Consider the following 57,671-nt stretch of genomic DNA (forward strand, 5'->3'; position numbering starts at 1 on the left):
CCCCCCCCCCCCCCCCATAGTATGTTTTATAAAAAAATAGATATGAGATATAATACTGACAATTTGTATATTTGAGTAAAGCATTTGGTATGATACCTGGAAGTAAAATAAAAGAAGAACTGATTGAAAAGATTAGCCATACGGAAAATGAAGAATTGCTTTCGCAGATTGCCCGACTGGTTCATCTTGAGTCGGAAATTGAGGATGTCTATCATTTAAGCCCCGAAGAACGTGAAGCTGTTAACGAAGGCTTAACTCAAATCAAAAACGGACAGTTTTTGACCAACGAAGAAATAAATGCCAAGTTTGATAAATGGCTAAAACGATAATTTGGTCTGCAAGAGCTGATAATGACCTTTTTGATATTCTGGATTATTGGGCCAATAGAAACCGATCTGATGTTTATAGCATTAAATTGAAAGGCCTTATTGATGACTGTGTAAACCTCATTGCCGAATTACCCGACATCGGTAAACCAACCGGTATCCCCAATTTACGATTGAAGATATTAAGAGATTACCTCATCTTTTATAATGTAAGTGCCGACCACTTAGAGATCATCACTATTTGGGATAGCAGAAGGAACCCAAAGAAACTTTCTGATATTTTGAAAAGGATATAGGGGGCCATGCTGGTTATCCGAGGCGTTTTTCGTACATTTGTATGACCGCTGATTTGGATTCATTTGTCTGATTTCGCTGATTTTTTTTCGTGAGATACCCATGAATACCCATGTCTCAAATCTAATATCTCAATACTCACATCTTAAATAAAGAAAATGTTACTTTTGCGGACTCATTGAAAACTTATGCTTAGAACTCATACCTGCGGCGAATTAACTATCAGCAATTTAGGGCAAACGGTTACTTTATGTGGCTGGGTGCAAAAATCGCGCGATTTGGGCGGTACCACCTTTATCGATGTGCGCGACCGTTACGGATTGACCCAATTGGTTTTAAACACCGATAGCGACGATGCCCTGCGCGGAAAAAGTCGCGAACTGGGCCGCGAGTTTGTAATTAAGGTTACCGGTAAAGTAATTGAGCGTACCAACAAGAACGCCAAAATGGCCACCGGCGATATTGAAATTGTGGTTAGCGATATTGAGGTATTGAACGGCGCCAAGATACCTCCATTTTTAATAGAGGACGATACCGATGGCGGCGAAGAACTGCGCGCCAAATACCGTTACCTGGATTTGCGCCGCAACCCGATACGCAATAACCTCATTATGCGCCATAAACTGGCTCAGGAGGTGAGGAGATATTTAGACAGTCTGGATTTTATAGAGGTGGAAACGCCGGTATTGATCAAATCGACCCCCGAGGGCGCGCGCGATTTTGTGGTGCCCAGCCGCATGAACCCGGGCGAGTTTTACGCTTTGCCGCAATCGCCGCAAACGTTTAAGCAATTGCTGATGGTAAGCGGTTTCGACCGTTACTTCCAAATTGTGAAATGCTTTAGGGACGAGGACCTGCGTGCCGACCGCCAGCCTGAGTTTACCCAGATAGACTGCGAAATGAGTTTTATTACGCAGGAAGACATATTGAACACGTTTGAAGGGATGGCGCGCCATTTGTTCAAAAATGTAAAAGGTATTGAATTGGGCGATTTCCCGAGGATGCAATATGCCGACGCTATGCGCCTGTATGGGTCTGACAAACCGGATATCCGTTTCGGGATGGAGTTTGTGGAGCTGAACGATGTGGTAAAAGGCAAAGGTTTTGGCGTGTTTGACAATGCCAAATTGATAATAGGCATCAACGCCAAAGGCGCGGCCGACTATACCCGCAAGCAACTGGACGAGTTGACTGAATGGTTGAAACGCCCTCAAATTGGCGCGACGGGATTGATTTATATGCGCCATAATGCTGATGGCACTTTGAAATCGTCGGTTGATAAGTTTTATAACGAAGACGAGCTGACCAATTGGGCGGCCACATTTAATACCGAGCCGGGCGATTTGGTGTTGGTACTGGCAGGCCAAACCGACAAAGTGCGCAAACAAATGAGCGAACTTCGCTTGGAAATGGGCGGCCGTTTAGGCTATCGCGATAAAAATGTTTACGCGCCGCTGTGGGTGCTCGATTTCCCGCTGTTGGAGTGGGACGAAGAGAGCCAGCGTTACCATGCCATGCACCACCCTTTCACCTCGCCGAAGCCGGAGGATATCCCGATGCTGGAAACCGACCCGGGCGCTGTTAGGGCAAACGCTTATGATATGGTAGTGAATGGTATTGAAGTAGGCGGTGGTTCGATCCGAATACACGACAGGGCTTTGCAATCATTGATGTTCAAACATTTGGGCTTCTCGCCCGAAGAGGCGCAAAAACAATTTGGTTTTTTGATGGATGCTTTTGAATTTGGCGCGCCGCCGCATGGTGGCATCGCTTTAGGTTTCGACAGGTTGTGCTCTATCTTCGCCGGGTTGGATTCGATACGTGATGTGATCGCTTTCCCGAAAAACAACTCGGGCAGGGACGTGATGATCGATACACCATCGACGATTGCCGAAACGCAGATGAACGAATTGAAGATCAGGACAACAGTTTAAGTTAAATCCCGCTATTTTTATCATATGCAATCAGCAATCATATCAGGGGAGTCGAAAAAAGATATTCAGCTTTTAATGACTATCGCCCAAAAAATGGGAATGAGGGCCCATATGCTAAAATTAGATGATATAGAGGATTTTTGGATGGGTAAAGCTATAGAAGAAGCCGATAAAGTGGCCCTGATCAATACCGAAGAATTTTTGAAAAATTTAAAGCAATGAGGAAACTGGTTTTTGTACTATTTGTTATAAGTGTATGTCTGGCATCCTGCGGTGGCGGCAATAAAGTGGACTCCGGAATTTTTGACCCGGTGAAACAAGCGGCTACGGATGAATCGGTGATACAGGCTTATATCAAGCAAAACCATATCGATGCCAAAAAAGGGCCATCGGGTTTATATTACCAGATATTGAAGGAAGGAACGGGTGCAAATGCCACACAAAACTCTACCGTAAAGGTAAATTACGAGGGCAAAATGACCGACGGTACCGTGTTTGACAGTACCCCGGCGGGACAACCGGCGAGCTTTCCATTAGGCAATGTGATACAAGGCTGGACCATGGGCATCCCTTTGGTTAAAGCCGGTGGTAAGATATTGTTATTGATACCTTCGGCATTGGGCTATGGTGAGCAGGGCGGCGGGCCGATACCACCAAATACTGTACTGATATTTACCATTGATGTGTTGAGTGTACAGTAACATCAATATTTAGGCAACAAAAAGATCAATTGGAAACAATTGTTTAGTTTTACCGACGTTATTTAGGAAAAAATTTAGATGAAAAAAACCTTCTACCTATTATTACTATTTGCTATTGGCCTTACGGCATGTAAAAAAACAGTTTTCGACCCAACGGCTCAGGCCATAGCCGATGATGCTGCCATAAAAGCGTATTTGAAAGCAAATAACCTTACCGCTACAAAAGACCCATCGGGGGTATATTATAACGTAGTTACACAAGGTACGGGTTTAAATGCTGCTGATACTTCGACGGTACAGATAAATTACGTGGGCAAGTTGTTAAACGGAACCGTATTTGCCCCATCGGGCAAACAATCCACCACACAAATTTTAAGTAGCTTTATACCCGGCTGGCAAATAGGTATCCCCTATGTTAGGGCAGGCGGGCGTATTCAACTGTACATCCCATCGGGATTAGGTTATGGCAATGATTCTTCGAACGCAGCCATACCGGCCAATTCGGTGTTGATATTTACTGTTGACGTGCTAACGGTCCATTGACGTTGCTATACTTTTTCGATTAAACAAACCGCGTAAGCTGTAACACCTTCCTGACGGCCAATGAAACCCATTTGTTCGTTGGTTGTGGCTTTGATGGAGATATCATCTTCATCAATACTTATTGCAGCGGCTATATTTGTTTTCATAGCAGGGATATGCGGGTTTATTTTTGGTGCTTCGAGGCATACCATGGCATCGATATTGCCGATTGAGTAACCCTTGTCGGCCAACAGCTTAACTACATGTTGTAACAGTACCAGGCTGCTGATGCCTTTCCAGCGGTTGTCGGTATTGGAAAAATGGTAGCCTATATCGCGCAGATTGGCGGCGCCCAGCAAGGCATCGCAAATGGCATGCAGCAACACGTCGGCATCCGAGTGGCCGAAGGCGCCGGCATGGTGGTCGAGTGTAACACCGCCCAAAACAAACGGGTGTCCTTCTTTGAGCTGATGGACATCAAAGCCAAAACCTACTTTTATCTTCATGAATGTTATTATTTACCGAAATTATAGCCCAAAGATAAGCGTAATGTATTTGCCAAGGGACTATTTTGCTGACTGGCTATGATATAGGAAAAATCGAGGGCAACCCCGTCATAATTAATTCCGGCGCCAACGGTGGTATATTGCCTGCCGCCCTTGTCCGGGTTTTCGTAAAAGTACCCGGCACGCAGTGCAAAGAGCTTGCTGTACATATATTCGATTCCGGGCGACAGGGTGATTTCTTTTAACTCCTCGCTAAAACCCCCGGGTGCATCGGTAAAAGAACCAAAAATGCCCGACACTACCGAGCGGTTATCATCACGGCCTGATATGATGTTGCCGTTGGCATCGCGTATGGGCGGGGTTGGTACCAACAGTTTATTGAGGTCGAGAGTAATGGTCAATTGGTCTTCGGCATCCAAAAAATAAGTGTTGGCGGCACCTATTTTCAGGTTAGTTGGCAGGAAATACTTTTGGCCGTTATCGCTGTAGCTCATTTTGGTGCCGATGTTGGAGATATCGACACCAAAAGCAAACAAGGCATCTTTGCCAAATTGTTGTGTAGGGTTTTTATAATACAGCGACACATCGGCAGCAACGGCGCTTGCCGAACGGGTAGGCTGGCTGCTTACGGCTATTCCGTTGGTTAAATTGGAGTATATATACCTCGCCGAAAGGCCAAGGGAAAAATTATCGCCAAATTTACGGGCGACAGAGGCATCTATTGAAAACTCGTTGGGCTCGAAAGTACCTTGCTGGTTTTGATTGGCATCTACCAATTCAATCTTGCCCAAATTAAAATACCGTAACGATGCACCAATGGTGGTGCGCGCGTCGGTTTTTTGCGCAAAGCTGAGGTAGGCCAGGTTGATATCGGGGATGAGATTGCGCAGCCATGGACTATATGACAAGGAAAAGTTGGTGGGGTCGTCCAAAAAAACCAGCTTCGAGGGATTCCAAAAGTTGTCGTTTACGGTTGGCGCAAGCGCTACACCGGCTTCGCCCATGGCGCCCGAGTGGGCATCGGGCGAGATAGCCAAAAAAGGCACAGCAGTGGTGATGGTGTTTGAGGTGCTGCCGTTCACATTGGTACCGGTGCCCACGGTTTGTGCCATTGTACGCACACCGGGCATTAAAGCCACCATACAAATACATGTACGTACAAAAAGCTTCAGCATTTTCATCGCCGTAATTTAGCTGTTATTTTTTTATCCTAATAATAAACGGCTATTATTAGTAAGTGTTGTTTTGGTTAGCATTAAATTGTTGTGATAAAAAAATGCGCATGGTTATAACTTCGCGCCATTTTTTTCGTTAAACAACCGAATGTATTTATTAAAAAACTTAGAAATTAAATTGATTGCTGTATCTTAGTGCTTACTAATCAACAATACCTGTTTGATCGTAGTGTTTTTTATATTGTAAAATGAGAAAATTTTTGACCAGATATAGTTTAGCCATAGCCGTTTTGGGCTTTGTTTTGAGCGGTTGCAGCACAAAGCCACGTTCGCAAAAAACAGGCATGACCTATAACGACAAAACGAACGGTGGTTTCCAGATGTTCAAAAAAACGCATCCGGCGCCGGGCCCCGGTTTAGTTGCCATAGAAGGTGGTACCTTTGTGATGGGCGGCAGTTTGGATCAGGATGTTCAATACGATTACACGTTCAACAAGATCAGGGTGCCTATTTCGTCGTTTTATATGGACGAAACCGAAGTGGCCAACCAGGATTGGCTGGATTACCTGCACTGGATCGTAATCAACTTCCCTACCGACCGCGAGTACTACTACAATGAACTGCCCGATACCCTGGTATGGCGTAAACCCCTATCTGCCAACGAGCCTTATGTGAACAATTACCTGCGCCACCCATCGTTTCAGGACTACCCGGTTGTGGGTGTTAGCTGGGAGCAGGCCAATGATTATTGCGACTGGCGTACAGACAGGATGAACGAAAACATTTTAAGAGAAACAGGTCGTTTGGTTGACTGGAAAACAGCATCGAACGATGGTAAAAAGGTGCCTACCTTGAAAAAAGGTGAGCCTTTTAACACCGATATTTATTTGAACGGACAAACCAAAGGTAACGGCATTAACGGTAAAAACATGATGACCGATTTGAGCCCCACAGCCAAAGTTGGCGCCAACGGTAAAGCCGTAAGGCCTGTACGTTTGGAGGATGGTATTTTAAGGCAAGAAGGTTACAGATTGCCTACCGAAGCCGAATGGGAATACGCTGCCCTTGGTTTGATAAGCCCTAACGGCGATGAAAATACACAGGAAGGCAAAATTTATCCTTGGAAAGGCATGGGTGTACGCTCGCCTAAAAAGAGCACACAAGGCTTGATATTGGCCAACTTTAAACGCGGAATGGGCGACTATATGGGTGTTGCAGGAGCGCTGAACGATAAAGCTGACATTACTGCCCCTGTAAGATCATACGAGCCGAACGATTTTGGTTTGTACAATATGGCGGGCAATGTTAACGAATGGACCGCTGATACCTACCGTAATTTGACTTACGAAGATTTTGACGGACTGAACCCTTTTAGGGGAAACCAATATACCGATAAACGTTTGGCTGACCCAACAAAAGGATTATTGGCGAAAGACAAATACGGCAGGCCAATTTTAGACCCATCGAAAACCGCTAAAAAACAAACCTGGGCAGAATTGACTGCGTCAAAAGCTTCGACTACTGCTGCAACGCCCAACACCGGAACATCAACGACAACACCTTCGACCACTACAAATACCGGCAACAAATACGCGGCATCGTTAGAGGGGAAACCTTATACTCCCGACCTGCGGGGTTATAACGATACTGTGAACAACGTGCTTTACGGACGCACCACATTGATAAACGACCGCTCTAAAGTATACAAAGGCGGGTCTTGGAACGATATGGCTTATTGGCTAAACCCATCAACCCGCAGGTTTATGGATCAAGGCGATGCCAGTGCCGAGGTAGGTTTCCGTTGCGCGATGACCAATGTGGGCGCAGCCGAAATAAACCCGAACGGCAAAACACATATCCCGGTTAAAAACCCACCTAAATATGTGCCGAGGTAAAAAAATATTTCAATCATAAAAAAGGGGCGATGTAAAACACGTCGCCCCTTTTTGTTTTTGATACCTGCGCTATTTATAAAAATCGTCTTTGCTCTATCTTATCATAAAAACCACCATACACGTTTTTCTTTACGGCATCTTCTTCAAAGAATGCCGCCGGGAAACCAGGTTCGTAGGCGCTTACATTGTCGAGCCGCTTCATGTGTTCGGGGCTTAGCGTGATATTAACGCATTTCAGGTTTTCGGCAACCTGAGCAGGTTTGGTGGCACCCACTATCGGAATACAGGATACGGGTTGCTGCATGAGCCATTTCAGGGCTACGTTTGAAGCATCGACATCTAATTCATTGGCTACGGCTACTACTTCGCGGGCTATGATAGTGCTACGCTCGTTAAGGCGGTTGCTGGTTTCTTTGATGCGGCCTTTCTCGCCGCGCAGGTATTTGCCGGACAAAGCACCTCCCGCCAATGGCGCCCAAGGCAAAACCGTCATGTTATAATGTTGAGCCATGGGTATCAACTCGCGCTCCACAGTGCGTTGCACCAGACTGTACTCAACCTGTAAACCTATAAACTGGCTCCAGCCGCGCAGTTCGGCCAGAGTATTGGCTTTTGACACCACCCAAGCCGGCGTGTCGGATATGCCCAGGTACAAAACCTTGCCTTGTGTAACCAGATCGTCCAAGCCGCGCAAAATTTCGTCGACCGGCGTGAGGTTGTCCCAAATGTGCAGGTACAGCAGGTCGATATAATCGGTATTGAGGCGTTTTAAGCTGGCCTCCACGGTAGCCATCATGTTTTTGCGGTTGTTGCCGCTGGCATTGGGGCTCTGCATGTTTTCGTACAAGCTGTACTTGGTAGCCACTACATAGTTATCGCGCGCAGGCGCTATAAATTCGCCTAAAAATTTTTCGCTGGTGCCTTTGGTATAAAAGTTGGCGGTATCTAAAAAATTGCCGCCGGCATTCACGTAGTCATCAAAAATTTGCTTGCTGGTTTCTTTATCGGCGCCCCAGCCGTTTTCGGTGCCAAAGCCCATCGTGCCGAGGCATAGTTCGGACACTTTTAAGCCCGAACGCCCTAATAATTTATATTTCATCGTTATCAACTTTATCTTCTATCTCTTCGACGCTATCACCCTTTTCGACCACCTCTTCTACCAGGGCATCGGCATAGTCTGTTTCATCGCCAAGCAGTAAACCCCATGGTTTAAGGTCGTCAACACGGTCGAATATAATCTTGACGATGGCCAACACCGGTATTGACAGGAACATGCCCGATATACCCCATAGCATTTCGCCAATTACCACACCCAAAACAACGATCAGGGCGTTTAGTTTCACCTTTGAGCCTACAATGCGCGGCATAAGGATATTGCTGTCGACTAAGTGCATGCCTACGATACTGGCGGCAACTTCGAGGGCTTTGGTAGAACCCGCGGTGCCCAAAGTGAGCAGCGCGCCTATGGCCATGGCCGAAAATATACCTACATAAGGCACCAAATTAAATACAGCGGTAATGAGCGCTAAAAGGAAGGCATATTGCACACCCAGCAGGCTTAATACCCCATAAACTACGCCGCAAACAATCAACATTTCGATAAAGAGGCCCGAAATATATTTGCGCATGATGTACTGTATCTGCCCGGCGATGTCGAAAACCATCACATCGCTGCCATCGCCGAAGGCTTTGAGCAAAAAGCTGATGAGTATTTTGCGATAGAAGAGGATAAAGAAAGTGTAGATAAATATCAGCACCAAAAACAGGAATATGGATGATACCGACAACACGGTTGAGCTGACATACGATGCCGCAGAAGCATTGACTTCGGTTTTGATGGTGTTAAGTTGCTGGTTTAAACCAATGTGGAACTCGTGATATGCCCAGCGGTGTATTTGGTCGTAGGTTTGTTGTACCTGTGCCTGTATTTTCGGCCAGTCGGAGTATATACTGCTTAACTGCAGGCCAATGATGTAGGCGATGGAAACCATAAAAGCGGTGAACAATATCACAGCCATCATGGCGGCAGCGCCACGTGGCAAACGTAATTTGTATTGTAAAAAACGCGCGACCGGGAGCAACAGCATGGCAAAAAGAAACGAGAACACGAGGGGTTCCAAAATCTCCTTCGCTATAAAAACCAAATAGCCAATGCACAATAAGCTGATGAGCATACAGGCAAGTTTGGTGTAGAAAGGCAGGGTCGCTTGTTTCATGTTTGGTTGATGTGCTATTGTTGAAGGTGAATATAGGTATTTTTTGCTTGCAGTACCCATAACAAGCCAAAGGTCAAATTGATTTGCCAAAAGTAGGGCAGTACAAAAATAAGCGCTAATTTTACGTTTGTATCATAATGGACAAATTTGACTATAAGGCCGCGTTAAAAAACATCCCCCATAAGCCCGGTGTGTACCAGTATTGGGATGAGAACAAGGAGCTGATTTACATTGGCAAAGCTAAGGACCTGCGCAATAGGGTATCATCGTACTTCAATAAGGACCTGAACATTAATGCTAAAACGAAGGTATTGGTGAGCAAGATACGCAACATTACCTTTACCATAGTTGATACCGAAATTGATGCCTGGCTGCTGGAGAACAGCCTGATAAAGAAACACCAGCCGCGCTACAACGTGATGCTGAAGGATGATAAGACCTACCCCTGGATCATCATCAAAAATGAACACTTCCCTAGGATATTCTGGACAAGGAAAATCATTAAGGACGGGTCGAAATACTTAGGGCCTTATGCTTCGGTGAGCATGATGCATGCTATTTTGGGCGTTATACGCGAAACGTACGCGTTGAGGACTTGTAATTTGCCGCTATCGCAACAAAACATCGACGCGGGTAAATTTAAGGTTTGTTTAGAATACCAGCTGGGTAATTGTAAAGGCCCCTGTCAAAACTATCAGACCGAGGAAGACTACGCCAACAGCATTGAAGAAATAAAAGACATACTGAACGGAAAAATAGGCGCGGTTGTAAAAAACCTGAAGGCCGATATGGAAAACGCAGCAGCCAATATGAACTTTGAATTGGCACACCGACTGAAACATAAGTATGATGTTTTAGAGAATTATCAAAGCAAATCCACGGTGGTTAACTCGTCCATAACGGATGTGGATGTGTTCAGTATCGCATCAGAAGAGAAGTATGCTTTTGTGAACTTTTTAAAGGTGATGAACGGCACCATTATCCAAACACAAACCATCGAAATAAAGAAGCGCTTGGACGAGAGCGACGAGGAACTGCTGACCATTGCCATTACGGAGTTTAGGGACCGATACCAAAGCCGGTCGAAAGAGATCATTGTGCCGTTTGACATTGAGCTTGATGACGAGAACATCAAATTCACTGTGCCTAAAATGGGCGAAAAAAAGAAATTGCTCGACCTGAGCCAAAAGAATGTGGTGTTTTTTAAACGCGACAGGATGGACCAGTACGAAAAACTGAACCCGGAAGTACGGTCGGAACGGTTGCTGACACAGATGATGAAGGATTTGCGGATGAACCAGTTGCCGCACCATATTGAGTGTTTTGATAACTCGAACTTTCAGGGCAAGTACCCGGTTTCGGCCATTGTGGTGTTTAGGGATGGCAAGCCATCAAAAAAAGAATACAGGCATTTTAACGTAAAAACAGTTGAGGGGCCGAATGATTTTGCCACCATGGAAGAGGCTGTTTTTAGGCGATATAAGCGCATGTTGGACGAAGGCAACACAATGCCCCAGCTAATCATTATCGACGGTGGAAAAGGGCAGTTATCATCAGCCATAAAGAGTTTAAAGCTGCTGGGGATAGAGAAGGAAGTAACCATCATCGGCATAGCCAAAAGGCTGGAAGAATTGTACTATCCCGGCGATCAATACCCGATGTATCTGGACAAAAAATCGGAGACACTTAAAGTGATACAAAACTTACGCGACGAGGCTCACCGCTTTGGCATCACCTTTCACCGCAAAAAGCGCGACAAGGGTACATTGGCTACCGAGTTGGAACTGATAGACGGCATCGGCAAAACTTCGGCCGAAAAGTTGTTAAAGTATTTTAAATCGGTGAAAAAGATAAAGGAAGCTACGGCTGAAGAACTGGAAGAGGTGGTGAACAAAAAGCAAGCGATGGCTATTACCGGATATTTTAAAAAGCCCGAAACCGTGTAAACAAAAAAGGCGATGGGTAACCCCATCGCCTTGTGCTATTTTTTTACTGTTTTAGTATTGCCATAAGGAAAGTTCCCAATCCATCAACGATTTTTTGATACGCTCGGCTTCATAGAGTTTATCTATGCCATTCGCGTAGTCTTTTATACGTTCGTCCTTCTCGTTCGATTCTTTTACAATATAGCTGTAGAATATCCGTTTCAAGAACACCTGATCGAAACTGAGGCCGGTAGCATCGTTATGTTTCAACTCGGCTGCTTCGGTAGCCAATATCTTCCTTGCTTCGGGGTAATACAACCAAAAAGCGGGCTGATAATCGTTTTCGCCGGCGCCTGCAATGCGAGGTTTAACCATGGGCGCTATACCCAATATACGAGGCTCGAAAACCGAACGTTGCTTATCAAACATCCAAACTTCTTTAATGCGGAATTTCAGGATGCTATCCGGGTTAAATTCGCCGGCCACCATATGAGCGCTAATTTCGGCGCCTGTATTCGGATCGAATTTTTTCACCAGGCTACTATCCGCAAGCTTTGCCATCGCAGCTTCCTTGGTCAATGGCGTTTTAAACCTGTCGCCATTCACATCTTCTTTAGCCGGATTTGAAGTGGGGTCGTAAGCGGTAAGCTCATCATTTTTTATGGCATTAACCAAAACATCTATCAAACGCTTTTTAGGCGACATAAGGTAGGTGTTTACACGATCGCGCAGGTCAATTTCGCGCCAAATGGTTTTCTCGTACACCACATCGGCTTCGCGCAGTGGTGCATACGGCGTAGGCCTGGCGCTAAACGTGTTGGTTTTTACATAAAAGCCATCCAGTGGGGCATCTTTAGCGGGCGTAGTATCGCGGCGTAAAGGTATGCTGGTTAGGGCAATAGAGGTTTTAGCTGTTGAATCGGGTTTAGTGGCAACAGTAGTGGTATTGCCTTTAACAAGCGGCTTTTTACCCTTTACCGTGGTTTTACCAACCGGCTTTTTTCCAGTTGTGCCGACAGCTTTAGTTGACGCGGTACCTGCCTTAGGCTTTGGTTTGGGCTTTGTTGTTGTTTGCCCAAAAACCACTTGCCCTGCAAATGCCAGTAACACGATCAATAAAATCCCCTTTTTCATAAACTTCCCTTTCTATAACAATTAATTCGCTGTCAATATAATCGGCTGCAAACCACGTGTAGCGCCATCGGGGCCTACCGCAGTAATATCATCAAACCATACCCTTGTGCCTGGTGTTATTGTTTGCATAGCCGCTTTCATTTCTGCAGTCAACTCGTTACCGGTCGCTTTTTTGCTGATCACATCCTGCCTTGGTTTTTGAATGAGCAAGGTAAAACGGGTAACGGTAAACTTGGCATCAAATTCAAAATCGGCCAGGAACGCGAAAACGCGATCTTGTGCTCTTAAGTTAACGGCACTGGTTTGGCCACTGCTTTTGCCTGCAAATTGGGCAACCGGATCGGGTATGCGTTTAACACGGAAGTTAGTTGTACCCAATACCACTTGCGGTTTGCCTTTTTCAAGCTCGCCCATGATGGTTACCTTGGCTTCGCCTATTGACGATACCCTCGCTTCAAAATGGCCCGGCGATGCCTGAGTTAAAGTTCCGTTGGTCATAGATACGTGCAATTGCTCGCGTGCTATGCCTGGTGCCGAAATTGACAATGGGTTAGGCACACCGATATACAATACGTTCATCTTATCCGGCGATACCACTGCCGATGGCTTGGCTACCTGATAAGTTTGAGTTGGCGTAGTGTATGTTTTGATGGTACCATCGGTTTGTTTAACCCTTATAGTACCTGTCCATGTTTTAATACCTTCGGTGGCGGTGCTTCCTACGTATTTACCTTGTCCGTTTTCGATAGGCAACGGGCTTCCACCTACACTAATATCAGGTTTCGATTTTGAATCGGACGCAGTTAAAAATACCTGAGCGGTGTACGGCTGACCAACAATTACATAACTTGTTGGTGCAACTGCAACAGCGTTAAACTGGTCGAGGTTAACTACGGCCTGGTCAACTTTGCTCAGTAATTTTTTTACAACTTCTGATTCTGAGTTTTTGGTATCTGATTGTACCTTGGTTAAGGTAGTGATTACTGCACCCAGCGGGACACCTTCGCTAAAATTAGCCAGCTCCCAGGTATCTTTTCCTTCTTTAGGGTTTTTAGGATCATCTGCAGACAAGGAAAGGTCAATACCGTCGCGATCCTTAGGATCTAACAGATTAAGCAGGTTTTCGCGTGTTGCAACTATTTCCTTTTTCAGTTCTGTCGCTTTGCCATTCGCTATCAACTTATTGAAACTTACATCCATGTTATCACGACCTTTATAGTCCTGACTTTTTTCATCAATGCCGCCGGTATTGGTGATGAGCAGTTGTTTTATCTGTTCTACATCGTCGTTCAATTTATCGGCGTATTCTTTGGCTTTTAAAGCCTTGTTGTACCATGGCAGCGCCCTATCGTGCTGATCTTTCAAACTTGTTTTTTCGAAAGTTGTAATCGTTTGGCTAATACCTGATTCTACGTTTTTACTTGAATTAGTCAAACTGTCTGTGATTTTTTTAAAGGCATCAAGCAAGTTATCCGGTACGTTAAGCGCAATTAAGCCCAATAACACCAGGTATAAAATGTTGATCATCCGCTGCCTTGGGGTTTGTTTACCTCCAGCCATATATTAATATTTTAATATTGTTAAAATTTGGACCAAATCATCATTTATCTAACTATACTTTGGGGTTCATTGCCGACAGCATATTTCCATATACTGAGTTTAATGTGGCCAGGTTTTTAGCTAAACGCGATACTTCTTCTTTAAATTTCTTCGAATCGTCCATCGACTCGTTGAAGTTTTGCATAGTACCGGCTAAGTTTTGGTAGAATTTGTTCATTGATTTTAAATGCGCGCTCGAATCCTGCAATTCCAGTTCGTAAACGGCATTTAAGGCCGACAGGTTTTTAGCCAGATTAGAAACCTGATCGTGATATGCTTTTGCATCGGCGCTCGAGCTTGCAAAGTCGGTTAAACCTGTTGTTGCTTTTGAGAAAGCGATGTTCAGGTTTTCGGAAGCTTTAGAGAAAGCCGTGGTCATGTTATCATAACTTGCACCGGCCGTTTTTATTTTGTTTGTAAACTCTTGCGTGGCAGTACCTGCATCGGCTACTTTGGTAATTGTGCTCACCTTATCGCTAAAGGTTTTTAAGCCTTCGCCCAAGCTGTTCAACAATTCGGGACCAATTTTAGCATCGGTTATCATTTTATCCAATGATAAAGCAACCGGGGCCGCAGAGCCTGCTTTGGTAACTGCTTTTACAGGAGCGTCATCAGCCAATTCAGGATAAACCCTTGTCCAATCCGGTTCGTGCGGCTCGTTTTGAAAGCCTAACAGCGCGAACAAAAATGCTTCGGTACCCAAACCAATGGTAATGAACCATGTAGCACCTTCCCAGTGTTGGATTTTGAATAGCAACCCAATGATTACCACTGTTGCACCCCAGGATACAATGTTGTTGATCCCGATCTTTAATTTTTCTTTGCCAGCCATACTTGTTATAGTTTAGTTGTTTGATTGTTTTTTGATAGTGTTAAATTAAATATTAAGTTGTTGTTGTTGAATTAGTGTTTGTTAATGCCTGCTGGTTATACTCTGCCCGTCAAACGTGGCCACGCAGCGGAAGCCGATATATGCTTTTGCTGTATCCTGAAATTCGTAGGTGCGTGTACCATTTTGTAAAAACCAGGCAACATCTTTAAAGGAGCCGCCACGCACTACTTTGCGTTTTAAAACATTGGGGTCGGTTTTTTTGGCTTCGTAAGAGAAGGTGGGGGCCAGATCGCTCACAAAGGTAGATGCAGCAGCATCATAGGCTGATGATGTCCATTCGGCAACGTTGCCTGCCATGTTATATAAGCCATAATCGTTGGGGAAGTAAGATCGTACGTTGACTGTGTATATGCCGCCATCGTCGCTATAGTTGCCGCGGCCTGGTTTAAAGTTGGCCAGTAAACAACCTCTGGCGTTTTTAGCGTAGGGGCCGCCCCAGGGATAGATCGTTTTTACACGGCCACCACGGGCTGCGTATTCAAATTGCGCCTCGTTTGGCAGCGAGTATGTGCGTTGTTGCGATAGATGGCGCGAATCGGCATAGGCATCGTACAAGCGTGTGCGCCAAATGGTAAAAGCCCTTGCCTGTTTCCAATTGACACCCACCACAGGATAATCCTGATAAGCGGCGTGCGAAAAATATCCCTGGGCCATGGGCTCGTTAGCTGCATAGGTAAAATTGCTTAGCCAAACCAAAGTGTCGGGATAAACAGGGATGGTATCGCGCAGTATCGCATCCGAACGTTTTTTTGTTTTATCAAACTGATTGTTGGCAGCTTCCCTTAAAATCATGTCGGCATAAACGTATTTCAACTGCTTTACATCAATCTCGTTGCGGTCGAACACACGATCATCGCCCTGGTAATACATGTTGTTTAGTTTTGAAGCATTCCCCGGCTGGCCTTTTTTATCATGCCAAATGGGGTTTTTGGCTACATAGTCCCAATTGATGTATTTTTTGCCCCTATTGGCTGCCGCACCTGCGCCGGCTTTTGGCTGATAGTAATACTTGTTGTCCTTAAGATAATTGGTGATGGCAATGGAATCGCGTACCCAGTTTACAAAGGCGTGGTATTTTGAGTTAGACAGTTCGGTTTCGTCCATAAAAAATGCCGGAATAGTAACCTGTTTGTCATCGCCTATTTGCGAGAAGGTAATATCCTGATCTACCGTTCCCATTAAAAAGCTGCCCGATGGTATGTATACCATGCCAAAAGGAACAGTTGGCCTGAACGAACGCTGACGTACGCCAACAACTTCGCCACGATCGTTACTCAACTTGCTTTGGCCGCAACCCGCCAAAATCCCACCTGCCAATATAAAAATTACGTAATGATAAAGCTTCATTTTAAAGTATGAGTACTAATAAAACACACAATTAACATGGTCGAATATACTTAAATTAAATTGAACCCGAACAAACGCACACATTGCGCCTGAGGTAAAATTATTTTTAAACATAACAACTTTTAACAACAATTATTGTGTTTAATTTAAATAATGGAGACCTTACTCCATACGCAGACAATTATACGAAAAAAATAAATTAAGGTTTCTATAAATTTTTTGTCGAAAATTAACCGATAGTTAAAAAAGAAGTTTTATTTGTTTACTTGTTTAACATATTGTTCAATGGCCATGGTCATTGACGGGGCGGCTGGGGTAGGTGCCGAAATATCGATGATCAAACCGGCATCGGCCACTGCTTTTGCGGTAGTTGCGCCAAAAGCAGCTATGCGGGTATTGTTTTGTTGAAAGTTGGGGAAGTTTTTGTAGAGCGACATAATGCTCGAGGGGCTAAAGAAAGCGATGATATCGTAAAACACTTCGGCCAGATCGGAAAGGTCGCTCACCACGGTGCGGAAAAGAACCGCAGGCGTAAAATTATAGCCATTTTCCAACAAAAACTTTTGGGTTTCTTCGGCGGCTACATCAGAGCATGGGTACAGGAATTTTTCGCCTGAGTGTTTTTTAAGCACTTCTGTCAAATCGGCGGCGGTTTGTTTGCAGAAAAATATTTTGCGTTTGCGATATTGGATATACTTTTGGAGGTAGAGCGCGATAGTTTCCGACAAACAGAAGTATTTCATATCGGCCGGTACCTCGAAACGCATTTCTTCGCAAATACGGAAAAAATGGTCGGCCGAGTTGCGGCTGGTAAATATAACGGCTGTAAAATCGGCAAGGTTGATGCGTTCTTTACGGAACTCCTTAGCGGCCACCCCCTCGACGTGGATAAACGACCTGAAATCGATTTTCAGGTTGTATTTTTTAGCCAGTTCGGCATAAGGATTCTTGTCTGTGTCCGGTTTAGGTAAGGTCACCAATATGCTCTTTACCTTTTTCTTTCTATCTTCCAAAGTTCCTAAATGTTTATTACGCTCTGTAAATCTTATAAATCCAATGCCTTAATTAATATCAAAATGGGGCAAATTTCGAGGGCACAAAGATAGATAAATAAATAAATTTTTTGAAATCGAAATTTAGAAATAATGTTGAAGGCAGTCCGCAGGTATTGGATGATAAGTATGATGATAATGGCGCCCATAGAAAAAGCCAGCAAATAGGGCTTAAAATTGGATGATAACAAGCCAAACAACGCCACTATCGGCAAAAATATGAAGGCCACGTTAAAATAAGTAAGGTAGAGTATCGAGATATATTCTTTAACCAAATGGCCTATATCGAACACAAATCCGATTAGCCGCAGCACAAATATCTTGATGATGAACAGCACGAGTACCGCGACAGACAGCGTAAAATACAATTGAAAGCCGCTTACATCGAAGCCCAAAATATCATAACTCAAATGATAGTAGTTTACCACCTGGTACAGGTACAGGCCCATGGTTAGCCCAAACAGGGTAAAGAGGCCTACAAAGGTCCATGAAGTGAGCAGGTTTTCATCGTTGGTGATATAGGCAAAGGCTTTTTTGCTGTAAAATGCCTGTATGATGCCGTAAATATCTTTACCGATAATGAGGTTGAGCACACCCAGATAAACAAGCAGGAAAAGGATGACGGCAACAATCCATGCAGGGCGCAAGGCGCGGCTTTTACCGACGTATAAGGGCTTTGTTTTTGCATTATGCTCAACAGAAAACCGGTACAAATCGGGCGCGTAAAGCTTCAGAGCGGTATCGATAAATACGTTATACCGAGCCGGATTTGGCGCTTTGAGATACAGCATGGTCAACGAATCTTCAACAAAATGCTGACGGGCAAGGGTAGCAGAATCTCGCAATGCTACTTTGGCGGTATCGGGTGGGTTAGCGGCTACGCTATCGGTTTGCGCAAAGCAGGTAAGGCATGTAAAGCAAACAAACATGTATACCAGTATTAATTGACGCATTAGCAAAGCCTTGTGTTGATGCGCAAATTTATCGGAATAATTTGGTTTAAAGGCAAAATGCTTAAAGCATTATTAAACTTAAAAAATGGGGAAGTAACCGGTATGGAAAAACGGGAGTGCGGTCGTCCCTGCTTGGTTACTGTTTTGTTAAAAAACTCGCGGTTAAGGTGATGCATGTCATTTACTAACAGGCAGGGTACCGTTAGCTTTGTGTGGTGAAAATAAACATACCAACAGCTATTGAGGCCGAAGATGTTATCACATAAAATAAATGAGAGCGAAACATGGAAACTATAACAAAACCAGTAGCCGAGATAATACCGGAAGTAATTAGAAACCTATATGAACGCCGGTCGGTACGCCGGTATTTGGACCGTGCCGTTGCGCGTGAGCTGATTGAACAGGTAATAGATGCCGGGCGGATGGCGCCGACGGCGATGAACAAGCAACCCTGGAAGTTTTATGTATTGACCGAACCGGAATCGATCAAAGAATTTTCAAAATCAATAGTCAAAACCCTGGCCAAAGAAATGATGCATGAGGGACCTGCCGGGATAGCCAAACTGGCCGTTGGGGCCCTGTATAACCTGTATTACGGGAGCTTGCTGGAGGGACCGGATGTTTTTTACGGAGCGCCGGTGGTTATTTTTATTACTGCATCAAAAGATGAACCCTGGGCTTGTTATGATACCAGCATGTGTGCGCAGAATATGATGCTGGCCGCCAAAGCGCTTGGTTTAGATAGTTGCCCGCTTGGCGTGGGCAAATCGGTGGAGCATACGCCCATATATTACAAACTAAGGATACCTTACCCTGAAAAGGTTTTTCTGGCATTGGTAATTGGTTATGGTGATGAGAAACCGGATGCATACAAACGCATGAAGGACAATGTTGTTTACGTAAACGACCTTCAACCTGCAGAATAAATATAGCATTGGGTAGTGTGCCTAATGGTGCTCGAAGCGGCCCGTTTTGGCCACGAGCACTATTTTGTATAAAATAAGCTCCAGCCGTGTGCCAACATCTTCCTCGTCTTCGGCGATGCCATGTGAGGGGTGGTCGGCCGGTTTTTCAATCAGGGGCTCGATGCTCTTGTTGAGCAGCATCATGGCCTGTTCTTTCTCGGCCATATCGGTAATCTCTTCAAAACGGCCCCAGGCCACTACGCTTTTCCAGTTGAAAATACTTTTGATGTCATCCACCTGGAAACATACACGGGGGTTTTTACGCATCATGTCGATTTTTTTGCCGGGCGCACTGTGGCTGATGATGGCTTTGCCATTGTACACGTAGTTGATTGGCACAATATAGGGCAGAATGCCGTCGGTGCTGCCAATACGGCCTGTGATTTGTTTTTTGAGCAGATCTTCGATCTGTGCTTCGTTTAGTTCGCCCAGCATAACGCTTTATTAGTATCCAAGTTTACGGCGGAGACCGGCATACCGAAATGACCATCGTCACCTGTAACGATGATTGTGGTTATAATCAGTTTATGGGCCTATTTGACGAATAGAGAAAGGTCGATTGATTCGCCCATCATTTTGTACCCCAGTTCATTAGGATGAAGATGATCGTTGGCTCCGCTCTGGGCTTCGGTTAGCAAAGAAGCTATATCGTTCGGGTCTCGCAGCGTTTTATCAAAATCGATAACCGCATCAAAATGCCCGCCTGCACGGATCCAATCGTTGATCAGGTTCCGTGCCGCATCACGATAAGGCCTATAGTAACCATTGTTTTTAAAGGGCGTAATGGTAGCGCCATACACTTTAATGCCCTGCGCATGCGCATCGCTAATCATTTTTTGGTAAGCAGTAATAAGGCCTTTGGCAACATCAAATGCCGCGGTGCTATCCCTTGTGCCACCAAGGTCGTTTACACCTTCGAATATTATGAGCCAGCGTACACCGCTTTGTTTCAGCACATCGTGCTCAAAGCGGTTAAGCCCGGTAGGGCCAAGCCCGCCCCTGAGCACAGCATTACCGCCAATCCCCATGTTAAGCACCCCTATTTGCTGCGTGCTATGGTTTTTTTGCAGGCACATGGCCAGTATATCAGGCCATCTGTCTTGTTTATTGGTACCCGATCCGCGCCCGTCGGTAATGGAGTCGCCAAAAACCGCTACGGCACCGGCCGATTTTGGTGCTTGTACATCAATGCCCGTGATTACGTACCAATGGTCTGTTTTAACGGCGTCGGTAAAATCGGCCTCGGGCGACGTATGGTCGCCGCCAAGGAGGTACGAGGTAGTGCGCGAGCCGGGATGACCGGTTATGGTTGGAGAAGTTTCGCCAAAGAACATGGTGATAGCGACCTCCATTCTCGGTTTCAGGTTGAATGAGACCGGATCGGAAACAATTTCGGTACCGGCGTCGATGGTAATATCCTGCTTGCCGCTAAACTGCAATGTTTTAGTGGTGGATGCATCAATGGTGCTGCCGCCAGTCGACGCGGCTATTTGTACCCCTTTTATAGTAACGGGCTCTTTGCCGAACTCGTTGGAGAATTTTAAGCGCAAATTTTTACCGCCAATGGAAACGCATACCACCTGGCGCAAGGTATTGTTGCTTAGTCCGGGAGCGGGAGGCATATTGCCGGGTTCGACCAATTGACGGGCGGTACCCCAGGTACCCACCCATTCTTTTGCCGCGGCGGACGGCTTTTTGGGATGCGCGGGCTTGGAAAATGCAAAAAGTGTGGATGTGCATAATAAACAGCCCATCACAATCGTCATCAAAAATGGATGAGGCGTGGACCGAAAAGCTTTAAAAAAAAAGGGGCTGAAAGTAGCTGGTTTATAAGTCATAACGAGCGTTGTAATCGATTGCAATGTCGGAACTTTTGAGTGAATTACAAGCTTTCTTTCAATAAAATTACACAGGGGCAAATCGTCCGATTGATAATATATCGCTGAGATCAGGAAAATGATAATTGCCGTACCTTTGCACCATGGCCGGTATCTATATCCACATCCCTTTTTGCAAACAAGCTTGTTATTATTGCGATTTCCATTTCAGCACATCCTTAAAGTATAAAGATGAATTGCTCGGCGCTTTGCAAAACGAGATACGGCTGCAAAAGGATTATCTAAACGGCGAAACTGTAGAAACCATTTATTTTGGCGGGGGCACGCCGTCGCTGTTGAAAGGTGGCGAGATCAACGCGCTGATCGATACGATAACACGTTACCACACGGTATCGTCGGATGCGGAAATTACGCTGGAGGCTAATCCGGATGATCTTGACCAGGAGAAGGTATCTGCCTTACGGCAAACGCCGGTGAACCGTTTTAGCATTGGTATTCAATCGTTCTTTGATGAAGATTTGTTTTGGATGAACCGTGCGCACCGGGCGAACGAAGCGGAATCATCGATAAAGCGGGTGCAGGATTGCGGCTTTGAAAACATTACTGCCGACCTGATATACGGTTACCCCTTATTAACCGACCAAAAGTGGAAACAAAACCTGGAGCTATTATTTGCTTTGAATATACCGCATGTATCGGCTTATGGGATGACGGTGGAACCGAAAACGGCGTTAGCAGCTTATATCAAAAAGAAAGTTTACGCACCTATGGATGAAGCCCAAAGCGCTGAACAGTTTATGGTGCTGATGAACGCAATGGAACAGCAGGGTTATGAGCAATACGAAATTTCGAACTTTTGCAGGCCGGGGCATTACTCGCGGCATAACGCCAATTACTGGAAAGGGGTGAAATATTTAGGTGTAGGGCCGTCGGCGCACTCATTTAACGGTGAGGCAAGAGCCTGGAACGTGGCCAATAATGCCAAATACATACAGGCGCTGGCGGGCAACCAAATACCCGCCGAAAGGGAAGAACTGACGGAGCAAAACCGGCTGAACGAATACATCATGACAGCATTACGCACCATGTGGGGATTGGATATCGATAAACTCGATAATATTGCCAATAACGCATCGACGGAATTGATATGCGCGGCAGAGCCTTATTTTGACAAGGGTTGGCTGCAGCGCGAGGGGCAGATTTTTACCCTTACCCAAGAGGGGAAATTGTATGCCGACCTGGTTGCATCGGAGTTGTTTTTTTAAGAGCCCCAGTGGTTAATTTTTTACCACAAAGAGCGCCGGGGCTTGCACAGAGGTGGTTGAGTTTGCATTTTATTAAATTTCATTCCATTGATTTACTGATAGTTGTATGATTTTTTGATATCTGAAAAATCCGTGGGCTAGCTACTGTCGTAAATCGCTACAAATTGAAAAACATCTCAAAAAAATGAAAAAATTTCTAATCGTGGCCTTTGCTTTAGCAGCTATCGCAATAGCGCCCAAAACTTACGCTCAAACTAAAATGGTTGGTGGCGCAGCAATGTACCCAACTAAAGACATTATTGATAATGCCGTAAACTCGAAAGACCATACCACCCTTGTTGCCGCTGTAAAAGCAGCCGGTTTGGTTGAAACTTTAAAAGGCGCAGGCCCCTTCACTGTGTTTGCACCAACCAACGAAGCCTTTGCGAAATTACCTGCCGGTACTGTTGACAATTTGTTGAAACCGGAAAACAAAGCTACCCTGACCAAAATTTTAACTTACCATGTTGTTGCCGGCCGTTTAAGCGCTGCCGACCTGGTTGCCAAAATTAAAGAAGGCAATGGTAAAGCAACTTTGAAAACCGTGAGCGGCGGCACTTTAACTGCCATGCTGAAAGGTAAAAAAGTTTACCTGGTTGACGAAAAAGGCGGCGAAAGCTGGGTAACCATTGCCGACGTGAACCAAAGCAATGGTGTGATACATGTGGTAAACGCTGTATTGTTGCCTAACTAATTAAACCATCCATCTACCTATGTTATGAGCCCGGTTGTAAAAGCGCCGGGCTTTTTTTTGGCGTGTTTTGCTGGTAATGCTTAACTTAGCCTGATGGGTTTTATACTTGCCAAAGTTGATGTTGTTGATACGATTAGCGCTGCCGATTTTAAGTCGAAATATTTAAAGCCGCGCAAACCGGTGGTGATAAAAGGGCTGAGCAAAAACTGGCCTTCGCGCGATAAATGGACACCCGAATACTTAAAACAAGTGGTGGGCAGCAAAGTGGTGCCGCTGTACGATAACTCGAAAGCCGACCCGGCAAAACCGATAAATGCCGCTGCTGCCGAAATGCCTTTTGATGAATACGTTGACCTGATACGCAGGGAGCCTACGGAACTGCGGATATTTTTCTTCAATATTTTTAAGCACGCGCCGCAACTGCTGGACGATATTGTTTTACCGAAAGAGCTGATGGGTGGTTTTTTGGAGAGCATGCCCGCCATGTTTTTTGGGGGTTCAAATTCTATTACGTTTTTGCATTATGATATTGATTTACCGCATTTGTTCCATACCCATTTTGGGGGGCGCAAGCAGGTGATATTGTTCGAAAATAAATGGAAACGACGGCTGTACTGCATACCCAATGCCACCTATGCGCTGGAAGATTATGACGTGTCCAGTCCTGATTTTAAAAAATTCCCGGCGCTGAACGGCGTTGAGGGCTATGAGGTGTTTTTAGAACATGGCGATACCCTGTTTATGCCCACCGGCTACTGGCACTGGATGAAATACCTGGACGGCTCGTATTCGCTTAGCCTGCGCGCCTGGGACGCTTCGCTGGCGCGCAAAGCGGCAAGTTTGTATAACTTAGCGGTTAAAGGTGGTGTGGATAGTGTTTTAAAGATGCTGTTTAAAGGGAAGTACGCGGCATGGCGGGAAAGGCTGTCGGTGAAACGGGCGGAGCGGGCGTTGAGGAGTGGGAAGCTTTAAGTTTGTGCTTCGACATTGGGGTAAAAGTTGTTGGAGACATACCACCAACAACGCAAAAATAAAGAGCTATGAAACCCCATCGGCTATTGTGACGGGTGTTGTTTTGAGTAGGTTAAAATGTTTCTCGAGCTTGCTCATATCCATGCGTTTTATAGTGTTGCCTTCAAAGGGGTAATCCACCACATGGTTGGTTAATTCAACGCGCAGGAAGCAAAGCAAAGCTTCTTTTTTTAACCGGGCGCGAAAACGGGCCAGCAGCACGGCACCGGCAATAAGCGCGGCTATACCTGTGTAAATTATAAATGGAGTATGCCACACGTAGCCGGCAATCAAGCATAGCATAGTAATTATCAACACTAATATTGGCAACGCAAAACGGCCATTCTTTTGTTTTGGGTCGGAGGATAGGCCACCGGGCGTATTGTCAGCGTGGGCAATTATCTGCAAACGGGTAATTTCGGCGAGATGAAAAAATTCGACAGAAGTATCGGTTTTAACGCTCAGGCCATCACCGGAAAGCGACACTTCAAATCCATCACAATCGCAAAAAAGAGCTAAGGGCTGGTTGTTATTGTCCACGTTAATTTTCAGATAAGGTTTGTAACCGGGTTTTTGGGTAAATATCCGCCTACGAAATTTTGTATACAATTACTTAAACCAATAAGACGACTAAAAGTTTAAATGAGGGAGCAAAATAAAGTGCGGGCTGCATGGTTTGTTAACTTAGGCCGACTAAAATATTGCAAGTATCCTGCTTATCCGCAGGTTCATCTTTTCCAATAAAATTTTCCTAAATTAGCATCAACTGTTTTCACCAAAACTCAAATTATCAAATTTAGCATAGCAATTTGGTCGCATTTTTAGCAAGAAATATAATTTTTGTTGTTTTATATACCAATTTATCAAAAATTTATACCCATTATTGGCTTTTAGTTCTTTATTTTTAAAAAATATCTTTATAAATTACGTTTTTTTAAAACATACACCAAAATTACAGCAACAGAAAGGGACCAAACATGCATCATTCGGCTTATTTTAGCGATTACAACCCCGCCCCGAATACCTGGGACGAAATGTTTGGCACCGATGCGCAAATACGCGGCCATTACGAAAAGGTAATAGAGTACCTGACCCGCGAATCGATAGACGAACTGAACAAAAAAGAAGACCTGGCCAAGCGCCTCTTTATGAGCCAGGGCATTACCTTTACCGTGTACAACAGCGGCGAGGGTATTGAAAAAATATTCCCTTTCGATATCATCCCGCGTATTATTACCGGGCAGGAATGGGCTTTTGTGGAGAAGGGGATTAAACAACGCCTGCATGTGCTTAACCTTTTTTTAAAGGATGTGTACAGCAACCAGTTTATCATAAAAGACGGTATTGTACCAGCCGACATTATTTATAGCTGTCCGCACTTTTTGCGCGAAATGCATAATGTAAAAGTGCCCTACGATGTATACGTACACATAGCGGGTATCGATTTGATACGTGATTACGACGGAACTTTTTATGTGTTGGAAGATAACCTGCGCACCCCATCGGGCGTAAGTTATATGTTGGAGAACCGCGAGATTACCAAGCGGCTTTTCCCCGACCTGCTGCCGCAATGCGGCGTACGCAGCGTTACCGAATACCCTAATATTTTGTACCGTAACCTGCTATCCTTATCACCAAGGCAAATTCCTCATCCTACCATAGTGTTACTGAGTCCGGGTATTTACAACTCTGCCTATTTTGAGCATACTACCCTGGCCCGTTTAATGGGTGTAGAATTAGTGGAGGGCCGCGACCTGGTGGTGGCGAATCATAAAGTGTATATGAAAACCACCACCGGCCTCCAACAAGTGGATGTTATTTACCGCAGGGTTGACGATGAGTTTCTGGACCCATTGGTATTCAACCCGTCAAGCGTGTTGGGCGTGGCAGGCATTTTAGGTGCTTACCGCAAGGGCAATGTGGCTATTGTTAACGCCATAGGCAATGGCGTGGCCGACGATAAGGCCATTTACACCTATGTGCCGGATATGATACGGTATTATTTGAACGAAGAACCTATCCTTAAAAACGTGCCTACCTACCAGTTGGGCAATCCCGAAGAGGCCGAGTACGTGTTTGGCAACCTCAATAAAATGGTGGTAAAACGCACCAATGGTTCGGGAGGTTACGGTATGCTGATGGGCCATGCGGCCACGCAACAGGAAATGGACGATTACAAAGCCGAAATCATCAAAAACCCGCGCGATTTTATAGCGCAGCCAACCATCAGCCTGTCGGCAGCGCCATGTTATATGCAGGGCAAGCTAACACCCCGAAGGATCGATCTGCGGCCTTACGCGTTATGCGGGCCCGATGGTATCGAGATTGTTCCCGGTGGCCTTACACGGGTTGCATTGCGCGAAGGAAGCCTGGTGGTAAACAGCAGCCAAGGCGGGGGCAGCAAGGATACCTGGGTATTGGTTTAAATAAATTGGTTATTAGTATTGAAGAGTGATATATGTTAAGTAGAGTAGCCTCGAGTTTATATTGGATGAGCCGTTATATGGAGCGCAGCGACGGTATGTTGCGTATGCTCAAAATCAACTACGCCTCATCGCAGGATACCATCCAAACTTTTACCTGGGAGCCTGTTATACGCATATTTGCCGGCGGTAAAGAAGATGAGATATTGGCACTGGGCAACGATAGCCGCGCGGTGTTAAAATATATGGTGCTGGATAGGGAAAACCCAAACTCTATCGTCAACATTATTACGCTTGCGCGCGAAAATGCCCGCGGCGTACAGGAGCTCATCAGTAAAGACCTTTGGCAATGCCTCAATGAGTTTTACCATACCGTTAAAGATCCCAAGCTAAAATTTTACCTCGAAAAAGACGGCCCTATTACCGCCCTCGATATCCTCATTAAACAAGGCATGCTTTACTCGGGCACGCTCGAAATTACAATGGAGCGTGGCGAAGGGCGTAGTTTTATCAATATTGGTAAGTTTTTAGAGCGCGGCATACAGTCGGTTGATATTTTGGATACCAAATTTGGCTCGATAGACAATAACCCCAACCTGTTGACCGACACCAGCTACTGGAAACACCTTTTGCTGTCGCTGGGCGGGTACGAGATATACCTAAAGGCCTACCGCTCGGGCTTCGAGGCCGAAAACGTGCTGGAGCAGGTGGTATTGAACAATGATTTCCCACGCTCGGTTATCTATTCGGTAAACCATATCCTGAGGTATTTTGAGCGCCTGAAGGCCGAAAGCAATATGCCCGATTTCCGTGAGTTATCATTCCTCATCGGCCGCTTGCAAAGCAGCATTAAATACAGTTCGGTTAAAACCATACGCCAGGATGGCCTGCACGATTATTTGACCAATATCCGCAGCGAATTGTTTAGAATTGGCGACTCGCTTAACCAACATTATTTTGCATATTCGTAAATACCGCATTAAATTTTACACCCAACCAATAAACCATGCCTGAGTTTAAAATACAGCATATCACCAAATATACTTATGATGGCCCTGTGCGCGACAGCGCCAACCAAATCATCCTGTACCCGATAAAGGATGATTACCAGGAGGTGATAAAGCACGAGATAAAAATAAGCGGCGACCCTTCGGTTGATATCCATATTGATTATTATGGCAACGAAGTGGGCGATTTTACTTATATCGAACCACACTCCACGCTGGAAATAACATCGAGAATATGGGTGAACACCAAGCACCGCATGTACCCCATGGACGATATTTTTGCAGAGCAGCAATGGGAAGACTTGCGCCAATTGCACGGCCAGGTGGCGTATATAGATTTTTTAAGGCAGGAGTATTTTGATGGCCTGGATGAGTTGCAGCAAATTATTAATAAGGACAAGGTAGCGAATGAAACACCCTACCAGTTGGCCATGCGTTTTTGTAAATACGTGTACGAAAACTTTGAATATATAAAAGGCGTTACCACCGTGGAAACCACCCTGGATGAGATATGGGCGTTAAAAGCCGGCGTTTGCCAGGATTTTGCCCACATTTTGATGGAAATGCTGCGCCTGGTAAACATACCGGCGCGCTATGTGAGCGGGTATATCTGTTCATCAAAAAGCCATTGGCGCGGCGAAGGTGCCACACATGCCTGGGCCGAAGCATACCTGCCGGGCTACGGCTGGCTGGGCCTTGACCCTACAAACAACATCATAGCCAACGAAAACCATGTGCGGCTGGCTGTGGGCCGTAATTTTTCGGATTGCTCGCCGGTGAAGGGTGTTTATAAAGGTGCTGCCACCCATAGTTTAGAGGTTGCGGTTTCGGTGGGTAACCCCGGCGACAGCCATACTGAAGACTATGACCACGAAGTGCACCATGAGACGCCGCCGGCACTTAAAAAACTGACGCAGGTGCCCCAAAACAGTTATCGGCTGTACCTGGAGATGATGCAACAGCAGCAACAACAGCAGCAGTAAAAAGTGGCAGGTTTTTTTTAAGCACCGATAATTTGCGCAATTTTGGCCTCGTTGTAAACGGGGTTTGCGCCTCTTTGGCCGGCTACAAAGGCGCCAATGGCGCAGGCTTTTTCTAATACCTTGTCCATGGGTTGTTTGCTGAACATGCCTGCGATAAAGGTGGCCAAAAATGCATCTCCGGCGCCAACGGTGTCGACCACATCGACGGTAAAACCGGCGTGTTCGTAGAATTTATTATCGTAGTAAACAATCGCCCCGTTTTGGCCGCGGGTTACGCAGATGCTTTGGCAGTGGAATTTCTTTCGAAACTCGGTTATCCTGTCTTTTAAAGTACCCTCATGGTTACCAGTCAATAAAATGGCTTCTTCTTCGTTCATTTTTACCACGTCGGCCATGACGGCCAGGGTTTCGATGGTTTCCTGCTCGTAGTGCGGGGCGCGCAGGTTCACGTCAAAAACCTTCAGCATTTTATTTTCGAACAGGTTGAGCAAGGTATCGCGGCTGGCTTTGCTGCGGCTGGCCAGGCTGCCGAAAACAATTACCTGTGTGTGTTTTATTCTGGTGAGCAGGGCATCGGTAGGTTGGATATTGTCCCACGATATGGGCTTGGGGATGGTGTAGGTGGCCTGCTGATGCTCATCGAGGGTTACGGTTACGCTGCAGGTGGGTAGGTTATCATCAACTTGCACCAAATCGGTATTGAGTTAGTTAGATTTTAAGAAGGTTAATAGCTTTTTGCCTTCTTCATCGTCGCCTACGCGGCTTACCAGTGTGGCATCGATACCTTGTTTCACTAAATGCAATGCCACATTCATGGGCGCACCGCCGGGCACCTTTTCGGTACCAAAGGTGTCCCATAATACTTCGCCAAAACACAGCACTTGGTTTTTCATCATCGATTGTTGATTTGCAAAGCTATGAGCTTTTATCGCAACAAATTGCATAAATTTAAATCATGAAAAAATACATGGTGTTGGTTTTATTGCTCTGTGCCGGGATGGCTTGGGGGCAAGACAGGCAGGCCGTTATCAAGGTACTGACCACCCAGCAGGATGCCTGGAACCGCGGCGATATTGATGGCTTTATGGCGGGGTACTGGAAGTCGGACTCGCTGGTGTTTGTAGGTAAAACGGCGCCCGCTTACGGCTGGCAAACCACGTTAGATCATTATAAAAAATCGTATCCCGATAAGGCTACCATGGGCAAGCTTGCATTTACCCTCATAAAAGTGGATGTGCTGGACAAAACCAATGCCTTTGTATTAGGCGCCTGGCACCTGAGCCGCGATGCCGGCAAGGGCGATGTGGGCGGCTATTTTACGCTGTGGTTTAAAAAGATTGACGGTGTTTGGATGATTGTTTGCGACCATACGAGTTAGGTGGTGCTGTTGTGAGAGAGTATAGGCCTTTGTACGGCTTTTCGCTCAAGCAATTTAGAGGTCCATGGCGAAGGCCAAACCGGGAGTTCCGTTTTGGTAGGTGGGCAACAGTACCGTTTTTTTACCATCAGCTTTGGTGTGGGTAAGGGCATTGCGGATGTAGGGGTACACATAATAGGCTGCCTTGGTTGATAGGATACCGAAACCGGCACCGGCAACCACATCGATAAACCAATGATCGTGGTTATACAAACGGAACACGCCTGTTGTGGCGGCAATGGCATAACCGGCAATGCCATACCAGTTGGACTTGGCGGAAAACTCCTGGTCCAAAAATTCGGCACCGGCAAATGCCGTTGATGTGTGGCCGGAGAAGAAGGAAAGATAGTCGGCACCGTTAGGGCGCAAGCGGTGGGTAGTTTGTTTGGATACGGTAGCCGTAAGGGCCAAAATACCACCAGATAGGCCAAGCAGGGCTGTACGATCGATAAAGGTGTTTTTACCAGAGATACCGACCAGGTTGAGGCCATAAACTATAATGACCGGGGCAAACTGGAAATAGCTTTCGGCCTTGGTGCTAAAATCGGGGTCGGCGTTGGTTATTTCGTTGTTGATGAAATAGTCGAACGTACGCAAGGGTTTAACAGCGAATGACAGGCCGCCATAGGTTACCAAAGCGATGGGCACAATAAAGGCACCGCGTTTGGTGTGCAGGTGTTTTACGGTGTCGGGGGCGGTGAGCAGGTCTTTTTTTACACTATCCAACACCTGGGCGTTGGCTCCAAAGGTTATGGCACAAAGTATGGCTAATATCAGTTGTTTCATTTATGGGCAACGGGCAAGTAAGGCCGTTTTAACACAACGCCCAATATTAACCAATTGTTTTTAAGGTGTGTATTTTGTGTTAAGCAATTGGTGGCAGGAGCCCGTTACAGGGCAGCTCAGGTTATGGTAACATGGTGTTCGGACGATTCGCGGATAATGAGTTCGGTATCAAGCTTGCGGGTTTCGAACTCGGTAACGGGGTATTTACTTTCGATAAGCTGGATGAGCATTTCGGTGGCTATCTGGCCAATCTTAAATGCCGGCTGGCGTACAGTGGTAAGGGCCGGGTTGAAAAGTTCGGCCACATCGCTGTTGGTAAACCCGGCAATGGCAATATCGGCAGGCACCTTTATGCCATGCTTTTTGAGGGTATATAAGCAGCCTGTACTGAGGCGATCGGATGCGATAAAGATAGCGTCGGGCCTGTCGGACAGGGCCAGCAACTGGTTTACGGCGATTTCCACTTCATCCTGTATCATGCCGCCATGGTCGCAATGTTTCAGGTAATCCGGGTTAAAGGGCACATCGTATTTTGCCAGGGCGGCTTTAAAGCCATCCAGGCGCTCGGCGGTGATGGACAGGTTTGGCGAATTGGTAAGATGGGCGATGCGGCGGGAACCCGTTTTGATGAGGTGTTCGGTAGCATCAAAAGCCCCGCGGTAGTTGTCGGCTATTACTTTATGAGTTTCTATATCATTGGCCACCCGATCGAAAAACACCATAGGCAGACCTTTCTCGTGCAGGGTTGTGAGGTGGTTAAGGTCGTTGGTTTCGGATGAGAGCGAGATAAGCAAACCATCCACGCCACGTGAGGCCATGTGCTGTACGTTGACCACTTCGCGATCGAATGATTCGTGGGTTTGGGTAATGATAACGTGATAGCCCCGGCTATAAGCAATTGACTCGATGCCGTTTATGGCTTGCGAGAAATAATTGTTGGCCACCTCGCACACCACCACACCAATGGAGTGGCTACGGCGTTCTTTGAGGCTTTGGGCGATGGGATTGGGTTGATAGCCTATTTTTTCGGCGTACTCTAATACAAGCTTCTTGGTTTCGACACTTATCTCATAACGGTCGGTGAGGGCGCGCGACACGGTAGAGGTTGAAAGCCCAAGGGCTTTTGCAATATCTTTAATGGTTATCGGCTGGTACATGGCGGCCCCGGTTAGTGCGCTACAAATATAACATCAATTTTTTAACAATAATTTTATGCGGTTATGGGAACGATTGCATAAATAATTTCGACAGAAAGTTTTACTTATGGGTTAAAAACAGCTAATCTTGTAATACAAATTATAATACCTAAATATTAACGGGTAGTTTAAACCGCTGCCGACCAATAATTATTCTGAACAGTTTTTATATGATATGAGCACCCAAAGTGCTTATAATAGGTAAACTTATATCGCAATGATGGGAGACGAAGTAAAGGACCTGCTTTTGAAGATTGCATTGAAAGATGATCACTTATCGTTCAAGAAGATCTACTTCGCCTATTACGACCGCTTGTTTCAATTGGCCAAAGCCATCACAAAATGCACCGAAACGGCTGAAGAAATAGTAGACGACGTGTTTATGAAGATATGGACGAAGCGGAGCAACCTCATCCGTATTGACAACCTGACGGTTTACCTTTATGTGGCCGTTAAAAACTGCTCGCTTAACCATAACTCAAAAACGAACCAAATACTTACCACCAATATTGACGATGCCAAGGTGGAGTTTAAAGACATTACCCCGGGAATAGAAGATATCATCATTACTGCCGACCTGGCCCGTGTTATCAATCAAACCGTCCAAAAAATGCCTGTTCAATGCAAAATAGTTTTTAAACTGGTGAAAGAAGATGGTCTGAAGTATCGCGAAGCGGCTGAGGTTTTGAATATCTCGGTAAAAACGGTAGAATACCATATTGGCAACGCCCTCAAAAAAATAGCCCAGGGTATAGCTGCATCGACAAAATCGTACCTGCAGGTGGCCGATAACAAATATTTATCCAATTAATTTCAATTTGCACTAGGGTGTTTTCTGTTTGCGCTGTCCTTACAAGTGAACCCAACCTAAATGGACTCAAATTACATCTGGATACTTATAGGCAAAAAACTAACCGGCGAAGCATCGGTTGAGGAACTGCGCGAATTTGAACTGCTGATGAAGCAGGGCCTTGGCGACATATACCCTATACATGTGCTGGAAGATTTATGGAAAACGAACCCGGCAACGCCGCCCGTTCAATTCAGCAAGGCCCTTAACGACAAGTGGTTGCGCTTTGAGGCTCGTTTAAGAATGATAGATGAAGCCGAAAACGAGGAAGATACTGAAGACAAAATTGCAGAAAAGAGGCCTTGGCGAAAATATATATTATGGTCATCGGGCTTGGCTGCCTGCCTGTTATTGGGCTTGGGCATATTTTGGCGCTCAAAAAACCCAGGCGCGGTTGTTGACAACCGCATAACCGAAATTACAGCACCCAAAGGAAGTATCAGCAAAATATTGCTGCCCGATGGAAGCCGGGTTTGGTTAAACAGCGGAAGTAAATTGAAGTACGAAAACCAATTTGGCACACAGTTTAGAAAAGTTAGCCTTACGGGCGAGGCTTTTTTTGATGTAGTTAAAGATGCGGGCCATCCGTTTATAGTTACCACCAATAGCTTTCAGGTAAAGGTTTTGGGTACGGCATTTAATGTGCGTTCTTATCCCAATGACAAAACCTCGGAAGCGGCACTGGTTAGGGGAAAAATACAAATCAAATTGCTGAAAAACCCGGACAAGGAGATCACGCTACTGCCATCTGAAAAACTGGTAGTAAAAAACACCGTACCCGAAAACAAGCAACTTAAAAAGAAATCGGAATTATTGCTGATAAACAATGACATACCATTGATTACACTAAGCACTATACACCAAAGTGTGCACGATACTCTACCTGCTGAAGCATTATGGATGGAAAACAAGTTGGCGTTTGACGGGGAGAACTTTGAAGAAATAGCAAGCAAAATGCAACGGTGGTTTTCAGTGCGAATAGAATTTAAAAACAATAATGTTAAGAAGCTGACGTTTTCAGGTGTTTTCAAAAATGAATCGCTCGACCAAACGCTTTCATCGTTGCAATCAACTTATCCATTCCATTATAATATCAAAGACAATAATGTGTATATATATTAACCATAAAAACCTAAAAGAAAGCCTATGACGAGATTTTCAACCTAACCTCCATAAAGCAAGAAACGGGAAATGTTGGCGCATTCCCCGTTAAACAGCGAGTAATTAACTACCAATCTCTCTAATAAACCAATAGTTATACTAACCTTAATACTAAATTATGAAAAAAAATGCTTACCGCACCAACAATGGGCGGTTAAAATGCTTTTTAAAAATTCTTATGATTTCAAAGTGTATCCTCCTCCTGGTGTTGGCTTGCTCGCTGCAAGCTTTTTCCAAGGGTTACAGTCAAAACAGAATTAATGTCACCCTCAAAAATGCTTCGTTAAAGAAAGCACTGAAGGAGATAGAACGTAAAACCGACTACCGGTTTGTTTATAATGACGATGTGTTGAACGCCGTTCCGGCTACAACCGTGGCCATCAACGACGCTTCTTTAAAAGATGCGATGAACGCTTTATTGAATAACACTTCGCTGGAGTATCACCTATCAGATGACAACCTCGTTATTATTTCTGCCAAAGGCACTATCGTTGCCGATGTTGTAATAACAGGCACCGTTGTTGACGAGCAAGGCGACCCCTTGCCGGGCGCGAGTGTAAGTTTAAAAGGGACCACCATTGGTGCACAAACCGATGTGAACGGTAAATTTAAGCTAAACATTACCGGCAACAGCGCCAACGCGGTGTTGTTGGTACGCTTTGTTGGTTATAAACAACAAGAAATTCCTGTGGGCAGCAAAACTGTATTCACTATTAAAATGGTGTCGGATGCGGTACAGTTGAACGAAGTTGTGGCTATTGGTTATGCCACTGTTAACCGGCGCGATTTGACCGGTTCGGTATCGTCGGTAAATGCCAAACAATTAAAGGATATCCCGATCAACTCGGCGGCCGAAGCACTGGCAGGCCGTTTGGCCGGCGTACAGGTAACCGGATCAGAAGGTTCGCCAGATGCACAAGTGAGCATCAGAGTGCGCGGCGGCGGTTCCGTTACACAGGACAACTCGCCGTTGTACATTATTGATGGTGTGCAGGTTGAAAACGGTCTTAATACACTTTCGCCACAAGATATTGAAACCATTGATGTTTTAAAGGATGCTGCCTCGACCTCCATTTATGGTGCGCGCGGTTCAAACGGTGTAGTTATCATCACCACCAAAGGTGGCCACGAAATGAAAACTACGGTATCGTACAACGGTTTTGTGGGTGTTAGCCATTTAGCCAAAGAACTACCTGTTTTAAGCCCCTATGATTTTGTGGTTTACCAATACGAAAGAAGCCGAGGTAATGCAACGGACAGTACCTCCTTTGCCAGCCTTTATGGTAATAATTTCGGCGCCCTGGCAAGTTATCAGGATACCGCAGCAGTTGACTGGCAGAAATTGGTTTTTGACAATACCGCTTTCCAACAAACCCATAATGTAAGCGTTGCCGGTGGTGATAAGACCACCACCTTTAATGCAAGTTTTACAAACAACCACCAAAGTGGTATCGTGTTGAATACCGGGCTTGATCGTAACCTGATCAATTTCAGATTCGACCACACGGCCAGCGAGAAGTTCAGGCTTGGATTTAATGCAAGGTACAATGACCAGCAAGCAAATGGTGCCGGGGTTTCGAGTGCAGATGCGCCAACTTCGAACTTGACCGGGTCGACTTATAACAACCTTCGCAGCACGGTAAAATATGAACCCTTTACCAGCGGCGGTTTACCTCCGGGAACTTTTAACTCGAACTATTTTAATATAACAAGCGCTGCAGGAAATAACCTGGGTTTAATAGATCCAATTGTTTTGGCCAATGCCCAATATCGTAACACGCATACCACTGATTTAAATATCAACGGTTATGTAAACTATTCATTTACTAAGTTCCTGTCGTTCAAATCAACTTTAGGGTACGATTTCAATAACGTTACCTTGAATAGTTTTGATGATTACCTTACACCCAACGCGCAAATCAATGGCGGAGGCCAACCTATGGCTGGTGTAAACCTTAGCGCTACCAACACCGTGGATTTTTCGAACGTGTTAACTTTTACTAATGCGGCATTTCATCCAATACATAATAATGTTACCCTTTTAGCAGGTACTGAGCTTTACAATATCACCTTGAGCGGTACCAACAATCAATATAAAGGCTTTCCAATCGGTATCAGCCCGAGCAATGCTTTAAACCAATTACAGATTGGTGTACCGCTGCCCGGCTATCCCGCAATAACCAATTCCATCAGCCATTTATTCTCGGTGTTTGGCAGGGCCAATTACTCATATGATAGTAAATACCTTGCATCATTCTCTTTACGTACTGATGCATCGTCGAAGTTTAATACCGGACAGCAGTATGGTTACTTCCCATCAGGATCATTGGCCTGGAGGATTTCGGATGAGAAATTCATGAAGAGCCTGCCCACCATTTCGGATTTGAAACTGAGGGTTAGCTACGGTACATCAGGTAATAACCGCATACCTGATTATCAAACACAAACCGTGTTTAACGCTACCAGTGTTTATTACCTTAACGGCAGTTCAACACCTACAACCGGCTTTAACACGCCATATCTTGCCAATCCGGACCTTAAATGGGAAACCACCTATTCGGAAAATATAGGTTTGGACATCGGTTTGTTTAAAGGTCGCTTACAGGCATCGTTTGACGCGTATAACAACCACACTAAAAACCTGTTGATCCAGGTGCCTATCCCAACAAGTTCGGGCTATGCCACGCAACTGCAAAACGTTGGCGAAACCCAAAACAAAGGTTTAGAGGCCCAGTTGAGTGGTACTATTTTACAAAAGAAAGATTTCATGTGGTCGGCAAACTTCAACATTTCGTTCAACGTGAACAAAGTTGTAGCACTTGCACCGGGTGAAACATCATACTTACAAAGCTCAGGATGGGGTGTCTCAGGACAGCCGGCCGACTTTATTGTCCAGGTTGGTCAACCAATCGGTAGTATTTATGGTTATCAAAGCGATGGTTACTATACCACTAACGATTTCAACTACAATCCCGCCAATAACCAGTACACTTTAAAGGCCGACGCAGGCGAAGTTGATCCGTCGAAAATTATCGGTACACCAATGCCGGGTATGATAAAATATAAAGTTACCAATCCTAATCCTACCCTTAATGCAAACGGCAACCCTGTACTCTCAACAGCAGATCAAACCATCATAGGTAATACGCTGCCACAAATCACAGGTGGTTTAAACCAACAGTTTACCTATAAAAACTTTGATGCCAGCATATTTGTGAATTTCCAGGCAAGAGCACAGGTTTTAAATGCCAACAAAGTTGAGTTTACCAACGGTTATACTGCCGAAACCAACTTACTTGGTCAGGAAGCAAACCGCTGGAGGACCATTGACGGAAACGGCAACGTAGTTGAAAAAATTGTTACTCCTTCTGGCGGTTCTGCTGTAGCTGTAGGTGCATCACCGGATGTTTTAAATGCATTAAATGCCGGTGCAACCGTACCAATACCCGTTACCGGAAGCGCAGCTTTTTACCCAACATCATCTGCTGTTGAAAGCGCAGCATTTATCCGCATCAACAACATCACTTTAGGTTACAGGTTTGCTCCAAAACTTTTGCAAGCTGCCAGTATAAAAAGCCTTAGGATATATGTAACAGGTAATAACCTGGGTATTATTACACCTTACTCGGGTTATGATCCGGAGGTGAACACACGCAGGGCAACACCGGTAACACCCGGGGTTGATTATTCAGCCTATCCACGCAGCCGTACATACATTATGGGCGTACAACTTTCTTTGTAAAATTTGATAAATCTTAATAAAAATGAAAAGAAAATCAATTTATAGTTTTATTGTGATCATGATGCTGGGTACGGTATCTATGATCATCAGCTCGTGCACCAAATACCTGACCGAACTACCGAATGCCTCATTTTCGCAACAGGCGGCCTTTAGTAATGTTTCGAATGCTACCGATGCCGTAATGGGTGTTTATAGCGAACTGGCCGGCGACCAAGGTTACGGCATACGTTTAAGCATGTATTACACCGTTGACGCCGATGATTTTGTAGGCCCACCAAACGCCAGCGCACCCGACGGTGACCGGCGTGATATTGCACGTTATGGCGCCAATTCATCAAATGCACAGTTGGAAAAACCCTGGGAACAATTATACGGCGGTGTTGAACGCGCGAATATTTGTATCAAGTACATTCCTTTGATGACGCAATATACCAGCGGCAACGCGGCAGATCAGGCGTCGTTAAAAAGGTTATATGGCGAGGCTTTGACTTTGCGTGCTCAGTTCTATTTTGAATTGATACGCAACTGGGGAGATGTGCCTGCGCCGTTTGTGCCATCGGCCGATCAACCAACACTGGCCTTAACCCGCACTAACCGCGATGTTATTTACGCGCAAATTTTGGGTGATTTATTAAAAGCGGAAAGTTTGGTACCATGGGGCAACGCTGCCGGGGTGGCACGTAATGAGCGTATCACTTTAGGCGCGGTAAAAGGTTTGCGTGCCCGTATTGCATTGTTTGCCGGCGGTTATTCGCTGCGCAACGATACACAAGTGATGTCGCGCAGATCGGATTACCTGACTTTTTATCAAATTGCATTAAGCGAATGCAACGATATCATCAACAGCGGGGTGCACGGTTTAAATGCCAGCTACCTCAATTTATTTAAAAATTATGTGGACGCGCATACTGCGGACCCGGCTTATGAGATTATTTTTGAAGTAGGTATGGGTGGCGGCACAGGTGTTGCCGATAGTAAATTAGGTTATTATGACGGGCCAAAAGTGAACTCGCTTGGTAATGCCAGCCTTATTCCTAACGCAACTTACTTTTACGCTTTCGATCCAAACGATACCCGTAAGGATGTTACCATCGCCACTTATTTTACCAACCTTGACGGAACCAAGGTTTTGCAAAAGATCAATGCAATTTGTTCGGGCAAATTCAGAAGGGACTGGATTACCCCTGCTGTTTCGCCTACTTCGTTATTGCAGTATTTTGGTATCGATTGGCCTGTTATACGCTATTCGGATATATTGCTGATGTACGCTGAGGCCGATAATGAAATTAACCAGGGGCCAAATGCTACGGACATCAACTACTTTAACCAGGTACGTACACGTGGCTTTGGTGGCAACGCCGCGCTAATCGGTACAACACCTACTACCTACGCAGCCTTTTTTACTGCTATACAAAACGAAAGGGAGTTTGAGTTTGGTGGCGAAGGTATCCGCAAGTTTGATTTGATCCGTTGGAACCTGATCAATTCGGCTATAACAACTACCCGCGCTAATTTGACATTGATGATGAACAAACAAGCACCTTATGCAACTTTGCCACAATCAATGTTTTATCAAAATGCACAGCAAACCTTGGTTTATGGTAACTCTTTGTATGCTGTAACACCCGCTACTACCCCAACAGGTTATACCAAGGTAACATGGGTAAGTACGTTAACATCAACTATTATATCGAGTGTTGCGCAGTATTTTACGCCTAACCACAGCGAATTGCTGCCTATTCCTTTGGCATCGTTACAAGCCAATCCGAATTTGACGCAAAACCCTGGTTATTAAAAGAAACCTATTCGTACTAATTCAAAGGCTGCCCTAATTGGGCAGCCTTTGTTGGTGACAAACGTTTCCACACGTTTTATGAATCATTAAGTCAAATAATATCTATCATTGTAGCATGAAATCCAATAAAGCACTCATACTGGCCATAGTATCGGTTTTGAGCTTGAAACAAGCAACCGCGCAAACCAAATACAGCTGGAGCAACCTACCCAAGGCCGCCGTACCTACCTTTAAAAAGGACACGTTCAACATTGTGAAATATGGCGCGACGCCTGACGGCATTACATTAAACACCAAAAGTATTAATGCGGCTATTACCGATTGCAGCACTAAAGGCGGCGGTGTAGTGTTGATACCGCAAGGCTTGTGGCTGAGTGGCCCTATTGTACTGAAAAGCAATGTAAACCTGCACATTGACCGCGCTGGTATGGTGTTGTTTACTTCGGATAAGAGTCAATACGCGCTGGTTGAAGGGAATTACGAAGGGCACCCTTCGCCGAGGAACGAATCGCCGGTATCGGGTACTGATTTGCAGAATATTGCCATCACAGGCGAAGGCATATTTGACGGCAACGGCGATGTTTGGCGCGCCATAGGCAAAGACAGGTTGATAGAATCAGACTGGAAACAATTGGTTGCATCCGGAGGCGTTGTAGGCGCTGATGGCAAAAGCTGGTACCCATCGGACAGCTTTGAAAAGGCCAGTAAAATAAAAGATGTTACCATTGTACAGCCAGGCAAAACCATGGCCGATTACGCGCAATACAAAGATTTTTACCGCCCCAATATGCTGGTGCTTACCAATTGCAAAAAAGTATTGCTTACAGGTATTACCTTCCAAAACTCCCCTGCATGGTGCCTGCACACGTTGTTGTGCGAAGATATGACCTTGCGGGAAGTACACGTAAAAAACCCATGGAACGCGCAGAATGGTGATGGAATAGATGTGGAATCGTGCAGGAACGTGTTGATTGAAGGCAGTACTTTTGACGCGGGCGACGATGGCATTTGTGTTAAATCGGGCAGGGATGAAGAAGGAAGAAAACGCGGCAAGCCAACCGAAAATATGGTGGTGCGCAACAATGTTGTTTACCGGGCACACGGCGGCTTTGTAATAGGCAGCGAAATGAGCGGTGGCGCAAAGAACATATTTGTGACCGACTGTACTTTTATTGGTACTGATATAGGCCTAAGGTTTAAAACTGTAAGGGGTCGTGGCGGAGTATGCGAGGATATCTACATCAAAAACATCAGTATGCGCAATATAGTAAACGAAGCGATTTACTTTGATATGTACTACATGACCAAAGCAGCGCCAACCTTGCAAAAAGCAGAGATACCGGCTGTTAACGATGGTACACCACAGTTCCGTAATTTTTATGTGAGCAACGTGGTTTGTAACGGTGCCAAGGAAGCTATTTTTGTAAGGGGCTTACCGGAGATGAGCATTAAAGGCATACACCTGGATAACATCACGATAAAGGCCGATAAAGGTGTTGACCTGATAGAAGCCAAAGACATCGAATTAAAGAACGTTACCCTGCAAATAACCGACCGTACACACCTCATCAATGTAGAAAACAGCACCGGTATTGTTTTGGATGGCATTAAAAGCGTTGACCCTACCGACCTGTTTTTAAGCGTAAACGGCGACCGTATGGGAACCATACAATTATTGCATACCAATATACCCGATGCACGACAAAAAGCAGCGTTTGGTTTTGGTGCCGACAAAAGCGCATTGACAGAGGTAAAATAAATTGTCATTGATGTTTACTCAGCAATACAAAGATTATCCCCGGAGCAACCTTTGTATTGCTAAATTGCTCTGTTTATGAAGAACCGATTTTACAAGTGGGGTGTTTTTGCACTTTGTGTTTTTGCACCGGCAGTATTGTCGTTTATGAATGCGCCAAGTCATATTACTGTGTGGCTTGCCGGGGACTCGACCATGGCTGATAAAGCGGTGAAAGCTTATCCCGAAACCGGTTGGGGGATGCCGTTTAAGGCGTTTTTTGATTCGACGGTAACGGTAAAGAACATCGCCAAAAACGGGCGGAGTACCAAATCGTTCATCGCCGAGGGCTTATGGGCTTCGATTGCTGACAACCTAAAACCCGGCGACTACGTTTTGATACAATTTGGACATAACGATGAGGTGCCAACCAAAGCCACCTACATACCCGAGGCCGGCTATACCGCCAATTTGGTAAGGTTTGTTAATGAAACCCGTGCCAAAGGTGCCAATCCGATTTTGATAACCCCCGTTGCCCGCCGTAAGTTTGATAAGGATGGGAAAGTGCAGGGAACGCATGATGTATATGCTGCATTGGTGCGCAAGGTTGCTGCCGATATGAATGTACCCATGATTGACCTTGACCTCGAGGCCCAGGCGCTTATACAAAAATTTGGTGTTGAAGACTCGAAAATGCTTTTTAATTACCTCACCCCGGGCGAAAACCCGAACTATCCTGATGGAAAAAGCGACGATACGCACTTTAGTGAGTTGGGCGCACGAAAGGTAGCCGAGATGGTATTGGCGGATATTAAAGCATTAAAGTTAGACCTTGCGAACAGGATAGTGATATCGCATTTAGGAATTAAATAAAAGCTCAGCTATGAAACACCGGAGAAATTTTATCGCGATAGCCTGCAGTGTATTGGTGCTTATGTCATTTACACTTTCGCCGCCGGGTAAAATAAAGGTTTATTTGATTGGTGATTCGACCATGTGTTTGTATACCGCAAAACAGTTCCCGATAAACGGCTGGGGTATGCCTTTTGCCAATTATTTTGATGAGGGCGTAACCATTGATAACCGCGCCAAAGGTGGTCGTAGCACCCGCACATTTTTAGCAGAGAACCGATGGAAACCTATTGCCGATAGCCTGAATGCAGGGGATTATGTAATAATCCAATTTGGCCATAATGATGAGGCGAAAGAACCGCAATTTGCCGACAGGTATACGCCGTTGCCCGACTATAAGGCCAACCTAACCAAATTCATCACCGAAACACGCGCTAAAAATGCCTACCCGATATTGATAACGCCGGTAAGCCGCCGCGGTTTTGATAAGGACGGCAAAGCCAAAGAAACGCATGTTGAATATAGCAAAGCCGTATTTGAGGTTGGCGCGCAATTGAATGTGCCGGTGATCGATCTGGATAAGATGAGCCGCGACTATTATCAGCAATTAGGTCCCGACAAGGCGAAACTGTTATTTATGGAATTAGATTCGGCAGAGCACCCCAACTATCCCTTAGGCAGGCATGACGGGACGCACTTTAACGAATTTGGCGCGCGTAAAATGGCTGAAATTGTACTGAACGAACTGAAAGCCCAACATAACCCACTGGCCGACCATATTGTTAAAGGCGCAAACGCGCCGACCGTTAATCCGCAAGCAAAATGAAAAAAATAATATTCATCGGTCTGTTGATACTGACCACAGCAGGCGTAAAAGCACAGGATGCAAAATACCCCAAAGATATAACCGTTGCGCTTGATGGCAGCGGCAACTACAAAACCATACAAGAAGCTGTAAACTCGGTGCGCGATTTTGGGCAGCGGGTAACCATTCACATTAAAAAAGGCGTTTATCACGAAAAGTTGGTCGTCCCGGCATGGAAAACGCAAATCACCCTGTTGGGCGAGGATAAGGACAATACCGTTATCACCAACAACGACTATTCGGGCAAAGTAATACCTACCGGAAAGGACCTGTTTGGGAACCTGAAGTTCAATACTTTTACTTCCTTTACGGTATTGGTACAGGGCGACGACTTTATCGCCAAAAATCTCACTATAGAAAATACCGCAGGCAGGGTTGGGCAGGCACTGGCTTTATATGTTGAAGGCGACCGGTGCATGTTTGAAAATTGCCGGATATTGGGTAACCAGGACACGTTGTATACATCGAACGAAAACAGCAGGCAGTTTTATAAAGACTGCTATATTGAAGGTACCACCGACTTTATTTTTGGCGAGGCGACCTGTGTTTTTCAAAGCTGCACCATCCGTAACCTGATGGCGTCGTTCACCACCGCGGCATCAACCACCCAAAGGCAAAAATTTGGCTATGTACTGTTTGATTGCAAAATCATAGCCGATACTTCGGTGCATAAAGCCTTTTTGGGCAGGCCATGGCGTTCGTATGCAAAAACGGTTTATATCCGTTGCGAGCTGGGCGCGCAAATCATTCCGGAAGGCTGGAATTTGTGGAAAGGCGATGCCATGTTCCCTGATAAAGACAAAACAGCTTATTACGCCGAATACAAAAGTACCGGACCCGGTGCTGCCCCCGAAAAGCGTGCGCCATGGAGCCATCAGTTGACGGAAAAGGAAGTTAAGGAGTACACGCTTACCAATATTTTAGGTGGGAAAGATGGGTGGGACCCATTAGAGAAATAGATTTCGCAACATATTGCAACCGTTTGCATTTTGTTTTTTACTATTGTATTAGAAAAACATATCAATAGCTTAGATAATTTATGAAGACGTGTTTTGCAGTGGCATTCGTATTTCTTACCACATCGGCCATAGCCCAGCACAAGTCAATTAGGGCAGTAGCAACAGCACCAAAATATGTATCGAAAGTTTGGGTAGCCGACCAGGGTAACGGCACTTATAAAAACCCGATTTTGGATGCCGATTACAGCGACCCTGATGCGATTAGGGTTGGCGATGATTTTTATCTCGTTTCTTCGAGCTTTGAGGATATGCCGGGTTTACCCATTCTTCATTCAAAAGACCTGGTGAACTGGAGCATAATAGGCCACGCCCTGATGCGCCAACCACCTTACGAACATTTTGGTCGGGTACAGCACGGCAACGGGGTTTGGGCGCCGAGCATTCGCTACCATAAAGGCGAGTTTTATATTTACTATCCAGACCCGGATTATGGTATCTATGTGTTAAAAGCCAAAAACCCTGCCGGGCCATGGAGCGAGCCGATTTTGGTTCGGGGCGGCGCTGGTTTGATAGACCCCTGTCCGCTTTGGGACGATGACGGGCAGCTGTACCTGGTGCATGCATGGGCGGGCAGCAGGGCAGGCATCAAAAGCATTATCACGGTAAACAAGATGAACGCCGAAGGGACCAAAGTTATGGACGAGGGTGTGCTGGTGTTTGACGGACACGAAACCGACCCTACCATTGAAGGCCCTAAATTTTACAAGCGCCATGGTTACTACTACATTTTTGCCCCGGGCGGCGGCGTGCCAACAGGCTGGCAGGTAGTACTGCGATCAAAAAATGTGTACGGGCCTTATGAGCGGAGGATAGTAATGGACCAGGGCAGCACAACAACCAATGGCCCGCACCAGGGCGCCTGGGTGGATACCCAAACGGGCGAGGATTGGTTTATCCACTTTCAGGATAAGGGGCCCTACGGGCGGGTTACGCATCTGGAGCCGATGAAATGGGTGAACGATTGGCCGGTTATCGGGCTTGACCCTAAGCATACCGGTAAAGGCGAGCCGGTGTTGGTTTACAAAAAACCCAATGTGGGCAAAGTTTACCCAATTGAAACACCTGCCGAAAGCGATGAGTTTAACGATGTGAAGTTGGGGCTGCAATGGCAATGGATGGCCAACCCAAAATCGACATGGGCGGCTACGACCAACGCCGGGGTTCTTACTTTATTTTCCTACATGCCTGATAGCACCAAGAACTTGTGGGAGGCGCCCAACCTGCTGCTACAAAAAACGCCGGCCGATGAGTTTACAGCGACCACCAAATTGACTTTCCATCCTAACACCAAACTGGACGAACGTACCGGTTTAGTGATGATGGGCTTTAGCTACGCGGGATTGGTACTCCACTCGAAAAAGGATGGTTTGTATCTGGAGTATATTCATTGTAAGGACGCGCTAAAAGGAAACGCGGAGCAACAAGAAACGATTATGAAAGCAGCCAGCCCGACGATATATTTAAGAATGAAGGTTATGGCCGGCGCTAAATGCAAATTTAGTTACAGTTTGGATGGGAATACGTTTACGGATGCCGGTACAGAATTTCAGGCTGAAGTTGGGCGATGGATAGGTGCGAAGATGGGCATATTTTGTTCGCGTACTACGCAGACGAATGACTCGGGTTATGCGGATTTTGATTGGTTTAGGGTGAGCCCCATCACCCCCTGATGGGGGTGATATATTGAATATTGAATATTGAATATTGAATATTGAATATTGAATAATGAATGCTGAATGTCGAACATCGAAGTATTTCAGTATTCGATGTTCGTTATTGCGTGTTCGATATTGAATTAGGGTGTATGAAAAGGATAGTTAGTTTAATAGTATTTGTACTTGTCAGCTTTTCGATAAGCTACGCGCAGGAATTTATCCCCTTATGGGAAAAAGGCAAAATACCCAACTCGAAGGGGATGCACCTGACGGACAGTATTGCCAATGAGCGTATTTACCGTGTGGCTACGCCGGGTATGTACGTGTTTTTACCGGGCAAACAAGAGAACAAAGGCGCGGCTGTTGTGATATGCCCGGGTGGCGGGTACGAGCGTTTGGCTTATGTGATCAGCGGTTTGCAACTGGCCAAATGGTTTAACACGATGGGTATTTCGGCTTTTGTGCTCAATTACCGCCTGCCAAATTATGCCGACCTGAAACAACGCGAGATAGGCCCCCTGCAGGATGCCCAGCGCGCTATTCGTGTTATACGTGCCAACGCCGCGCAATGGGGTATCGACCCAAATAAAATTGGCGTAATGGGTTCGTCATCGGGGGGGCACCTGGCTACTACCCTGGGAACGCACCCCGAAGATGTGTCGGCAGTGAAGGATAGTTTGGATAAATTCGCCTTCAACCCCAATTTTATGATATTGGTTTCGCCGGTAGTTACGATGGACCAGAAGTACGCCCATAAAGGCAGCGTTAAGAATTTATTGGGCGAGCATCCAACCAATCAGCAAATAGCCGAATACTCGAACGAATTACAGGTTACGGCCAAAACCCCGCCCACATTTATTGTAGATGCGGAAAATGATAAAACCGTCAACCCGATGAACAGCCTGCTGTTTTATCAGGCCCTGCTCAACAATAGTGTGCCCGTAAGTTTCCACGTTTTCCCGCAAGGGGCACATGCTATCGCTTTGCGGAACAACCCCGGCTCTACCGAATTATGGACGGGGCTTTGCGAAGCCTGGCTGAATGAAATGAACATTATCGCACCCATAAAAGCAAAATAATATGAAAGCGGTTTGGATGGTATTGGGCTTATTAAGTTTATCGGTGTTTAAAACGTCGGCGCAAACGCTCGAGGCTGGCCCGCGCGATACATCGTTCACTACCTACAGCGCCTATAAGAGCGCTTTGAAAAAATACCCGAATATTACGATTGCTAACCCACCTGTACCGGCCACTATCACATCAACAATAAATTTGGTGTATTGCACCGTCAACAACCGTCAATTGCATTTGGATATTTTTTATCCTGCCACAAATAAGGCGCTTTTACCCGGGGTATTGATTATCCATGGCGGGGGCTGGCGCTCGGGCGACAGGTCGCAGCATGTGCCGTTGGCGCAGCAGTTAGCGGCTAAAGGATACGTTACTATTACTGCTGAATATCGGTTAAGTACAGAAGCCCTTTACCCGGCTGCCGTGAACGACCTGAAGACCGCGTTAAAATGGATGCGTGCCAATGCCAAAGTTTACCATATCGACCCGGATAAAATTGCCGTTTGGGGATTTTCGGCAGGCGGGCAGCTGGCCACTTTGATAGGGACCACCGCCGGCGACAAGACCTTCGCTGGTGATGGTTGTTATGATACATATAGCGACAAAGTGCAGGCTATTGTTGATGCGGATGGAACGCTGGCTTTTATTCATCCTGAATCGGGCGAGGGGGACGACAGTAAACATAAATCGGCCGGTACACTTTGGTTCGGCGCATCCAAAACCGAGCGGCCCGACCTTTGGAATGAGGCAGGTGCTTTGAATCACGTAAGTAAAACCACGCCGCCGGTAGCATTCATTAACAGTTCGGTAGACCGGATGCACGCGGGCAGAAGGGACTTTATCCGGAAACTCGACTCTTTACACATTTACAGCGAGGTGCATACCTTTCCCGATACCCCGCATCCATTCCTGTTGTTTAACCCCTGGTTTGAGCCGGTGTTGAATTATACCACTGCTTTTTTGGATAAAATATTTAAAAAGCAGTAAAAACCAATTCCCGATAACGATTGCGCAAATAAATTCGACAGTCATGACAATTGTAAAGCAAAAACTCCTTAAAATTGCTTTATAAACTTATTATCCCCTAAAATCACCTACATCTGAAAAAAACATATACTCAATGCAAGTTCAAAAAATGTTCGACCTGAGCGGTAAGACCGCGTTAATAACGGGCTGCAACCGTGGTATAGGCATGGCCATGACTTTAGCTTTGGCCGCCGCCGGCGCTGATATTATTGGCGTTTCGGCAAACCTGGCACCGAGCGGCAGCGATGTTGAGAAAGAAGTAACCGCTTTAGGCCGGAAATTTAAAGCATACCAATGCGATTTTGGCAACCGCATTTCGCTGGAAGCATTCGCAAAACTGGTATTGGCTGAGAATGCCAACATCGACATCCTGGTAAACAACGCGGGTACCATTATGCGTAAACCCGCTGCCGAACACCCGAACGATTACTGGGATACGGTGATCAATATCAACCTGGACGCGCCTTTCATCCTGACAAGGGAAATAGGCAGAAGAATGCTTGAACAAGGGCATGGGAAAGTGATATTCACCGCATCATTGTTGACCTTTCAAGGGGGTATCAATGTGCCGGGTTATGCGGCAAGCAAAGGCGCTATCGGCAGTTTAACTAAAGCATTTGCCAACGAGTGGACCAGCAAAGGTGTGAACGTGAATGCTATTGCGCCGGGCTATATCTCGACAGATAATACAGAGGCATTAAGAGCTGACCCGGACAGGAGCAAATCGATATTAGACAGGATACCTGCAGGCCGTTGGGGCGAAGCAAGCGATTTGGGTGGCGCAACGGTGTTTTTAGCATCATCGGCATCTGATTATGTGAGCGGGGTTATTTTACCTGTTGACGGCGGATGGATGGGACGGTAATGTGCAAATGCGGAAATGTGCGGATGTGCAAATGAGTTAATGATGCAATTACAATTCGGTGTAATCAAATCACATCGGTGAAATCAAAATAATAAAATCAGTGTAATCACAACAAAAATAATGGAACAGAGATATCATAACAGTCCGAAAGAAGTAAGTACCATGACCACTGCCGAAATGCGTGGCAGTTTTTTGGTTGATGGCTTGATGCAGCCGGGCGAACTTAAATTTGTGTACAGCCACTACGACAGGGTTATTGTTGGAAGCGCGGTACCAACCGATAAAGCGATTGTTTTGGGAAATTACCCTAACCTGCGTGCCGAGTACTTTTTGGAACGCCGGGAGTTGGGTGCAATAAATATCGGCGGACCGGGTGAGGTGGTTGTTGATGGCCAAACCTTCGCGGTTAACAAACTGGATTGTGTTTACGCGGGCAAAGAAAGCAAAAGCGTGGAGTTTAAAAGTAAGGACGCGAAAAACCCGGCGATGTACTATTTATTGTCGTACCCGGCGCATATGGTGTACCCTACGCGTTTGCTGAAAAAGGAGGAAGCCATGCCGGTAAGTATCGGCTCGGCAGAAACATCGAACGCGAGGACAATTTACAAGTACATTCATCTGGAAGGTATACGCAGTTGCCAGCTGGTAATGGGGCTGACCGTTCTGGATAAAGGCAGCGTTTGGAACACTATGCCATCGCACGTGCACGACCGCCGTATGGAAATGTATTTTTACTTTGATGTACAACCCGGCCAGGTGGTGATGCACCTGATGGGCCAGCCGCAGGAAACACGCCATTTGGTAATGCAAAACAACGAGGCGGTGATATCGCCGCCATGGTCGATACACTCGGGTTGCGGAACGGCCAACTACGCCTTTATTTGGGGTATGGGCGGCGAGAACCAGGTGTATAGCGATATGGACCCTGTGGCTATTAACGAATTAAGATAAGATGAAAAAACTAACCGGGTTAGGCATTGCGGCGCTGCTTTTTGCAACAAGCGCAAACGCGCAGGATATACCTATGTCGCAAAAGATGGCGGCTACGGTAATGAAGGTGTGGCCGACGGATACGTCCTCGATAGTCGGTAAACCATTTAAAAAATGGAACTATGACGAAGGCGTGGTGCTAAAAGGCATGGAAGGTGTTTGGCAGCAAACAGCCGACCGGACTTACTTTAAATACATCCAGCAGAGCATGGATAACCTGGTGAGCAAGGATGGCAGCACAATAACCGGTTATAAAGCCGACGATTATACCCTGGACAATATCCTTTGCGGGCGCAACCTGCTGATGTTGTACAACGTAACCGGCAGCGAAAAGTATTTTAAGGCTGCGACTATGTTATACGACCAGCTGAAAAAACAACCCCGCACACCCGAAGGCGGATTTTGGCATAAAAAACGTTATCCCGACCAAATGTGGCTGGATGGCCTGTACATGGGCGAATCGTTTTACGCGGAGTATGCGGGGATGATGCACAAGGAAGCCGACTTTGACGATATTGCCAATCAATTTATCCTGATGGAAAAACATGCCCGCGATGCAAAGACCGGCCTGTTGTACCATGGCTGGGACTATAGTAAGAAAGAAAGATGGGCGAACCCGCAAACCGGCTTATCGCAGGAGTTTTGGGGAAGGGCCGATGGCTGGTACGCCATGGCGCTGGTGGATGTATTGGACTATTTTCCGCAAGATCATCTTAAACGCCCGGAACTGATTGCGATACTGAACCGTTTGGCAACCGCTATTACCAAATACCAGGACCCAAAAACGGGTGTATGGTACGATATTTTAGATAAACCGGAAGGCAAAGGCAATTATTTGGAAGCCTCTGCATCGAGTATGTTTACTTATGCTTTGGCAAAGGGTGTGCGGAATGGTTATCTGGCCGAGAGCTATTTGCCTGTTGCAGAGAAAGCTTATAAAGGTTTGCTGACGCAATTTATTACTACCGATGCGAGCGGTGCCGTTACATTGAAGGGCACGGTGAGCGTATCGGGATTGGGCGGGCAGCCTTACCGGGACGGCACTTATGGCTATTATTTGAGCGAGAAAGTGGTGGACAATGACCCTAAAGGTGTGGGTGCATTTTTGCAAGCCTCGGTGGAGATAGAGCGTTTAGCTAACCGCGACCTGGGCAAGGGCAAAACAGTCATCGTGGATTCGTATTTTAATGATGAACACCGGGTGGATAAAATTACCGGCGATCAAAACCTGTCGTACCATTACAAATGGGAAGAGGAAGATAACAACGGGTTCTCGTTCTTCGCTAACGCGTTCCATAATTATGGAGTGAAGACTGAAACCTTGTACCAGGCGCCAACGGCCGAGAACCTGAAAAAAGCGTCCATCTATATCATAGTCGACCCGGATATCCCGAAAGAAAACCCGAACACCAAATACATTGAGGCACCGCATATCCAGGCGATAAGCGATTGGGTAAAAGGGGGCGGGACGCTCATTGTGCTAAACAATGATACCGGCAATGCCGAGTTTAAACATCTGAACATGCTACTGGCCAAGTTTGGCATACACGACAATGAGGACAGCCGTAACCATGTAGTTACACCACATTTTGAGACAGGCGCCGTAATAGTCCCCGCGACCGACCCGATATTTAAGACAGCGAAGAAAGTTTACATCAAAGAGATATCCACTTTCGCGGTAACGCCGCCTGCGGTAGCCAGTTTGGTTGACAATAAGGACATCTTGATCGCGACGGCAAAATATGGCAAAGGCAAGGTGTTTGTGGTTGGCGACCCATGGTTTTATAACGAATATACCGACGGCAGGAAGCTGCCGGCCGACTACGATAATTTAAAAGCAGCAAACGACCTGATAAAATGGGCGTTGAAATGATATAGTGTCAGTATCTATTTTCGGGCACTAATTTTGAGCGATATAAATATGAAACAGAGCATATTGAAAGTGCATCCGGGCGATAACGTGTTGGTTGCATTAAGAGACCTGCAGGCCGGGGAATCAGCAGATTACGCAGGTAAAACATATACCGTTAAGGAGTTTATACCTGCCAAACACAAGTTTGCCGAACACGATTTTGCAGAAGGCGACAAAATATTGATGTATGGCGTTTTGGTGGGCAAGGCGCAAAACGCTATCCCTGCCGGCGGGTTGTTAACCACAGCCAATGTAAAACATGCGGCCAGTGGTTTTGTAGAAGCGCAGCAACATACCGGTTGGCACCAGCCCGATACCGCTAAATGGGCAGGACGAACTTTTATGGGCTACCACCGTGAAGACGGCAGTGTGGGCACCGGCAACTACTGGCTGGTGATACCTATGGTGTTTTGCGAAAACCGCAACCTGGAAGTGATGCAGGAAGCATTGGTAAAACCCCTGGGCTACGGCCGTAAAAAAACCTACGAGAGCAAAGCGCAACAACTCATCAACCTGGTAAAAAATGGCGGCAGCGTTGAGGAGGTTTTATATACCGAAGTTAAAGACGGCGACGCGTTGACAAAAGAAGAACGCCTGTTCCCGAATGTGGATGGCATAAAATTTTTGATACATGCAGGTGGCTGCGGCGGCACCAGGCAGGATGCGCAGGCGCTTTGTGGTTTACTGGCCGGTTATATTACCCATCCGAATGTGGCAGGTGCAACCGTAATGAGTTTGGGTTGCCAAAACGCACAGGTAAGCATTTTAGAAGAAGAAATTAAGAAACGCAGTCCGGATTTTAACAAGCGACTGTATATACTCGACCAGCAAAAGGTAGGGAAAGAGTCGGACCTGCTGGAACTGGCCATGCGGCAAACATTGGCAGGCTTGATGGAGGCGAATAACAATACACGCCAGCCCGCGCCTTTGAGCAAAATTACTATTGGTTTGGAATGTGGCGGGAGCGATGGTTTTTCGGGCATATCGGCTAACCCGGCCATAGGGTATACGTCCGATTTGCTGGTCAGCCTTGGCGGGACGGTAATCTTATCTGAATTTCCGGAATTGTGCGGGGTAGAACAAAATTTGATTGACCGTTGCGTAGATAAGGAAAAAGCCGACCGGTTTAGTCAGTTGGTAAAGTTATATAGTCAAAGGGCTGAGGAAGTAGGTTCGGGTTTTGATATGAACCCTTCGCCGGGCAATATTAAGGATGGATTGATTACGGACGCCATCAAATCGGCAGGAGCGGCAAAAAAGGGCGGCACATCGCCTGTGGTGGATGTGCTGGATTATCCCGAAAAGGTAAGCAAGCCGGGATTGAACCTGCTGTGCACACCGGGTAACGATGTGGAATCGACCACCGCGGAGGTAGCCAGTGGCGCCAATGTGGTGCTGTTTACTACCGGTTTGGGCACACCTACGGGCAACCCGATAACACCGGTAGTGAAGATATCGAGTAATACTACGCTTTTCAAAAAGATGAGCGATATCATCGACATTGATACGGGCACCATTATCGATGGTGAAGAGACCATTGAACAAGCCGGTGAACGCATTTTGGACTATGTGATTAAAGTGGCCAGCGGTGAGATAGAAGTGAGTGCGGTAAGGCACGGGCAGGACGATTTTATCCCGTGGAAACGGGGGATATCGTTGTAGGAGCCCCCTCTAAATCTCCCCCTGTAGGGGGAGACTTAGAGGGGGTAATGTGCAGAATTTAGGGGCGGATTTCGTATTTTTGTAGTGGACGATTGCACCGATTTTTTGATGTGATTACACTGATTTTGTTCTTTGATAATACCCATATTTACCCATGTCGCCAATAGGCCCGGTGATAGTTAGTCGCGAGCGACGAGGCTCGTGCCGACATTTTTTTGAATACCCATAATTACCCATATAAAAATCGGTGGAATCAACAGCCATCGGTGCAATACAAATAAATAATGAAGAAGTTCTTAGACGAAAATTTTTTACTGCAAAGTGCCACAGCGCAAAAGCTTTACCATGATTATGCAAAGCAAATGCCCATCATCGATTATCACTGCCATTTGCCGCCCGACCAGATAGCAAACGACATCAATTTTGCCAACCTGACGCAAATTTGGCTGTATGGCGACCATTATAAGTGGCGTGCCATGCGTGCCAACGGTGTGAATGAGGATTACATTACCGGTAAAAAAAGCGACTTTGAGAAGTTTGAAAAATGGGCCGAAACCGTGCCTTATACCCTGCGCAACCCGCTATACCACTGGACGCATTTAGAATTGCAGCGTTATTTTGACGTGGACGCCATCCTATCGGGAAAGAACGCCAAAGAGGTTTATGATGCCTGTACGGCTAAATTGCAAACACCTGCATATTCTATCCGCAGCATCATCAAAAAAATGAACGTAAAGGTTATCTGTACTACGGATGACCCGATAGATAATTTGGAACATCACCAAAAAATTGCTGCCGATGGTTTTGAAACCAAAGTGGTACCTGCTTTCCGTCCGGATAAGGCGATGGCGGCCGATGATGTTGCGGGTTTGAACGCCTATATAAACAAAGTACAAGAGGTTACCAATATCGCCATAGACAGCTTTGATGCTTACCTGTCGGCCTTAAAAAAACGCCATGATTACTTTGCCGCCAACGGCTGTAAGGTATCGGACCATGGTTTGGAGCAGATATACGCCGAGGATTATACCGATGCCGAGATAAGCACCATCTTTAAAAAGATACGTGCCAATCAGTCCATCAGTTACCACGAAATGTTGCAGTTTAAATCGGCCATGCTGGTTTACTTTGCACATTGGGACCATGAAAAAGGCTGGGTGCAACAGTTCCACTTAGGCGCTTTGCGTAACAATAATGCCCGTATGCTGAGCCAATTAGGCCCTGATACCGGTTGGGATTCGATTGGCGATTTTAGCCAGAGCCGGATGTTGTCGAAATTCCTGAACAAGCTGGATTCGACAGACCAATTGGCCAAAACTATATTGTATAACCTGAACCCGGCGGATAATGAGCTGATGGCGACCATGATCGGTAACTTTAACGACGGATCGGTGGCAGGTAAAGTACAGTTTGGTTCGGCATGGTGGTTTTTGGACCAAAAGGATGGCATGACCAAACAAATCAACGCGCTATCAAATATGGGCCTGTTGAGCCGTTTGGTAGGTATGTTAACGGATTCAAGGAGCTTCCTTTCGTTTCCAAGGCATGAATATTTCCGGAGGTTGTTGTGTAATTTGTTTGGCGAGGATGTAGAGAACGGCGAATTACCGAACGACATTGAATGGCTGGGTAAAATTGTGCAGGACATCAGCTATAACAACGCGAAAGATTATTTCAACTGGTAATGGTAAGCAAGGTACTGTGTTTCGGCGAGCTTTTATTGCGCATCTCACCTGCGCCCGATGAAGGCATATCGGAAAAACAGCCTTTCTTTTTATACATGGGCGGCGCCGAAGCAAACGCGGCAACCGCCCTTGCAGGTTGGAACGTACCGGTAAAATATTGTACGGTACTGCCCGATAATTTTATGAGCCGCCATGTAATAGAATACCTGGAGTATAAAGGCATTTACACCTCGTCGATTTTACACAGCGGCAGCCGTATCGGGGTTTATTACCTGGAGCGTGGCGCCGATTTGAAAGGCAGCATGGTTTACGACCGCGACCGCTCATCATTTTCGGAACTGAAACGCGGGATGATTGATTGGGACAAGGTGCTGCGCGATGTATCGTGGTTCAATTTTACGGCTATTAGTCCGGCATTGAACCACAATGTGGCCGACGTTTGTTTAGAGGCCCTTGAAGCGGCATCCCGTAAGGGTATTACCATTTCGGTCGACCTGAACTACCGCTCGCGGTTGTGGAAATACGGCAAGGAACCAATTGAGATTATGCCCAAACTGATTGAACATTGCGATGTGGTGATGGGCAATATATGGAGCGCCAACCATTTGCTGGGCACAGATATCGATGCGCATATCCATAGCAAAAAAAGTAAGGAAGCATACCTGGCGCATGCTGAGGCTACTTCGAAACAGATTATAGCAATGTTTCCTAAAGTTAAAACGGTGGCCAATACCTTCAGGTTCGACAGCAACGACCAAGACTTGCTGTACTATACCAGTTTATATACCGGCGGGGAGAGTTTTCATTCGCCCGAGTTTAGCTGCGAAGGCGTTGTTGACCGGTCGGGCAGCGGCGACTGCTTTATGGCCGGATTGATTTATGGCTTTTACAACCAAAACCAGCCGCAGGAAATATTGAACTACGCAACGGCCGCAGCCTTTGGCAAATTGCAGGAACAAGGCGATGCTACCGGGCAAGATGTTTTAACTGTTAAGAAAGTGAAAGCGGAGAATTGATTGAAAATTTTGTTTTATTAACTACATTTATAAAATAATTACCATCGGGAAACCCTGATTGTTGTTGTTACGTAAGTTAAATTAAAATAATAGTCAATCCTTATCCGATTGTATGTATAAAGTTCTGCTGGTATCAGTAGCAAGCTTTTTTGATTCGACAGGCGAGATACCTTACATGTTTAAACGTGCGGGGTGCAAGGTAGATGTATTTTGCGACCATGCATCGTGGCTCCTTTCCAATAAATTTTACGATGACTGGATTGAAAGCGGCGGCGATGAAGAAACGTTTAGGGATGACCTGCTTCGGTTGATAGAACGCGACCCTGACTATTACGATTGGATTTTGTTGCTGGAAGACGCGGTGGTGAAGCTGATGAATAAGGCTATTACGTCTGAAGCACTCTTCAAAAAAATATTGCCTATCACCAAAATCGAAAACCGGGAGGTACTTTCGTCGAAGGCAGGGCTGTCGATAGTTTGCCAAAAACATGGAATTTCCACCCCGCGCTTTTTGAACTATGATGAGGCCAGCGACATTGAAACCATAAAGGAGCAATTACATTTCCCGATATTGTTGAAAGAAGACTTTAGCTTTTCGGGTATTGGCATTAAATACTGTGAAGAGCCTGCGCTATTTGAGGAATGTCTCAACAGGGTTTGGGACAAGAGCAACCTGGTATTGCAGGAGTTTATTGAGGGTAAAGACATTGGCATTGAAGCTTTGTTTAGCCATGGTGAACTGGTAATGTACAACGCCGCTGATATACTGTCGTACATGTACGATAAATTCTCGTTCACTACCAGGCGTAAGTATTATCAAGGTGAGGCTATCACTGCAAAATTGAAGGAATTGGGTAAGAGCGTCGGCATAAACGGCTTTGCCAGTATACAATATATCTACCATCCCGAAAGGGACATTTATTATTTGATAGAGTTGGATATACGCACCAATTCGTGGATGCCCTACTCCCGGTTTATGGCCTGCGATTTTTCGGAAGGGATAAAACGCATTATCAACGGGCCGCTTAACGGCAGTGTGCCTGAAATACAACCCACAAGAGCTGTGGAAGTAGCCATTTTCGACAGGGATATCAGGCGCTGTATCAAAAACAAAGACTACAAGGGATTACTCCGCTGGGTTTTTAATTACCATGGCTACTGGAGGTTTATACCGCTATACGACAGGAAGTTATTCAAACGGATAACACGTAAAATCATCCATGACTTTACAGCCAAGTTTGGTCGTAACAAGTCCAAAACCTACTGATTACCGTTATTAGTTCTTTTTCAGCACATTATTGTCGGGTGCCCATTTTTGTTGCCATTCCGTGTAGTGGTCTAACACTTTTTGAGGGTTGTAGGTGTACCAGCCGTACCCATCGCGGCGTTCGCGGGTAACTTCGGCAAGAGAGTACACTACTTTACTGTCGCGGTTGCAAAATAATGGGCGATGTGTTTTTAGTTCGTAATAACGAGTCCAAATGGGTGGCGCAGTATTATCTTCAACCACCACCCTATCCGACACGGAAACCCGGAAAGGTGTTTGCATCCGCTCGGCAGGTATTGTTTTAACCCGGGTGTTATAAATTTTAGAAGCCTCGAACCAGGCAGTAGCGCCTTGTATCGAGTTGATGATTGCTTTTGAAGGGTGGTCGATGCTCATCAGGAACAGGAC

50 protein-coding genes and 1 pseudogene (1 of these 51 running past the window's edge) are annotated in these 57,671 nt (G+C 45.8%); 34 read left to right on the forward strand and 17 right to left on the reverse strand.

Going from position 1 to position 57,671, the window contains the following annotated elements; genetic code table 11:
• Positions 1 to 89: 89 nt before the first annotated feature.
• The 6 genes from QZX97_RS18130 to QZX97_RS18155 all read left to right on the forward strand — a co-directional run bounded on the left by QZX97_RS18130 (position 90) and on the right by QZX97_RS18155 (position 3,798).
• Positions 90 to 329, forward strand: coding sequence for a hypothetical protein (locus QZX97_RS18130; protein WP_295654330.1), 240 nt, complete (start codon positions 90 to 92; stop codon positions 327 to 329).
• Positions 314 to 622: a type II toxin-antitoxin system RelE/ParE family toxin gene (locus tag QZX97_RS18135; RefSeq protein ID WP_295654332.1), complete on the forward strand. Its 309-nt coding sequence runs from the start codon at positions 314 to 316 to the stop codon at positions 620 to 622. The genes QZX97_RS18130 and QZX97_RS18135 overlap by 16 nt, the downstream gene beginning before the upstream one ends.
• 186 nt (positions 623 to 808) lie before the next feature.
• Positions 809 to 2,554, forward strand: a complete 1,746-nt coding sequence (gene aspS / locus QZX97_RS18140) for an aspartate--tRNA ligase (protein ID WP_295654333.1) — start codon at positions 809 to 811, stop codon at positions 2,552 to 2,554.
• A 24-nt stretch (positions 2,555 to 2,578) separates the two neighbouring features.
• Positions 2,579 to 2,776 carry a hypothetical protein gene (locus tag QZX97_RS18145; RefSeq protein ID WP_295654334.1) on the forward strand — a complete coding sequence of 66 codons (198 nt, stop codon included), beginning with the start codon at positions 2,579 to 2,581 and terminating at the stop codon, positions 2,774 to 2,776.
• On the forward strand, positions 2,773 to 3,255 hold the full coding sequence (locus QZX97_RS18150) for an FKBP-type peptidyl-prolyl cis-trans isomerase (RefSeq protein WP_295654335.1): 483 nt from the start codon (positions 2,773 to 2,775) through the stop codon (positions 3,253 to 3,255). Before QZX97_RS18145 ends, QZX97_RS18150 begins: the two co-directional genes overlap by 4 nt.
• 78 nt (positions 3,256 to 3,333) lie before the next feature.
• Positions 3,334 to 3,798: an FKBP-type peptidyl-prolyl cis-trans isomerase gene (locus QZX97_RS18155; RefSeq protein ID WP_295654337.1), complete on the forward strand. Its 465-nt coding sequence runs from the start codon at positions 3,334 to 3,336 to the stop codon at positions 3,796 to 3,798.
• A 5-nt stretch (positions 3,799 to 3,803) separates the two neighbouring features.
• Here QZX97_RS18155 and ispF read toward each other — a convergent pair whose 3' ends face one another.
• Positions 3,804 to 4,283 (reverse strand): 2-C-methyl-D-erythritol 2,4-cyclodiphosphate synthase, encoded by a 480-nt coding sequence (gene ispF, locus QZX97_RS18160; RefSeq protein WP_295654339.1) that lies wholly within the window; start codon positions 4,281 to 4,283, stop codon positions 3,804 to 3,806.
• A gap of 8 nt (positions 4,284 to 4,291) precedes the next feature.
• Positions 4,292 to 5,464, reverse strand: coding sequence for a type IX secretion system outer membrane channel protein PorV (porV, locus tag QZX97_RS18165; RefSeq protein WP_295654341.1), 1,173 nt, complete (start codon positions 5,462 to 5,464; stop codon positions 4,292 to 4,294).
• A 242-nt stretch (positions 5,465 to 5,706) separates the two neighbouring features.
• On the opposite strand from porV, the gene QZX97_RS18170 reads away from it, so the two are divergent.
• Positions 5,707 to 7,353, forward strand: coding sequence for an SUMF1/EgtB/PvdO family nonheme iron enzyme (locus QZX97_RS18170; RefSeq protein ID WP_295654343.1), 1,647 nt, complete (start codon positions 5,707 to 5,709; stop codon positions 7,351 to 7,353).
• Between the two features lie 73 nt (positions 7,354 to 7,426).
• Here QZX97_RS18170 and QZX97_RS18175 read toward each other — a convergent pair whose 3' ends face one another.
• Both QZX97_RS18175 and QZX97_RS18180 read right to left on the reverse strand, forming a co-directional pair.
• The gene (locus tag QZX97_RS18175; RefSeq protein ID WP_295654345.1) at positions 7,427 to 8,452 is read right to left on the reverse strand and encodes an aldo/keto reductase; all 1,026 of its coding nucleotides are present in this window, start codon (positions 8,450 to 8,452) and stop codon (positions 7,427 to 7,429) included.
• The gene (locus tag QZX97_RS18180; protein ID WP_295654347.1) at positions 8,442 to 9,569 is read right to left on the reverse strand and encodes an AI-2E family transporter; all 1,128 of its coding nucleotides are present in this window, start codon (positions 9,567 to 9,569) and stop codon (positions 8,442 to 8,444) included. Before QZX97_RS18180 ends, QZX97_RS18175 begins: the two co-directional genes overlap by 11 nt.
• 137 nt (positions 9,570 to 9,706) lie before the next feature.
• On the opposite strand from QZX97_RS18180, the gene uvrC reads away from it, so the two are divergent.
• Positions 9,707 to 11,515 (forward strand): excinuclease ABC subunit UvrC, encoded by a 1,809-nt coding sequence (gene uvrC / locus QZX97_RS18185; protein WP_295654348.1) that lies wholly within the window; start codon positions 9,707 to 9,709, stop codon positions 11,513 to 11,515.
• A gap of 51 nt (positions 11,516 to 11,566) precedes the next feature.
• On the opposite strand, the gene gldN is transcribed toward uvrC, so the two are convergent.
• The 6 genes from gldN to QZX97_RS18215 form a co-directional block, all read right to left on the reverse strand.
• Positions 11,567 to 12,628 carry a gliding motility protein GldN gene (gldN, locus tag QZX97_RS18190; protein WP_295654350.1) on the reverse strand — a complete coding sequence of 354 codons (1,062 nt, stop codon included), beginning with the start codon at positions 12,626 to 12,628 and terminating at the stop codon, positions 11,567 to 11,569.
• 21 nt (positions 12,629 to 12,649) lie between these two features.
• Entirely contained in the window at positions 12,650 to 14,188 is a 1,539-nt protein-coding gene (gene gldM / locus QZX97_RS18195) for a gliding motility protein GldM (protein WP_295654352.1), read from the reverse strand.
• 52 nt (positions 14,189 to 14,240) lie between these two features.
• On the reverse strand, positions 14,241 to 15,059 hold the full coding sequence (gldL, locus tag QZX97_RS18200; RefSeq protein ID WP_295654354.1) for a gliding motility protein GldL: 819 nt from the start codon (positions 15,057 to 15,059) through the stop codon (positions 14,241 to 14,243).
• 81 nt (positions 15,060 to 15,140) lie between these two features.
• A complete protein-coding gene (locus QZX97_RS18205) occupies positions 15,141 to 16,466 on the reverse strand; it encodes an SUMF1/EgtB/PvdO family nonheme iron enzyme (RefSeq protein WP_295654356.1) in 1,326 nt (441 codons plus the stop codon).
• A 254-nt stretch (positions 16,467 to 16,720) separates the two neighbouring features.
• Positions 16,721 to 17,479, reverse strand: coding sequence for a uroporphyrinogen-III synthase (locus QZX97_RS18210; protein WP_295654358.1), 759 nt, complete (start codon positions 17,477 to 17,479; stop codon positions 16,721 to 16,723).
• Positions 17,480 to 17,511: 32 nt separating this feature from the next.
• Complete coding sequence (locus QZX97_RS18215) at positions 17,512 to 18,471, reverse strand: DUF4271 domain-containing protein (protein WP_295654359.1); 960 nt, start codon at positions 18,469 to 18,471, stop codon at positions 17,512 to 17,514.
• Between the two features lie 284 nt (positions 18,472 to 18,755).
• Between QZX97_RS18215 and QZX97_RS18220 the strand changes: the two genes are divergently transcribed.
• The gene (locus QZX97_RS18220; protein ID WP_295654360.1) at positions 18,756 to 19,397 is read left to right on the forward strand and encodes a nitroreductase; all 642 of its coding nucleotides are present in this window, start codon (positions 18,756 to 18,758) and stop codon (positions 19,395 to 19,397) included.
• Between the two features lie 21 nt (positions 19,398 to 19,418).
• On the opposite strand, the gene QZX97_RS18225 is transcribed toward QZX97_RS18220, so the two are convergent.
• Together QZX97_RS18225 and QZX97_RS18230 are read right to left on the reverse strand one after the other, a co-directional pair.
• Positions 19,419 to 19,871 carry a pyridoxamine 5'-phosphate oxidase family protein gene (locus QZX97_RS18225; protein WP_295654362.1) on the reverse strand — a complete coding sequence of 151 codons (453 nt, stop codon included), beginning with the start codon at positions 19,869 to 19,871 and terminating at the stop codon, positions 19,419 to 19,421.
• 98 nt (positions 19,872 to 19,969) lie between these two features.
• Complete coding sequence (locus tag QZX97_RS18230; RefSeq protein WP_295664893.1) at positions 19,970 to 21,190, reverse strand: SGNH/GDSL hydrolase family protein; 1,221 nt, start codon at positions 21,188 to 21,190, stop codon at positions 19,970 to 19,972.
• A gap of 227 nt (positions 21,191 to 21,417) precedes the next feature.
• Between QZX97_RS18230 and hemW the strand changes: the two genes are divergently transcribed.
• The 3 genes from hemW to QZX97_RS18245 all read left to right on the forward strand — a co-directional run bounded on the left by hemW (position 21,418) and on the right by QZX97_RS18245 (position 24,244).
• Complete coding sequence (hemW, locus tag QZX97_RS18235) at positions 21,418 to 22,539, forward strand: radical SAM family heme chaperone HemW (protein WP_295654366.1); 1,122 nt, start codon at positions 21,418 to 21,420, stop codon at positions 22,537 to 22,539.
• Positions 22,540 to 22,723: 184 nt separating this feature from the next.
• Positions 22,724 to 23,272 carry a fasciclin domain-containing protein gene (locus tag QZX97_RS18240; protein ID WP_295654368.1) on the forward strand — a complete coding sequence of 183 codons (549 nt, stop codon included), beginning with the start codon at positions 22,724 to 22,726 and terminating at the stop codon, positions 23,270 to 23,272.
• A 93-nt stretch (positions 23,273 to 23,365) separates the two neighbouring features.
• Positions 23,366 to 24,244, forward strand: a complete 879-nt coding sequence (locus QZX97_RS18245; RefSeq protein WP_295654370.1) for a cupin-like domain-containing protein — start codon at positions 23,366 to 23,368, stop codon at positions 24,242 to 24,244.
• Between the two features lie 66 nt (positions 24,245 to 24,310).
• Here the strand turns inward: QZX97_RS18245 and QZX97_RS18250 are convergent, their stop codons facing one another.
• Complete coding sequence (locus tag QZX97_RS18250) at positions 24,311 to 24,892, reverse strand: hypothetical protein (RefSeq protein ID WP_295664895.1); 582 nt, start codon at positions 24,890 to 24,892, stop codon at positions 24,311 to 24,313.
• A gap of 368 nt (positions 24,893 to 25,260) precedes the next feature.
• Between QZX97_RS18250 and QZX97_RS18255 the strand changes: the two genes are divergently transcribed.
• Genes QZX97_RS18255 through QZX97_RS18265 form a run of 3 tightly spaced genes read left to right on the forward strand, consistent with a single transcriptional unit; the run spans position 25,261 to position 28,696 of the window.
• Complete coding sequence (locus QZX97_RS18255) at positions 25,261 to 26,709, forward strand: circularly permuted type 2 ATP-grasp protein (RefSeq protein ID WP_295654374.1); 1,449 nt, start codon at positions 25,261 to 25,263, stop codon at positions 26,707 to 26,709.
• Between the two features lie 32 nt (positions 26,710 to 26,741).
• Positions 26,742 to 27,677, forward strand: a complete 936-nt coding sequence (locus QZX97_RS18260) for an alpha-E domain-containing protein (protein WP_295654376.1) — start codon at positions 26,742 to 26,744, stop codon at positions 27,675 to 27,677.
• A 35-nt stretch (positions 27,678 to 27,712) separates the two neighbouring features.
• Positions 27,713 to 28,696: a transglutaminase family protein gene (locus tag QZX97_RS18265; protein WP_295654378.1), complete on the forward strand. Its 984-nt coding sequence runs from the start codon at positions 27,713 to 27,715 to the stop codon at positions 28,694 to 28,696.
• 17 nt (positions 28,697 to 28,713) lie between these two features.
• On the opposite strand, the pseudogene QZX97_RS18270 reads toward QZX97_RS18265, so the two are convergent.
• A pseudogene (locus QZX97_RS18270) lies at positions 28,714 to 29,640 on the reverse strand (carbohydrate kinase).
• A gap of 11 nt (positions 29,641 to 29,651) precedes the next feature.
• On the opposite strand from QZX97_RS18270, the gene QZX97_RS18275 reads away from it, so the two are divergent.
• The gene (locus tag QZX97_RS18275) at positions 29,652 to 30,074 is read left to right on the forward strand and encodes a nuclear transport factor 2 family protein (RefSeq protein ID WP_295654379.1); all 423 of its coding nucleotides are present in this window, start codon (positions 29,652 to 29,654) and stop codon (positions 30,072 to 30,074) included.
• 54 nt (positions 30,075 to 30,128) lie between these two features.
• Here the strand turns inward: QZX97_RS18275 and QZX97_RS18280 are convergent, their stop codons facing one another.
• A complete protein-coding gene (locus QZX97_RS18280; protein ID WP_295654381.1) occupies positions 30,129 to 30,899 on the reverse strand; it encodes a phosphatase PAP2 family protein in 771 nt (256 codons plus the stop codon).
• A 116-nt stretch (positions 30,900 to 31,015) separates the two neighbouring features.
• Positions 31,016 to 32,056 (reverse strand): LacI family DNA-binding transcriptional regulator, encoded by a 1,041-nt coding sequence (locus tag QZX97_RS18285; RefSeq protein WP_295654383.1) that lies wholly within the window; start codon positions 32,054 to 32,056, stop codon positions 31,016 to 31,018.
• A gap of 256 nt (positions 32,057 to 32,312) precedes the next feature.
• Here QZX97_RS18285 and QZX97_RS18290 point away from each other — a divergent pair, with 256 nt between their 5' ends.
• The 18 genes from QZX97_RS18290 (at position 32,313) to QZX97_RS18375 (ending at position 57,263) form a co-directional block, all read left to right on the forward strand.
• Positions 32,313 to 32,906 carry an RNA polymerase sigma-70 factor gene (locus QZX97_RS18290; protein WP_295654384.1) on the forward strand — a complete coding sequence of 198 codons (594 nt, stop codon included), beginning with the start codon at positions 32,313 to 32,315 and terminating at the stop codon, positions 32,904 to 32,906.
• Positions 32,907 to 32,966: 60 nt separating this feature from the next.
• The gene (locus QZX97_RS18295; RefSeq protein ID WP_295654386.1) at positions 32,967 to 34,067 is read left to right on the forward strand and encodes a FecR family protein; all 1,101 of its coding nucleotides are present in this window, start codon (positions 32,967 to 32,969) and stop codon (positions 34,065 to 34,067) included.
• 217 nt (positions 34,068 to 34,284) lie between these two features.
• On the forward strand, positions 34,285 to 37,848 hold the full coding sequence (locus QZX97_RS18300; RefSeq protein WP_295664897.1) for a TonB-dependent receptor: 3,564 nt from the start codon (positions 34,285 to 34,287) through the stop codon (positions 37,846 to 37,848).
• Positions 37,849 to 37,870: 22 nt separating this feature from the next.
• On the forward strand, positions 37,871 to 39,643 hold the full coding sequence (locus QZX97_RS18305; protein WP_295654389.1) for a RagB/SusD family nutrient uptake outer membrane protein: 1,773 nt from the start codon (positions 37,871 to 37,873) through the stop codon (positions 39,641 to 39,643).
• A gap of 115 nt (positions 39,644 to 39,758) precedes the next feature.
• Positions 39,759 to 41,402, forward strand: coding sequence for a glycoside hydrolase family 28 protein (locus QZX97_RS18310; protein ID WP_295654391.1), 1,644 nt, complete (start codon positions 39,759 to 39,761; stop codon positions 41,400 to 41,402).
• 75 nt (positions 41,403 to 41,477) lie between these two features.
• Positions 41,478 to 42,251, forward strand: a complete 774-nt coding sequence (locus QZX97_RS18315; protein ID WP_295654393.1) for a rhamnogalacturonan acetylesterase — start codon at positions 41,478 to 41,480, stop codon at positions 42,249 to 42,251.
• 10 nt (positions 42,252 to 42,261) lie between these two features.
• Positions 42,262 to 43,056, forward strand: coding sequence for a rhamnogalacturonan acetylesterase (locus QZX97_RS18320; RefSeq protein ID WP_295654394.1), 795 nt, complete (start codon positions 42,262 to 42,264; stop codon positions 43,054 to 43,056).
• Positions 43,053 to 44,054, forward strand: coding sequence for a pectinesterase family protein (locus QZX97_RS18325; protein ID WP_295654396.1), 1,002 nt, complete (start codon positions 43,053 to 43,055; stop codon positions 44,052 to 44,054). The genes QZX97_RS18320 and QZX97_RS18325 overlap by 4 nt, the downstream gene beginning before the upstream one ends.
• A gap of 80 nt (positions 44,055 to 44,134) precedes the next feature.
• Positions 44,135 to 45,784 (forward strand): glycoside hydrolase 43 family protein, encoded by a 1,650-nt coding sequence (locus tag QZX97_RS18330; RefSeq protein WP_295654398.1) that lies wholly within the window; start codon positions 44,135 to 44,137, stop codon positions 45,782 to 45,784.
• 134 nt (positions 45,785 to 45,918) lie between these two features.
• Positions 45,919 to 46,848, forward strand: coding sequence for an alpha/beta hydrolase (locus QZX97_RS18335; protein ID WP_295651574.1), 930 nt, complete (start codon positions 45,919 to 45,921; stop codon positions 46,846 to 46,848).
• Between the two features lies 1 nt (position 46,849).
• The gene (locus QZX97_RS18340) at positions 46,850 to 47,827 is read left to right on the forward strand and encodes an alpha/beta hydrolase (RefSeq protein WP_295651571.1); all 978 of its coding nucleotides are present in this window, start codon (positions 46,850 to 46,852) and stop codon (positions 47,825 to 47,827) included.
• A 133-nt stretch (positions 47,828 to 47,960) separates the two neighbouring features.
• On the forward strand, positions 47,961 to 48,731 hold the full coding sequence (locus QZX97_RS18345; protein WP_295651569.1) for an SDR family oxidoreductase: 771 nt from the start codon (positions 47,961 to 47,963) through the stop codon (positions 48,729 to 48,731).
• A gap of 120 nt (positions 48,732 to 48,851) precedes the next feature.
• Positions 48,852 to 49,682: a 5-dehydro-4-deoxy-D-glucuronate isomerase gene (gene kduI / locus QZX97_RS18350; RefSeq protein WP_295651566.1), complete on the forward strand. Its 831-nt coding sequence runs from the start codon at positions 48,852 to 48,854 to the stop codon at positions 49,680 to 49,682.
• Position 49,683: 1 nt separating this feature from the next.
• On the forward strand, positions 49,684 to 51,594 hold the full coding sequence (locus tag QZX97_RS18355) for a glycoside hydrolase family 88 protein (RefSeq protein WP_295651563.1): 1,911 nt from the start codon (positions 49,684 to 49,686) through the stop codon (positions 51,592 to 51,594).
• Between the two features lie 48 nt (positions 51,595 to 51,642).
• On the forward strand, positions 51,643 to 53,295 hold the full coding sequence (locus QZX97_RS18360) for an altronate dehydratase family protein (RefSeq protein ID WP_295651560.1): 1,653 nt from the start codon (positions 51,643 to 51,645) through the stop codon (positions 53,293 to 53,295).
• A 284-nt stretch (positions 53,296 to 53,579) separates the two neighbouring features.
• Positions 53,580 to 54,980, forward strand: coding sequence for a glucuronate isomerase (gene uxaC / locus QZX97_RS18365; protein WP_295651557.1), 1,401 nt, complete (start codon positions 53,580 to 53,582; stop codon positions 54,978 to 54,980).
• Positions 54,980 to 55,996: a sugar kinase gene (locus QZX97_RS18370; RefSeq protein ID WP_295651554.1), complete on the forward strand. Its 1,017-nt coding sequence runs from the start codon at positions 54,980 to 54,982 to the stop codon at positions 55,994 to 55,996. Before uxaC ends, QZX97_RS18370 begins: the two co-directional genes overlap by 1 nt.
• Positions 55,997 to 56,108: 112 nt before the next feature.
• Entirely contained in the window at positions 56,109 to 57,263 is a 1,155-nt protein-coding gene (locus QZX97_RS18375) for an ATP-grasp domain-containing protein (RefSeq protein ID WP_295651551.1), read from the forward strand.
• Between the two features lie 9 nt (positions 57,264 to 57,272).
• Here QZX97_RS18375 and pelA read toward each other — a convergent pair whose 3' ends face one another.
• Positions 57,273 to 57,671 carry the final stretch of a pectate lyase gene (gene pelA, locus QZX97_RS18380; RefSeq protein ID WP_295651548.1) on the reverse strand. It continues 780 nt past the right edge of the window, so the window shows 399 of its 1,179 coding nt (coding positions 781-1,179); its start codon lies beyond the right edge, outside the window — the gene reads right to left on this strand; its stop codon occupies positions 57,273 to 57,275.

The organism is uncultured Mucilaginibacter sp., assembly GCF_903893715.1.
Lineage (GTDB): Bacteria > Bacteroidota > Bacteroidia > Sphingobacteriales > Sphingobacteriaceae > Mucilaginibacter.

What these genes read in the sequence shown, in the direction of transcription:
- QZX97_RS18220 (WP_295654360.1), top strand. Translation starts at nt 18,756, where the DNA reads ATGGAAACTATAACAAAACCAGTAGCCGAGATAATACCGGAAGTAATT.
- QZX97_RS18300 (WP_295664897.1), top strand. Translation starts at nt 34,285, where the DNA reads ATGATTTCAAAGTGTATCCTCCTCCTGGTGTTGGCTTGCTCGCTGCAA.
- QZX97_RS18170 (WP_295654343.1), top strand. Translation starts at nt 5,707, where the DNA reads ATGAGAAAATTTTTGACCAGATATAGTTTAGCCATAGCCGTTTTGGGC.
- QZX97_RS18375 (WP_295651551.1), top strand. Translation starts at nt 56,109, where the DNA reads ATGTATAAAGTTCTGCTGGTATCAGTAGCAAGCTTTTTTGATTCGACA.
- QZX97_RS18240 (WP_295654368.1), top strand. Translation starts at nt 22,724, where the DNA reads ATGAAAAAATTTCTAATCGTGGCCTTTGCTTTAGCAGCTATCGCAATA.
- QZX97_RS18230 (WP_295664893.1), bottom strand. Translation starts at nt 21,190, where the DNA reads ATGGGCTGTTTATTATGCACATCCACACTTTTTGCATTTTCCAAGCCC.
- QZX97_RS18355 (WP_295651563.1), top strand. Translation starts at nt 49,684, where the DNA reads ATGAAAAAACTAACCGGGTTAGGCATTGCGGCGCTGCTTTTTGCAACA.
- QZX97_RS18330 (WP_295654398.1), top strand. Translation starts at nt 44,135, where the DNA reads ATGAAGACGTGTTTTGCAGTGGCATTCGTATTTCTTACCACATCGGCC.
- kduI (WP_295651566.1), top strand. Translation starts at nt 48,852, where the DNA reads ATGGAACAGAGATATCATAACAGTCCGAAAGAAGTAAGTACCATGACC.
- QZX97_RS18285 (WP_295654383.1), bottom strand. Translation starts at nt 32,056, where the DNA reads ATGTACCAGCCGATAACCATTAAAGATATTGCAAAAGCCCTTGGGCTT.
- QZX97_RS18345 (WP_295651569.1), top strand. Translation starts at nt 47,961, where the DNA reads ATGCAAGTTCAAAAAATGTTCGACCTGAGCGGTAAGACCGCGTTAATA.
- gldM (WP_295654352.1), bottom strand. Translation starts at nt 14,188, where the DNA reads ATGGCTGGAGGTAAACAAACCCCAAGGCAGCGGATGATCAACATTTTA.
- aspS (WP_295654333.1), top strand. Translation starts at nt 809, where the DNA reads ATGCTTAGAACTCATACCTGCGGCGAATTAACTATCAGCAATTTAGGG.
- QZX97_RS18295 (WP_295654386.1), top strand. Translation starts at nt 32,967, where the DNA reads ATGGACTCAAATTACATCTGGATACTTATAGGCAAAAAACTAACCGGC.
- QZX97_RS18130 (WP_295654330.1), top strand. Translation starts at nt 90, where the DNA reads ATGATACCTGGAAGTAAAATAAAAGAAGAACTGATTGAAAAGATTAGC.
- QZX97_RS18280 (WP_295654381.1), bottom strand. Translation starts at nt 30,899, where the DNA reads ATGAAACAACTGATATTAGCCATACTTTGTGCCATAACCTTTGGAGCC.
- uxaC (WP_295651557.1), top strand. Translation starts at nt 53,580, where the DNA reads ATGAAGAAGTTCTTAGACGAAAATTTTTTACTGCAAAGTGCCACAGCG.
- ispF (WP_295654339.1), bottom strand. Translation starts at nt 4,283, where the DNA reads ATGAAGATAAAAGTAGGTTTTGGCTTTGATGTCCATCAGCTCAAAGAA.
- QZX97_RS18145 (WP_295654334.1), top strand. Translation starts at nt 2,579, where the DNA reads ATGCAATCAGCAATCATATCAGGGGAGTCGAAAAAAGATATTCAGCTT.
- QZX97_RS18245 (WP_295654370.1), top strand. Translation starts at nt 23,366, where the DNA reads ATGGGTTTTATACTTGCCAAAGTTGATGTTGTTGATACGATTAGCGCT.
- gldL (WP_295654354.1), bottom strand. Translation starts at nt 15,059, where the DNA reads ATGGCTGGCAAAGAAAAATTAAAGATCGGGATCAACAACATTGTATCC.
- QZX97_RS18180 (WP_295654347.1), bottom strand. Translation starts at nt 9,569, where the DNA reads ATGAAACAAGCGACCCTGCCTTTCTACACCAAACTTGCCTGTATGCTC.
- QZX97_RS18260 (WP_295654376.1), top strand. Translation starts at nt 26,742, where the DNA reads ATGTTAAGTAGAGTAGCCTCGAGTTTATATTGGATGAGCCGTTATATG.
- gldN (WP_295654350.1), bottom strand. Translation starts at nt 12,628, where the DNA reads ATGAAAAAGGGGATTTTATTGATCGTGTTACTGGCATTTGCAGGGCAA.
- QZX97_RS18305 (WP_295654389.1), top strand. Translation starts at nt 37,871, where the DNA reads ATGAAAAGAAAATCAATTTATAGTTTTATTGTGATCATGATGCTGGGT.
- QZX97_RS18290 (WP_295654384.1), top strand. Translation starts at nt 32,313, where the DNA reads ATGATGGGAGACGAAGTAAAGGACCTGCTTTTGAAGATTGCATTGAAA.
- porV (WP_295654341.1), bottom strand. Translation starts at nt 5,464, where the DNA reads ATGAAAATGCTGAAGCTTTTTGTACGTACATGTATTTGTATGGTGGCT.
- QZX97_RS18265 (WP_295654378.1), top strand. Translation starts at nt 27,713, where the DNA reads ATGCCTGAGTTTAAAATACAGCATATCACCAAATATACTTATGATGGC.
- QZX97_RS18320 (WP_295654394.1), top strand. Translation starts at nt 42,262, where the DNA reads ATGAAACACCGGAGAAATTTTATCGCGATAGCCTGCAGTGTATTGGTG.
- QZX97_RS18340 (WP_295651571.1), top strand. Translation starts at nt 46,850, where the DNA reads ATGAAAGCGGTTTGGATGGTATTGGGCTTATTAAGTTTATCGGTGTTT.
- QZX97_RS18255 (WP_295654374.1), top strand. Translation starts at nt 25,261, where the DNA reads ATGCATCATTCGGCTTATTTTAGCGATTACAACCCCGCCCCGAATACC.
- QZX97_RS18135 (WP_295654332.1), top strand. Translation starts at nt 314, where the DNA reads ATGGCTAAAACGATAATTTGGTCTGCAAGAGCTGATAATGACCTTTTT.
- QZX97_RS18360 (WP_295651560.1), top strand. Translation starts at nt 51,643, where the DNA reads ATGAAACAGAGCATATTGAAAGTGCATCCGGGCGATAACGTGTTGGTT.
- uvrC (WP_295654348.1), top strand. Translation starts at nt 9,707, where the DNA reads ATGGACAAATTTGACTATAAGGCCGCGTTAAAAAACATCCCCCATAAG.
- QZX97_RS18205 (WP_295654356.1), bottom strand. Translation starts at nt 16,466, where the DNA reads ATGAAGCTTTATCATTACGTAATTTTTATATTGGCAGGTGGGATTTTG.
- hemW (WP_295654366.1), top strand. Translation starts at nt 21,418, where the DNA reads ATGGCCGGTATCTATATCCACATCCCTTTTTGCAAACAAGCTTGTTAT.
- QZX97_RS18370 (WP_295651554.1), top strand. Translation starts at nt 54,980, where the DNA reads ATGGTAAGCAAGGTACTGTGTTTCGGCGAGCTTTTATTGCGCATCTCA.
- QZX97_RS18225 (WP_295654362.1), bottom strand. Translation starts at nt 19,871, where the DNA reads ATGCTGGGCGAACTAAACGAAGCACAGATCGAAGATCTGCTCAAAAAA.
- QZX97_RS18315 (WP_295654393.1), top strand. Translation starts at nt 41,478, where the DNA reads ATGAAGAACCGATTTTACAAGTGGGGTGTTTTTGCACTTTGTGTTTTT.
- QZX97_RS18325 (WP_295654396.1), top strand. Translation starts at nt 43,053, where the DNA reads ATGAAAAAAATAATATTCATCGGTCTGTTGATACTGACCACAGCAGGC.
- QZX97_RS18335 (WP_295651574.1), top strand. Translation starts at nt 45,919, where the DNA reads ATGAAAAGGATAGTTAGTTTAATAGTATTTGTACTTGTCAGCTTTTCG.
- QZX97_RS18275 (WP_295654379.1), top strand. Translation starts at nt 29,652, where the DNA reads ATGAAAAAATACATGGTGTTGGTTTTATTGCTCTGTGCCGGGATGGCT.
- QZX97_RS18310 (WP_295654391.1), top strand. Translation starts at nt 39,759, where the DNA reads ATGAAATCCAATAAAGCACTCATACTGGCCATAGTATCGGTTTTGAGC.
- QZX97_RS18155 (WP_295654337.1), top strand. Translation starts at nt 3,334, where the DNA reads ATGAAAAAAACCTTCTACCTATTATTACTATTTGCTATTGGCCTTACG.
- QZX97_RS18175 (WP_295654345.1), bottom strand. Translation starts at nt 8,452, where the DNA reads ATGAAATATAAATTATTAGGGCGTTCGGGCTTAAAAGTGTCCGAACTA.
- QZX97_RS18215 (WP_295654359.1), bottom strand. Translation starts at nt 18,471, where the DNA reads ATGCGTCAATTAATACTGGTATACATGTTTGTTTGCTTTACATGCCTT.
- QZX97_RS18150 (WP_295654335.1), top strand. Translation starts at nt 2,773, where the DNA reads ATGAGGAAACTGGTTTTTGTACTATTTGTTATAAGTGTATGTCTGGCA.